56 protein-coding genes (2 of these 56 running past the window's edge) are annotated in these 57671 nt (G+C 40.8%); 26 read left to right on the top strand and 30 right to left on the bottom strand.

Annotated elements, in window-relative coordinates; genetic code table 11:
* On the bottom strand, positions 1-659 hold the 5' portion of the coding sequence (locus ACE1CA_RS06105; protein WP_413281137.1) for an S-methyl-5'-thioadenosine phosphorylase. Its footprint begins 214 nt before the window's first position; the window shows 659 of its 873 coding nt (coding positions 1-659); it begins with the start codon at positions 657-659; its stop codon lies beyond the left edge, outside the window.
* 209 nt (positions 660-868) lie between these two features.
* On the opposite strand from ACE1CA_RS06105, the gene ACE1CA_RS06100 reads away from it, so the two are divergent.
* Positions 869-1075 (top strand): hypothetical protein, encoded by a 207-nt coding sequence (locus tag ACE1CA_RS06100; protein ID WP_413281136.1) that lies wholly within the window; start codon positions 869-871, stop codon positions 1073-1075.
* 65 nt (positions 1076-1140) lie between these two features.
* Here the strand turns inward: ACE1CA_RS06100 and ACE1CA_RS06095 are convergent, their stop codons facing one another.
* Complete coding sequence (locus tag ACE1CA_RS06095; RefSeq protein ID WP_413281153.1) at positions 1141-2103, bottom strand: DMT family transporter; 963 nt, start codon at positions 2101-2103, stop codon at positions 1141-1143.
* 482 nt (positions 2104-2585) lie between these two features.
* Here ACE1CA_RS06095 and sppA point away from each other — a divergent pair, with 482 nt between their 5' ends.
* From sppA to ftsH2, 3 genes are all read left to right on the top strand, one after another.
* Positions 2586-3407 (top strand): signal peptide peptidase SppA, encoded by an 822-nt coding sequence (sppA, locus tag ACE1CA_RS06090; protein ID WP_413281135.1) that lies wholly within the window; start codon positions 2586-2588, stop codon positions 3405-3407.
* 471 nt (positions 3408-3878) lie between these two features.
* The gene (gene aroH / locus ACE1CA_RS06085) at positions 3879-4274 is read left to right on the top strand and encodes a chorismate mutase (RefSeq protein ID WP_413281410.1); all 396 of its coding nucleotides are present in this window, start codon (positions 3879-3881) and stop codon (positions 4272-4274) included.
* A gap of 440 nt (positions 4275-4714) precedes the next feature.
* A complete protein-coding gene (ftsH2, locus tag ACE1CA_RS06080; protein WP_413281409.1) occupies positions 4715-6607 on the top strand; it encodes an ATP-dependent zinc metalloprotease FtsH2 in 1893 nt (630 codons plus the stop codon).
* A 253-nt stretch (positions 6608-6860) separates the two neighbouring features.
* Here ftsH2 and ACE1CA_RS06075 read toward each other — a convergent pair whose 3' ends face one another.
* Positions 6861-7136, bottom strand: a complete 276-nt coding sequence (locus ACE1CA_RS06075) for a DUF6464 family protein (protein WP_413281408.1) — start codon at positions 7134-7136, stop codon at positions 6861-6863.
* Positions 7137-7348: 212 nt separating this feature from the next.
* On the opposite strand from ACE1CA_RS06075, the gene ACE1CA_RS06070 reads away from it, so the two are divergent.
* On the top strand, positions 7349-7684 hold the full coding sequence (locus ACE1CA_RS06070) for an RNA-binding regulator (protein WP_413281407.1): 336 nt from the start codon (positions 7349-7351) through the stop codon (positions 7682-7684).
* Between the two features lie 393 nt (positions 7685-8077).
* Positions 8078-8554, top strand: coding sequence for a DUF29 domain-containing protein (locus ACE1CA_RS06065; protein WP_413281406.1), 477 nt, complete (start codon positions 8078-8080; stop codon positions 8552-8554).
* A gap of 141 nt (positions 8555-8695) precedes the next feature.
* Here the strand turns inward: ACE1CA_RS06065 and ACE1CA_RS06060 are convergent, their stop codons facing one another.
* From ACE1CA_RS06060 to ACE1CA_RS06045, 4 genes are all read right to left on the bottom strand, one after another.
* Entirely contained in the window at positions 8696-9607 is a 912-nt protein-coding gene (locus ACE1CA_RS06060; protein ID WP_413281405.1) for a restriction endonuclease, read from the bottom strand.
* A gap of 165 nt (positions 9608-9772) precedes the next feature.
* Positions 9773-10537 carry a Uma2 family endonuclease gene (locus ACE1CA_RS06055; protein ID WP_413281404.1) on the bottom strand — a complete coding sequence of 255 codons (765 nt, stop codon included), beginning with the start codon at positions 10535-10537 and terminating at the stop codon, positions 9773-9775.
* 138 nt (positions 10538-10675) lie between these two features.
* Entirely contained in the window at positions 10676-12463 is a 1788-nt protein-coding gene (aspS, locus tag ACE1CA_RS06050; protein WP_413281403.1) for an aspartate--tRNA ligase, read from the bottom strand.
* 267 nt (positions 12464-12730) lie between these two features.
* Complete coding sequence (locus ACE1CA_RS06045) at positions 12731-13324, bottom strand: hypothetical protein (RefSeq protein WP_413281402.1); 594 nt, start codon at positions 13322-13324, stop codon at positions 12731-12733.
* Between the two features lie 131 nt (positions 13325-13455).
* Here ACE1CA_RS06045 and crcB point away from each other — a divergent pair, with 131 nt between their 5' ends.
* On the top strand, positions 13456-13863 hold the full coding sequence (gene crcB, locus ACE1CA_RS06040; RefSeq protein WP_413281401.1) for a fluoride efflux transporter CrcB: 408 nt from the start codon (positions 13456-13458) through the stop codon (positions 13861-13863).
* Between the two features lie 109 nt (positions 13864-13972).
* Entirely contained in the window at positions 13973-15733 is a 1761-nt protein-coding gene (locus tag ACE1CA_RS06035; RefSeq protein ID WP_413281400.1) for a WD40 repeat domain-containing protein, read from the top strand.
* Between the two features lie 11 nt (positions 15734-15744).
* Here ACE1CA_RS06035 and ACE1CA_RS06030 read toward each other — a convergent pair whose 3' ends face one another.
* The 5 genes from ACE1CA_RS06030 to ACE1CA_RS06010 all read right to left on the bottom strand — a co-directional run bounded on the left by ACE1CA_RS06030 (position 15745) and on the right by ACE1CA_RS06010 (position 20739).
* On the bottom strand, positions 15745-15921 hold the full coding sequence (locus ACE1CA_RS06030; RefSeq protein WP_413281399.1) for a hypothetical protein: 177 nt from the start codon (positions 15919-15921) through the stop codon (positions 15745-15747).
* A gap of 175 nt (positions 15922-16096) precedes the next feature.
* Entirely contained in the window at positions 16097-16459 is a 363-nt protein-coding gene (locus ACE1CA_RS06025) for a hypothetical protein (protein WP_413281398.1), read from the bottom strand.
* A gap of 425 nt (positions 16460-16884) precedes the next feature.
* A complete protein-coding gene (locus ACE1CA_RS06020) occupies positions 16885-17139 on the bottom strand; it encodes a hypothetical protein (protein WP_459563718.1) in 255 nt (84 codons plus the stop codon).
* A 164-nt stretch (positions 17140-17303) separates the two neighbouring features.
* Positions 17304-18488, bottom strand: a complete 1185-nt coding sequence (locus ACE1CA_RS06015; RefSeq protein WP_413281396.1) for a M20 family metallopeptidase — start codon at positions 18486-18488, stop codon at positions 17304-17306.
* Between the two features lie 163 nt (positions 18489-18651).
* Complete coding sequence (locus ACE1CA_RS06010; protein WP_486517679.1) at positions 18652-20739, bottom strand: calcium-binding protein; 2088 nt, start codon at positions 20737-20739, stop codon at positions 18652-18654.
* Positions 20740-21238: 499 nt separating this feature from the next.
* Between ACE1CA_RS06010 and ACE1CA_RS06005 the strand changes: the two genes are divergently transcribed.
* From ACE1CA_RS06005 to ACE1CA_RS05965, 9 genes are all read left to right on the top strand, one after another.
* On the top strand, positions 21239-22918 hold the full coding sequence (locus tag ACE1CA_RS06005; protein ID WP_413281394.1) for a protein kinase domain-containing protein: 1680 nt from the start codon (positions 21239-21241) through the stop codon (positions 22916-22918).
* Positions 22919-23113: 195 nt separating this feature from the next.
* Positions 23114-23359 (top strand): photosystem I iron-sulfur center protein PsaC, encoded by a 246-nt coding sequence (gene psaC / locus ACE1CA_RS06000; protein WP_413281393.1) that lies wholly within the window; start codon positions 23114-23116, stop codon positions 23357-23359.
* Positions 23360-23623: 264 nt separating this feature from the next.
* On the top strand, positions 23624-25525 hold the full coding sequence (gene glmS / locus ACE1CA_RS05995) for a glutamine--fructose-6-phosphate transaminase (isomerizing) (protein WP_413281392.1): 1902 nt from the start codon (positions 23624-23626) through the stop codon (positions 25523-25525).
* 192 nt (positions 25526-25717) lie between these two features.
* A complete protein-coding gene (locus ACE1CA_RS05990; RefSeq protein WP_413281391.1) occupies positions 25718-26563 on the top strand; it encodes a TnsA endonuclease N-terminal domain-containing protein in 846 nt (281 codons plus the stop codon).
* Entirely contained in the window at positions 26560-28848 is a 2289-nt protein-coding gene (locus ACE1CA_RS05985) for a Mu transposase C-terminal domain-containing protein (protein WP_413281390.1), read from the top strand. Before ACE1CA_RS05990 ends, ACE1CA_RS05985 begins: the two co-directional genes overlap by 4 nt.
* A 70-nt stretch (positions 28849-28918) precedes the next feature.
* Entirely contained in the window at positions 28919-29194 is a 276-nt protein-coding gene (locus ACE1CA_RS05980; protein WP_486517659.1) for a helix-turn-helix domain-containing protein, read from the top strand.
* Positions 29164-29703, top strand: a complete 540-nt coding sequence (locus ACE1CA_RS05975) for an HARBI1 family protein (protein WP_486517658.1) — start codon at positions 29164-29166, stop codon at positions 29701-29703. The genes ACE1CA_RS05980 and ACE1CA_RS05975 overlap by 31 nt, the downstream gene beginning before the upstream one ends.
* A 208-nt stretch (positions 29704-29911) precedes the next feature.
* Positions 29912-30922, top strand: a complete 1011-nt coding sequence (locus tag ACE1CA_RS05970; protein ID WP_459563555.1) for an ATP-binding protein — start codon at positions 29912-29914, stop codon at positions 30920-30922.
* The gene (locus ACE1CA_RS05965) at positions 30885-32522 is read left to right on the top strand and encodes a hypothetical protein (protein ID WP_413276079.1); all 1638 of its coding nucleotides are present in this window, start codon (positions 30885-30887) and stop codon (positions 32520-32522) included. The genes ACE1CA_RS05970 and ACE1CA_RS05965 overlap by 38 nt, the downstream gene beginning before the upstream one ends.
* 130 nt (positions 32523-32652) lie before the next feature.
* On the opposite strand, the gene ACE1CA_RS05960 is transcribed toward ACE1CA_RS05965, so the two are convergent.
* From ACE1CA_RS05960 to ACE1CA_RS05945, 4 genes are all read right to left on the bottom strand, one after another.
* Positions 32653-33057: a cyanobactin biosynthesis PatC/TenC/TruC family protein gene (locus ACE1CA_RS05960; protein WP_413276080.1), complete on the bottom strand. Its 405-nt coding sequence runs from the start codon at positions 33055-33057 to the stop codon at positions 32653-32655.
* Between the two features lie 3 nt (positions 33058-33060).
* Positions 33061-33330 (bottom strand): hypothetical protein, encoded by a 270-nt coding sequence (locus ACE1CA_RS05955; protein ID WP_413276081.1) that lies wholly within the window; start codon positions 33328-33330, stop codon positions 33061-33063.
* A gap of 25 nt (positions 33331-33355) precedes the next feature.
* Complete coding sequence (locus tag ACE1CA_RS05950; RefSeq protein ID WP_413276082.1) at positions 33356-33577, bottom strand: cyanobactin biosynthesis system PatB/AcyB/McaB family protein; 222 nt, start codon at positions 33575-33577, stop codon at positions 33356-33358.
* Between the two features lie 91 nt (positions 33578-33668).
* The gene (locus ACE1CA_RS05945) at positions 33669-35648 is read right to left on the bottom strand and encodes a S8 family peptidase (protein WP_413276083.1); all 1980 of its coding nucleotides are present in this window, start codon (positions 35646-35648) and stop codon (positions 33669-33671) included.
* A gap of 231 nt (positions 35649-35879) precedes the next feature.
* Here ACE1CA_RS05945 and ACE1CA_RS05940 point away from each other — a divergent pair, with 231 nt between their 5' ends.
* On the top strand, positions 35880-36041 hold the full coding sequence (locus ACE1CA_RS05940) for an anacyclamide/piricyclamide family prenylated cyclic peptide (RefSeq protein WP_413276084.1): 162 nt from the start codon (positions 35880-35882) through the stop codon (positions 36039-36041).
* Positions 36042-36248: 207 nt separating this feature from the next.
* Positions 36249-36929: a Uma2 family endonuclease gene (locus ACE1CA_RS05935; RefSeq protein ID WP_459563556.1), complete on the top strand. Its 681-nt coding sequence runs from the start codon at positions 36249-36251 to the stop codon at positions 36927-36929.
* A gap of 64 nt (positions 36930-36993) precedes the next feature.
* Here the strand turns inward: ACE1CA_RS05935 and ACE1CA_RS05930 are convergent, their stop codons facing one another.
* Positions 36994-37773 carry a DUF4058 family protein gene (locus ACE1CA_RS05930; protein ID WP_486517678.1) on the bottom strand — a complete coding sequence of 260 codons (780 nt, stop codon included), beginning with the start codon at positions 37771-37773 and terminating at the stop codon, positions 36994-36996.
* Between the two features lie 409 nt (positions 37774-38182).
* Between ACE1CA_RS05930 and ACE1CA_RS05925 the strand changes: the two genes are divergently transcribed.
* Both ACE1CA_RS05925 and ACE1CA_RS05920 read left to right on the top strand, forming a co-directional pair.
* Positions 38183-38866: a Uma2 family endonuclease gene (locus tag ACE1CA_RS05925; RefSeq protein ID WP_413278466.1), complete on the top strand. Its 684-nt coding sequence runs from the start codon at positions 38183-38185 to the stop codon at positions 38864-38866.
* A 218-nt stretch (positions 38867-39084) separates the two neighbouring features.
* A complete protein-coding gene (locus ACE1CA_RS05920; protein ID WP_413278467.1) occupies positions 39085-39237 on the top strand; it encodes an anacyclamide/piricyclamide family prenylated cyclic peptide in 153 nt (50 codons plus the stop codon).
* 33 nt (positions 39238-39270) lie between these two features.
* Here the strand turns inward: ACE1CA_RS05920 and ACE1CA_RS05915 are convergent, their stop codons facing one another.
* Positions 39271-39921: a transposase gene (locus tag ACE1CA_RS05915; RefSeq protein ID WP_486517677.1), complete on the bottom strand. Its 651-nt coding sequence runs from the start codon at positions 39919-39921 to the stop codon at positions 39271-39273.
* 214 nt (positions 39922-40135) lie between these two features.
* On the opposite strand from ACE1CA_RS05915, the gene ACE1CA_RS05910 reads away from it, so the two are divergent.
* The 4 genes from ACE1CA_RS05910 to ACE1CA_RS05895 all read left to right on the top strand — a co-directional run bounded on the left by ACE1CA_RS05910 (position 40136) and on the right by ACE1CA_RS05895 (position 45673).
* Positions 40136-41014 (top strand): LynF/TruF/PatF family peptide O-prenyltransferase, encoded by an 879-nt coding sequence (locus ACE1CA_RS05910; protein ID WP_413278468.1) that lies wholly within the window; start codon positions 40136-40138, stop codon positions 41012-41014.
* Positions 41015-41258: 244 nt separating this feature from the next.
* On the top strand, positions 41259-43505 hold the full coding sequence (locus ACE1CA_RS05905; RefSeq protein WP_413278469.1) for a S8 family peptidase: 2247 nt from the start codon (positions 41259-41261) through the stop codon (positions 43503-43505).
* Between the two features lie 343 nt (positions 43506-43848).
* A complete protein-coding gene (locus ACE1CA_RS05900) occupies positions 43849-44247 on the top strand; it encodes an ArsR/SmtB family transcription factor (RefSeq protein WP_413278470.1) in 399 nt (132 codons plus the stop codon).
* A gap of 142 nt (positions 44248-44389) precedes the next feature.
* On the top strand, positions 44390-45673 hold the full coding sequence (locus ACE1CA_RS05895) for an NAD(P)/FAD-dependent oxidoreductase (RefSeq protein WP_486517676.1): 1284 nt from the start codon (positions 44390-44392) through the stop codon (positions 45671-45673).
* Between the two features lie 47 nt (positions 45674-45720).
* Here ACE1CA_RS05895 and ACE1CA_RS05890 read toward each other — a convergent pair whose 3' ends face one another.
* The 6 genes from ACE1CA_RS05890 to ACE1CA_RS05865 all read right to left on the bottom strand — a co-directional run bounded on the left by ACE1CA_RS05890 (position 45721) and on the right by ACE1CA_RS05865 (position 52950).
* Entirely contained in the window at positions 45721-48411 is a 2691-nt protein-coding gene (locus tag ACE1CA_RS05890) for an AAA-type ATPase lid domain-containing protein (protein ID WP_413278472.1), read from the bottom strand.
* Positions 48412-48550: 139 nt separating this feature from the next.
* Positions 48551-49417 (bottom strand): CoB--CoM heterodisulfide reductase iron-sulfur subunit B family protein, encoded by an 867-nt coding sequence (locus ACE1CA_RS05885; RefSeq protein WP_413278473.1) that lies wholly within the window; start codon positions 49415-49417, stop codon positions 48551-48553.
* Complete coding sequence (locus ACE1CA_RS05880; RefSeq protein ID WP_413278474.1) at positions 49414-49995, bottom strand: 4Fe-4S dicluster domain-containing protein; 582 nt, start codon at positions 49993-49995, stop codon at positions 49414-49416. Before ACE1CA_RS05880 ends, ACE1CA_RS05885 begins: the two co-directional genes overlap by 4 nt.
* Before the next feature lie 11 nt (positions 49996-50006).
* Positions 50007-51074, bottom strand: a complete 1068-nt coding sequence (locus ACE1CA_RS05875; RefSeq protein WP_413278475.1) for an FAD-dependent oxidoreductase — start codon at positions 51072-51074, stop codon at positions 50007-50009.
* 109 nt (positions 51075-51183) lie between these two features.
* Positions 51184-52230 (bottom strand): heterodisulfide reductase-related iron-sulfur binding cluster, encoded by a 1047-nt coding sequence (locus ACE1CA_RS05870; RefSeq protein ID WP_413278476.1) that lies wholly within the window; start codon positions 52228-52230, stop codon positions 51184-51186.
* A gap of 12 nt (positions 52231-52242) precedes the next feature.
* Positions 52243-52950: a 4Fe-4S dicluster domain-containing protein gene (locus tag ACE1CA_RS05865; protein WP_413278477.1), complete on the bottom strand. Its 708-nt coding sequence runs from the start codon at positions 52948-52950 to the stop codon at positions 52243-52245.
* Between the two features lie 369 nt (positions 52951-53319).
* Here ACE1CA_RS05865 and ACE1CA_RS05860 point away from each other — a divergent pair, with 369 nt between their 5' ends.
* Positions 53320-54417 (top strand): NAD(P)H-dependent flavin oxidoreductase, encoded by a 1098-nt coding sequence (locus tag ACE1CA_RS05860; RefSeq protein ID WP_413278478.1) that lies wholly within the window; start codon positions 53320-53322, stop codon positions 54415-54417.
* 11 nt (positions 54418-54428) lie between these two features.
* Here the strand turns inward: ACE1CA_RS05860 and ACE1CA_RS05855 are convergent, their stop codons facing one another.
* From ACE1CA_RS05855 to petC, 6 genes are all read right to left on the bottom strand, one after another.
* A complete protein-coding gene (locus ACE1CA_RS05855; RefSeq protein WP_413278479.1) occupies positions 54429-54971 on the bottom strand; it encodes a DUF3122 domain-containing protein in 543 nt (180 codons plus the stop codon).
* Positions 54972-55010: 39 nt separating this feature from the next.
* Positions 55011-55490 (bottom strand): rhodanese-like domain-containing protein, encoded by a 480-nt coding sequence (locus ACE1CA_RS05850; RefSeq protein ID WP_413278480.1) that lies wholly within the window; start codon positions 55488-55490, stop codon positions 55011-55013.
* A 20-nt stretch (positions 55491-55510) separates the two neighbouring features.
* Positions 55511-56503 (bottom strand): NAD(P)/FAD-dependent oxidoreductase, encoded by a 993-nt coding sequence (locus ACE1CA_RS05845; RefSeq protein ID WP_413278481.1) that lies wholly within the window; start codon positions 56501-56503, stop codon positions 55511-55513.
* A gap of 117 nt (positions 56504-56620) precedes the next feature.
* Positions 56621-57019 (bottom strand): NifB/NifX family molybdenum-iron cluster-binding protein, encoded by a 399-nt coding sequence (locus tag ACE1CA_RS05840; protein ID WP_413278482.1) that lies wholly within the window; start codon positions 57017-57019, stop codon positions 56621-56623.
* 23 nt (positions 57020-57042) lie between these two features.
* Complete coding sequence (locus tag ACE1CA_RS05835) at positions 57043-57474, bottom strand: protein tyrosine phosphatase family protein (protein WP_486517675.1); 432 nt, start codon at positions 57472-57474, stop codon at positions 57043-57045.
* Between the two features lie 47 nt (positions 57475-57521).
* Positions 57522-57671 carry the end of a cytochrome b6-f complex iron-sulfur subunit gene (petC, locus tag ACE1CA_RS05830; RefSeq protein ID WP_413278484.1) on the bottom strand. It continues 384 nt past the right edge of the window, so 150 of the gene's 534 nt are visible here — the last part of the coding sequence; its start codon lies off the right edge, out of view; the stop codon is at positions 57522-57524.

The following is a 57671-nucleotide window of genomic DNA, read 5'->3' as shown; positions in this document are numbered from 1 at the left end:
TGATCGGGATGCCAACAATCGTAATCAGTAACCAAAGCTAAAGTTGTGTAGGCAATTTCCGCTTCTCTGGCTAATTTCGCCTCTGGTAAATTAGTCATGCCAATCACTGTTGCACCCCAACTCCGGTAAAGATGCGACTCTGCTTTAGTAGAAAAAGCAGGCCCTTCCATGCAAATATATGTACCGCCACGATGTAAATTTACACCATCTAAATTTAAACTAGCCACTGCATCTGCCACAACATTAGCTAATTGTTGACAAATCGGATCGCCAAATGCAATATGAGCTACAATTCCCTCGCCAAAAAAGGTGGATACTCTATTCTTGGTGCGATCGATAAACTGATCTGGCACCACCATGTCTAGAGGTTTAGCTTCCTCCTTGAGAGAACCAACAGCTGACGCGGAGATTAAATATTCAACGCCCAGCTGCTTCATTGCGTAAATGTTCGCCCGGAACGGTAACTCAGACGGCAATAGGGTATGATTCCGACCGTGACGAGCTAAAAAAGCCACCTTAGCACCTGCCAAAGTGCCGACAATTAAAGCATCAGAGGGCGATCCAAAAGGAGTATCAACTTGCACCTCTTCCACATCTTTGAGAGCTTCCATCTTGTAAAGACCACTGCCCCCAATAATCCCAATTTTCGCCTGAGTCATAGATTTTGTTGTGTTGCGCGTGAAACTCCAGCATTTTACCCATCAAGAGGAACACAGGGAAGTAGTTTGAAAAGCGATACGTGCTGACGCACAGGCTACGCCAACGCGATCGCACTTCTTCATAAAAACTTTAACACTAGACTTGTGAGAATGGCGATTTCTTTGGGAATACTGACTTTGGTTAAATAAAGTAAAGATTAATTGAACTAATGATGAAACAGATTGAACCTCAATCCAAAGCTTCGGTTGAAAACATCCTAGACAGGATCTTTGCTGTTCGCCAGATTAATCGAAGAGATCAGCATACTTTAATGGCAGCACTGCTATCTAAAGATTCTCTCAGCGAAAAAGATCGGTGTCAAATTAATCGAGTGTACGAAGCAATTCAAAAAGGATTAATCAGAATCGTAGACTGAAGAAATCGGAAGAAAGTATTTAGTTTTCAGTTAATAAAATTTCTTTGTCCTCTTGCCCATCTACCTCAGTTATCTAGATCAAGCTTAGATGATGCGACATCAGCAGATTTTAGTTGTAGCCACTTACCTAATCTATCTCGTTGATTTACTAAGTAAATACTGACTAAAGTTAGGCTAACTCCCAACCATTGATGAGGTTGCAGCATTTCGGAAAGGAAGAGATTGCCGAACAAAAGTGCAAATACTGGAGTGAGAAAAGTTAGAGAACTCAGACTAGTTAAACTGCCGCGAGAAGCGAAGTAGAAGAATAAACCGTAAGCGATCGCACTACCAAAAATCGTCGCATAACTCAAAGCCATCCAGCTAGACAAATCCAACCTTTGCCACTGCTGAGTTTCCAAAGTTCCCGAAAGCAAAAATAAAGGTAAACCACCCAAAATCATGTGCCAACCTGTAGCTACCACAGGATCGACATGACGACTAACAAACCGAGAAATTACGGTTCCCACTGCCATAGATAACGCCGCTAACAGCATTAACCACAATCCGCGATCGAACAAATTTACAATTACCGCCTTAATATCAGTAAATTCTCCAGGGATATTAGCAAGCATAGACAACCCTAAATTTTCATTAGTTGGATGCAACAGCGCCACAATCCATTCATTCGGAAAACCAATTAAACTAATTCCAAAAACCCCAATTCCCAATCCTAACCATCCCCAAAAACCAATTTTTTCTCCAAACAGCAACAAAGATAAAACTGCCACAGCTAAAGGTTGAGAATCAATCATCACCGAACCTAAACCCGCACCAGTGCGAACCAAACCTTCAGCCAAAAAACCTTGAAATAATGCGGCATCAACCAAACCAAACAAAGCAATCCACAACCAAGCTAACAAAGTCCGAGGTTGAGATCTGCCAGTCAGCAGACAAAAAAGTAACACAAACACCCCAGCTGGCACCAAGCGCACTCCAGCAACAAAAAAAGGTGTAGTTTGTGGCATCACACCTTTCATCGCCACCATTGCGGTTCCCCAAAGGAAAAAAGGCGCAATCAGTAGCACAGAAGCAAAAGGAATCCTAAATTGATTGGTTTCCTCTAGCGAAGCGGTTTCTGCATTAGCTGTTGCTGTTGGAGATGCTAGATTAAAATCTTTTTCTAATTGCGTTTCTTCTAAATTCATTTTTGGATTGGCAGGGTCGTTTATCTTTAAATATCTTGATTGTACTGAATTATGTAGTTCTGTTAAGCAGATTATAAAGAAGCAGAGGGGCACAGGGGCAGGGGAGATCTCGGAGTTTTTCCTCAGATCTTGCTTGCAGCAATGGAGGTAGAACCTCCCAGATACTCGTTCCCAGGTTGAACCTGGGAACGAAAAATAGAGGCTCCGCCTCTTGGTACTCTTATCTCAGTTTTCCCTAACCCCTAACCCCGCCCCAATCCCCCGCTTTCTGCTTAGACTGGAGAGAAGAAGTATCTATCATCACCACTAAATCTTAATTGCTCATGATTTGGCCGTTTAAGCCTAAGTTTCGTAAACAAATAGCACGGATTGAAGTTTCAGGTGCGATCGCAGGTGCCACTCGCAACAGGGTACTAGAAGCCCTAAAATTTGTTGAAGAAAGGCGTTTTCCAGCGCTACTGCTGCGAATTGACAGTCCTGGCGGTACAGTAGGAGATTCCCAAGAAATTTATAGCGCCCTAAAGCGGTTGCAAGAAAAAGTCAAAATAGTCGCTAGTTTTGGTAATATTTCCGCCTCCGGTGGCGTTTATATCGGCATGGGTGCTCAGCATATTATGGCTAACCCAGGTACGATTACTGGTAGCATTGGCGTAATTTTGCGGGGAAACAACTTAGAACGCCTGTTGGATAAAATCGGTGTTTCCTTCAAAGTAATTAAATCAGGCCCTTATAAAGATATTTTGTCCTTCGATCGCGAACTCACCGAACCAGAACAAAATATCCTCCAAGAACTGATTGATACCAGTTACCAGCAATTCGTACAAACTGTTGCTGAATCAAGAAAATTAGCAGTAGATACAGTAAAAAGTTTTGCCGATGGCAGGATTTTTACCGGACAACAAGCTGTAGAATTAGGCATAGTTGACCGTTTGGGAACCGAAGAAGATGCCCGTCGTTGGGCAGCAGAATTAGCAGGACTTGACCCAGAAAAAACTCGCTGCTACAACTTTGAAGAAAGGAAACCACTGTTAAGCCGTTTAATTTCTGGGGATAGACAGGAAAGTAGTGTTTTATCAGCAGGGATGAATTGGTTAGAATTTGAGCTAAAAACAAGTGGTCAACCTTTGTGGCTTTATAAACCATAAGTTTAGTTGGGGACTGGGGATTGGGGACTGGGGATTGGGGACTGGGGATTGGGGACTGGGGACTGGGGATTGGGGATTGGGGATTGGGGATTGGGGATTGGGTAAGTTTTGAGTTTTGAGTTTTGAGTTTTGAGTTGGGATAATTTATAAATTGTCCGTACAGGCAGAGATTTTTAAGTTAAGGAGTTTTCTTGCCCCTGTGCTCCTCTGCCCCAGTCCCCAATCCCCAGCCCCCAGCCCCCAGTCCCCAGTCCCCAATCCCCAGTCCCCAATCCCCAGTCCCCTTCGTTAAAGAATTTGGTACTTTTTAGGTTCAATCCGAGGTTTTGTTAATATTGCTGACGGCACTGCTGACTTTTCGGTAGTGCTTCAGTCATTATGGGAAAAAAGAGCGATCGCTTTTGTCGCGATCGTCAACATAAAAAAATTGTTTGTCTATTTTGTTTTATCGATAATCAGGAGGACTTTTGCGTGGAGTGGCGAGTTAAGGCAATTCGTGGGGCGACAACTGTCACCGAAAATTCCGTGACAGCAATCAGCGAAGCAGTGACAGAACTGTTGAACGAACTAGAAGCGCATAATCATATTGACCCTGACGATATTATTAGTGCCATTTTCTCCGCTACACGCGATCTTGATGCGATTTTCCCAGCTGCGATCGCCCGTCAACGCCCACACTGGCAAAACGTCCCCTTACTAGATGTCCAACAAATGCACGTCGAAGGCGGATTAGAACGCTGCATCCGCTTCCTAATTCACGTCAACGTTCCCCATCCTGTAGAAATTTACCATCCCTACCTCCGTCAAGCCAAAAGCCTCAGACCAGACTGGAGTCTGAGAAATTCGCTTTTGAGTGCAGAGTTTTAGGGATTGGGGACTGGGGAAAGTTTGGAGTTTTGAGTTCTGAGTTTTGAGTTAAAGAGAAAGTTTTGAGTTAAATAATTTCCCCTTGTCCCCTTGTCTCCCAGTCTCCAATCCCCAATCCCCAGTCCCCAATCCCCAATCCCCAATCCCCAGTCTTGCCCTAATTATGATAAATAAGTTAAATTTAATTAAGATTTGTTTGCTGTTACACGCTTTCGTTTTAAAGAAAGCCTTTTAACACTGACAGGACATTAGTGCAGGACAGAGGAAAGCAGATGGAAATTAACAGCTTTTTCCAAGCTAATTTAAAACCTTCTGCCTTCTGACTTCTGCCTTCTGCCCTAGTTTAAACAGCAAAAATTTATCTGAGATCTTTGGAAAAGCACTTATTTGTGTAAACGAGTACCTATTTTGTTTAAATTGCATTTAGAGGCCACCCAACTATGAAGTCTTCCTGGAAAGTCGTAGTACTGTGGATGTTGCCTGCGTTACTCATAGGATTTTTCCTGTGGCAAGGGGCATTCTCATCATCAGCGATGGATACGGGCAGAAATACTGCCAGTACCCGCATGAGCTATGGTCGATTTTTAGAATATTTAGATTCCGGTCGAGTTACCAGCGTTGACCTCTATGAGGGTGGTCGAACAGCTATTGTCGAAGGTATCGACCCAGAACCAGTTTTGGGTTCGCAAATTCAACACTGGCGAGTAGATTTACCTTCTAACGCGCCTGAATTAATTACCAAACTCAAAGAATCGAATATTAGCTTCGCCTCCCATCCTGTAAGAAATGACGGCGCAATTTGGGGATTGTTGGGTAACTTAGTATTCCCCGTTTTGTTAATTGCCGGATTATTTTTCTTGTTCCGTCGTTCCAGCAACATTCCCGGTGGGCCAGGTCAAGCGATGAATTTCGGTAAATCTCGCGCCCGCTTCATGATGGAAGCAAAAACTGGAATTAAATTCGATGATGTGGCAGGAATTGAAGAAGCAAAAGAAGAATTACAAGAAGTTGTAACTTTCCTGAAACAACCAGAACGGTTTAGCGCTGTCGGTGCCAGAATTCCCAAAGGTGTGTTATTAGTTGGCCCTCCGGGAACTGGAAAAACTTTGTTAGCGAAAGCTATTGCTGGGGAAGCTGGTGTTCCTTTCTTCAGTATTTCCGGTTCTGAGTTCGTGGAAATGTTCGTGGGTGTGGGTGCTTCCCGCGTCCGTGACTTGTTCAAAAAAGCGAAAGAAAATGCCCCTTGCTTGGTGTTCATCGATGAAATTGATGCCGTCGGTAGAATGCGGGGAACTGGTATCGGTGGTGGAAATGATGAGAGAGAGCAAACTTTAAACCAGTTGCTCACAGAAATGGACGGTTTTGAAGGTAATACAGGTATTATCATCATTGCTGCTACTAACCGCCCTGATGTACTTGATGCTGCTTTGATGCGTCCGGGACGTTTTGACAGACAAGTAACTGTGGATGCACCAGATTTAAAGGGACGTTTGGAAATTCTTAAAGTTCATGCCCGAAATAAGAAGTTATCTGAAGAAGTTTCTTTAGAGGCTATTGCCCGTCGGACTCCCGGTTTTACAGGTGCAGATTTGGCGAATTTGCTGAACGAGGCGGCAATTTTAACCGCTAGACGGCGCAAAGAAGCGATTACTATGCCAGAAATCAACGATGCGGTTGACCGTGTGGTTGCTGGGATGGAAGGTACTCCTTTGGTAGATAGCAAAACTAAGCGGTTAATTGCTTATCACGAAGTTGGTCATGCGATCGTTGGTACTTTATTGAAAGACCATGACCCAGTACAAAAGGTGACTTTGATTCCTAGAGGGCAAGCTAGAGGTTTGACTTGGTTTACTCCTAATGAGGAGCAAGGTTTAACTTCTAGGTCGCAACTGAAAGCAAGAATTACTGGTGCTTTGGGTGGTCGCGCTGCGGAAGAAATTATTTTCGGAGATGCAGAGGTGACTACTGGTGCTGGTGGTGATTTGCAACAAGTTGCTGGCATGGCTAGACAAATGGTAACTCGTTTAGGGATGTCTGATTTGGGGCCGTTGTCTTTGGAAGGTCAAAGCAGTGAGGTATTTTTAGGACGGGATTTGATGACTCGTTCGGAATATTCTGAGGAAATTGCTTCTCGTGTGGATGCTCAAGTCAGAGCGATCGTTGGTCAATGTTATGAAGATGCCAAGCAAATTATGCGCGAAAATCGGGCGGCGATCGATCGCTTGGTAGATCTTCTAGTGGAAAAAGAAACGATCGATGGTGAAGAGTTCCGCCAAATTGTTGCTGAGTATACTGCTGTTCCCGAAAAAGAAGAGTACGTTCCTCAGTTATAAGTTTTAAGCTCTACTCAGATCTGGCCCCATTCTCAACAAGCCTGAAAAAACCGGGTTTCTTGACGGAAAATATATGGTTTCAGGGTTAGCTATTTGCAAGAAACCCGGTTTTTAGCCCTGGTGCAAGATTTGAGTCTAGAAGTTCTAGGTGAATAGGTTAAGTAGGGATGATTGAAGTCATCCCTATTTTTTGCTCGGGATTTATGGATAAATCAAGAAATCTGGTAAATCTTTAAATCCCCAGTCCCAGCCCCTAATCCCTCATCTGATAATGAGTACAACTGTCACATGGCCCATCAGGATTGATAGCACAGCGCAAATGGGGCGATCGAGCATTAAATTTACAACTGGTGTCACCGATATAATTTTGATTTAACGGTTGGGTCGGCACAATTACAGGGGCAAGAGAGGCTCTTTCTATGGCTATTCTCAACCTTTCTCGCCCTCTGACTTCTACTTGACGAATTACCCAAAGCGAGATTATGGGGGGGATTAAACCGATTAAGAATATTAGCAATGTTTGCCACACACTACCCACCTGCCATTTTTTTTACTGGCTCACTTTTAGGATATTTTGCCGAAAAAATTCCAGTCTGGGAAGAGTAACCCTTGACAAATTAACATATATGTTGTGCTAAAATGTGGGGCGATGATGAAATTCGGTGACACTGTTTGTTGTTAGTACTCACAAGCGACTCTCCGAATCGTAATCTCTTCAATACCTGATTCAGGAGAGAACCAATGTCTATTTATGTAGGAAACCTATCCTACCAAGTTACAGATGAAGACCTCAGAGATGTATTTAAAGACTATGGCGAGGTAAAGCGCGTTCAAGTTCCCACAGACCGTGAAACTGGAAAAATGCGTGGCTTTGCTTTCGTGGAAATGTCAAATGAAGCTGAAGAGTCTGCTGCCATTGATGCACTTGATGGTGCAGAATGGATGGGGCGTAATTTAAAAGTAAATAAAGCGAAACCTCGTGAAGATCGCGATCGCGGTGGTAATCGCTTTGGCGGTGATAACCGTCGTGGTGGCGGTGGCGGTGGCGGATACAATAGTAGTCGTAATCGCTATTAGGGCTTAAAGCCGATCGAGCTTTGGTTAAATTTTTCTGTTTGAGGGCATTTCGTTTGCTCTTCTAATGATTCAGTTAGGTGTAGCGAGGCGGAATGCTTTTGTTTTTCAGGTATTGATTAACTGGGTGCGATCGCATAACGTTTCGTACTAGTGTTGGAAAACCCTGGTTTTCGGGATTAGGGGCTGAAATTCTTTACAAATCAAGCATTTTCTTATTAATCAGTTTACTTATCACCAGAAGTACAAGATAGTCAATTAATTGTGCGATATGCTGACAGTACACTATGCGATCGCACTCTCTGAACTCGAAAAGGGTGGGAGGGTGCGATCGTTTTTTTGCCTGAATTTGGAGGGTAACATTAAATGGGTTTAAAACCATCTGAGGAAGAAATTATGAACCTTCCACTTGACAATTTATACGAAATCGATTTTTATGCGTGGACGCAAAAACAAGTTCAGTTATTGCGTCAGCGTGACTTAAATAACCTTGATATTGAGAATTTGATTGAGGAAATAGCTTCTTTGGGTAAACAAGAGAGGCGGGAGTTAGTAAATCGGTTAATAGTTTTAATTGCACATTTATTAAAGTGGGAATATCAAACCGATCGCAGATCGAGAAGTTGGTATTTAACGATTCGTGAGCAAAGTCGTGCGATTCGGCGACTTTTAAAAGAAAGTCCCAGTTTAAAGCCTTATTTACCAGAAGCGATCGCAGATGCTTACGAAGATGCCGTGATTTTAGCCGCTAAGGAAACAGGGATGAAACTTCGAGATTTTCCCACTGAAGTTTCTTACACATGGGAACAAGTAGAAAACCCTGATTTCTTACCCGGAATTCTACTGGATTCTGATGCAGATTTGTTGAATTGATGTGTGCTTTTGGGGGAGAGTGCGATCGTTTTTTTATGGGAAGTTGGGAATACTACACTCGCTAACCTGGGAAAAATGGCTAGCGAAATATTAAAAAGATTAAAGGTTAGTTTTGTGTTTGACACACTAAGAAGTTATTTTCTATTCATCAGTGAAATAATCTGAATCTATCTTTTTAATTTCATAAGTAGACACAGTTGATACACCTACATTATTGTCAATCATAAACTGTGCAAGTTGCTGCCCATCTATTAATACAATTTTGCTATCTATAATAGATACATATTCTCGTGCATCATGGGAGAAAGTAGAAGTTGTAATAAATACTCCTTTTCTTGCTCGTTGACCATGTAAAGCACCAACAAATTTTTGAATTTCTGGTCTACCAACAACGGTATTATCCCATCGTTTCGCTTGGATAAAAACAATATCTAAGCCTAACTTATCCTCTTTAATAATTCCATCTATTCCGCCATCTCCGCTTTTGCCAATTGCTTTACCAGCATCGCGCCTAGATCCGCCGTATCCCATCCTAACTAAAAGATCTACCACAAGTCTTTCAAAGAAATCAGCAGAGCAGCTTTTGACACGGTTAAGTAACTCGAATTCTAAATCTTTGCGAATCTTTTGATAACCAAACTCTATAGATTCTTGAGGAGTTTTATCTAAAATTTCCGGGATTTCAGTATCATTATTCTCGGTTTCTTTTCTAGTAGTCCTAAATTTTATAAATTCGGGAAATTGCATTAAAAAATTTAAGTTTATTTCTGTTGGTGATTGGTTTAATATTTGTAAACCCCTATCAGTAATTTTAAAAAATCCTCTTTTCGGATCTTCCAATAAACCTGCTTTTTTTAAGTGTGTTCTTGCCCATCCAACCCGATTATCAAAAACAGCTTGTTGTCCACTAGGCAATAATTCTTTTCTTTCCTCATCACTCAAGTTAAATTCTTCGGTTAATGCTTCGATCGCTTCTCTGAGCGAGTGTTCTTTTCCATCCGCTGCATACTTAAGCAGAGGAAGCATAATCTTTTGAAAATCAGGGATTGACATGGGGCATACTTGGAAAATAGTAAGTATTATCTAATACTCAATATTTTACATCTTTGGTTGATTACGCAACACTACCTAAGCTGATAGTTAAAGGAAGGTGCGATCGCTTTTTCCCCACATTTCTTTAAAGTAGAGACGTTGTATACAACGTCTCTACAATCTTAATTAAACTTCTGGTTCAACTCCTAAAGCACGCAATTGTGCAGCTAATCTTTCCGCACGTTGATGTTCTTGTTCAGCACGTTGACTTTCCTGTTCCGCACGTTGACTTTCTAATTGTGCTCTTTCGTCACCAGTTAATAACAAATTACCTTGATTATCCCACCAACGTAACCAAGGTAATTCAGTATTTTGATATTGACCTTGCCAAATTCCCAATTCTACATTTAAATGAGGAATGGGAAAATGTTCGCGTTCGTTAGCAGATACTAATTGATAGGAACCTGCGATTAACTCATAAACTTCTACTCTGGCTAATCTCACTTCGTAAATTGCATAAAAAGGCACTCTAATTGCTTGTTCGTAAACCCAAAATTTGCCAGTAATCGGAGTTCTATCTCTTTCTTCTGCACCATCACCAGAAACAAATTCGATCGCAATTAAAGGCGCAACATACTCTTGCCAAAGTACGTAAGAACGGCGCATTTGTCCATTTAAATTCGGTGGAACATTTGGCACATAAAACCAATCAGGTGAAACAGCGCCTCTTAATGGTTCTTCTGTAATTCGCCAATAAATTCCGCTATCTTGACCGATGCAATATTGCCCATTAGGATGTAAATTTTGTAAGACAGGTGTAATGGAGTCAGTTAGTAGGATACTTTGGGGATGTTCCTGAAAGTTTTTCACAAATGTTCCGTCAGACTCAGGTAATTGTGTGTGATCTGGTAAAGATTTCGGTAAACCTAAAGAAGCATAAGTTTCAGTCATCTCGACCCCCAGCATTAAGTAATAATTCAAGTTGCTAGTTATAAGCTTAGATCCCCCCTAACCCCCCTTAACAAGGGGGGAACCAGATTTTCTGATTCAAAGTCCCCCTTTTTAAGGGGGATTTAGGGGGATCTAAATTTAAGTTTTCGGTTTGTAAGTTGATTGCACTTGCAATTCTTTCAATTGTTTTTCATCTACACTAGATGGTGCATTTGTTAACAAACACCTTGCTTGTTGTGTCTTCGGAAATGCAATTACATCCCGAATTGACTCTTCACCAGCTAATAGCATTACCCAACGATCTAAACCGTAGGCAATTCCTCCGTGAGGTGGGGTGCCATATTCAAATGCGTCTAACAAAAAGCCAAATTTGTTGCGTGCTTCTTCGGGGGATAAACCGATCGCCTCAAACACCTTCTCCTGAATATCCCGCTGATAAATCCGGCAACTTCCCCCACCAACTTCTACACCGTTATACACCAAATCATAAGCTTGAGCTCTGGCAGTTTTCAAATCATTTAAGTCTTCTGGATTTGGTGCGGTAAATGGGTGATGCAATGCTTCTAAACGCTTTTCTTCTTCGTTCCATTCAAACATCGGGAAATCTGTCACCCAAAGCAGGTTAATTTTACTTCGATCGATCAAACCTAACTGTTCTGCAATTACCTGACGTAATCTATCCAAAGTTTTATTTACTACTTCAGTTTTGTCAGCAGCAAATAATAATAAATGACCGGGTTTTGCATCTGTGCGATCGATTAATTCCTGCTTTTGTTCCTCGGTCAAATTATCTTTAATTGCGCCAATGGTGTCAATTTCTCCATTGTCGCGCACGCGGATATAAGCTAAACCTTTTGCACCTGCTTCGCTTGCTTCTTTAAACAAGTCGCCACTAGCTTTAATTCGCACATTAGAAATGGCATCATTTCCCCCTGGAATTGGCAAAACTTTTACCACTCCACCAGATGCGATCGCACTCGCAAACACCTTAAAACCCGAATCTTTAAACAAATCGGAAACATTTACTAATTCTAAACCATAGCGAGTATCCGGTTTATCGCAACCATAACGATCCATCGCTTCCGCATAAGTCATGCGTGGGAAAGGACGAGGTAATTCAATTCCTTTTACCGTTTTGAAAACATAACAAACCAAATCTTCATTCAGTTGAATTATTTCATCTTGCGACATGAAACTCATTTCCATGTCTAACTGAGTAAATTCTGGTTGTCTGTCGGCGCGTAAATCTTCATCGCGGAAACAACGCGCAATTTGATAGTATCGATCGAACCCCGAAACCATCAACAACTGTTTAAATAATTGCGGAGACTGAGGTAAAGCATACCATTCGCTAGGATTAACGCGACTGGGGACTAAATAATCTCTTGCACCTTCGGGAGTCGAACGAGTTAAAATCGGGGTTTCAATTTCAATAAAACCCTTTTCATCTTCTAAATGACGACGAATTGCTTTGACAACTTGGTGCCGAAGTTGTAAATTAGCAGTCATGCGATCGCGTCGCAAATCCAAATAGCGATACTTCAACCGCAACTCTTCCCGAACAGCTTCCTCATCCGCAGTTGAAACCTGGAAAGGCATCTGCTTATATACTTGATTCAGCAACTCCAGTTCATCAGCGTAAACTTCCACCTCACCCGTCGGAATACGTGGATTGAGAGAATCTGCTGGACGTGGCGTTACCCGACCAATAACTTTTACCACATATTCGTTCCGCATCTTCTCAGCCAGCTGATAGGAATTCGGAGTGCGTACCGGATCGCTGACAATTTGCACTATCCCAGAGCGATCGCGCAAATCTAAAAATATCACACCCCCGTGATCGCGGCGACGATCCACCCATCCATAAAGAGTGACCGTTTCTCCCACATGGTAACTTCGGAGTTGACCGCAATAATGACTTCGCATACCTGTTGATGTAAAATTCAAACACTAAAAACTGGAAAACTTCACCATTATGCACTATTGCGGGGGGGACTGGGGACTGGGGACTGGGGATTGGGGACAAGGGGACGAGGGGAAATTAATTAACTTAAAATTCAAAACTCGATCAGGATTTACGGATTTACCAGATTTCTTGATTTATCTTGATTATCATAATAAATCAATCCTGGTCAAAACTTTCCTAGTCCCCAATCCCCAATCCCCAGTCCCCAATCCCCAGTCCCCAATCCCCTAACTCTTGTGAGGAATCGAAGCGATCAAATCGTTCCAAGCTTTTTTCGCTGCATCTGTCAGCTGACTTCCCACAGATTCAATTTCGCTAACAAATACTTGCCAGTTTTTATCTGTTTGTTGTTGTAAATCTTGCACAGTTTGTCCAACTTTTTCTTTTTCAATCAGTTTATTTTGTTCCACTGATTCTTTAGCTTTCCGCACAGCTTCTAAATATTTCTCCCGACTAAGTTCACTCCACTCTTTTGTCATTTCTAACGCTTTAGTTTTAAGCGCTTCAAAATTTTGCCAGTTTTTATCAGCTTCTTTCTGCACTAACTGAGTTGTTTCTTCAATGCGTTCTTTTGCTTCAGTTTGATTTTGTTCTAAGACGTTTTGTGCTTTAGAAACAGCATTTAGATAACCTTCACGGATTAATTCTGTAGCAGTTTGCCACTCTTGTTCCGTCCGCTTTCTAATTGCTTCAAACAAGGCGATCGTTTCTTTAATGACATCATCGCTGGTATCCGGTTGTTCCTGCGTTACCAAGTCAGTAGTTTGTGGGGTAACTTCTACGATCGCAGATTCGGGAGGAATTGTTTCTTCTGTACTCATGGATTGTTGCTCCTAAAAATTTATTTATGAGGATTGCTTCTGACTTTCTAAATTAATTAAAACAAATCCTCACTTATTTTGTTTCCTAATTTACAAAAGCGGACTTTTACAGCTAAATTTACTTACAGTTTATGCTTTTACCTCAAATGCTGCAAGATCCAAATTTTCGTGTCCCCTTAGCAATTAGTTTCGGCGCGATCGCAGGTGCCCTCAGTCGCTACTATATTACCCTATACTTGGTGCAACGTTTTGGGCTAAATTTTCCTTTTGGAACCTTTTTTATCAATCTTACTGGCTGCTTCGGAATGGGATTTTTTGTCACCTTAGCCAGCCAAGGAATAAATATAACCCTCGAATTGCGGCTATTAGTAACTACTGGCTTCTTGGGTGCTTACACTACCTTTTCTACTTACGGACTAGATACCGTGAATATTTGGAACTCCGGCAATTATTCATCTGCGATTTTTTATTGGTTAGGAAGTGCAATTTTGGGAGTCTTCTGTCTGCAAATCGGTGTAATTTTAGCTAAATTGCTATAACTTAATTTTCCCCTACTGTTGGCGCAATACGAGAAACTGTGTCACAATGACATTTCTCGGTAGCCAAGACTGATATCATGCAAAAGGCAGCAAGTGTCAAAAGTGTTAAATGTCGAACAACTCTAATCGGCTAGAAATGGTAGAATACGCCGCTGTGGTAGGCACGATCGCCGGAGCGGTAGTAGCTGTCATTAGCGGCAAAATCATCTATTTGGTAGTACCTCTCTCTGCTTCGGTATTAATCAACTTAGTCAATCGTCGTCGTTTTGAGTTGCTAAGTAGGAACAGTACCAATGCAGCAATGACGCGCCTTTATCGGCAACTCGCAGCAGATATCCAAACCTTACAAGCTGTGACGCGAACTTTAGCCGCTGGGGGAGAAGCGAATTATTTAGGTGTTGCTAGACAGACGGCGCAAATGCAGGACTTCATTGCTTCTTTACTGGGAGCAAAAATGAATCCCATTTATCAAGATATAGGAGAACTTAAAGAGCAATACAGCAATTTACAGGATTCTTTAAGTAGTGTAGTGCAGTACCTCAATAGTACTTCTCTGGCACCAAGATTGGATAATTTAGAGCAAACTGTAACACAGTTCTATGACAAAATGGGAGATATTTCTTTACCTCCCGAACAATGGTTAATTGCACAGATTGAAGATTTAAAGCTACAGATTAGAGAATTACAACTTCACAGTAGAAAATCAGATAACCACAAACAAAGAATGGCTGAATATTCCCAACTTGAGTCATGGTTAATGGATAAGTTGGATGAACTTAAACAACAAGTGCAAGAAATTCAGAAATCTGTAGAAATAGAATCACCAAAAACTCAGGAAACGAGTCAGACAATTGGGGAAAATATACCCTATCGGGAACCACAATTACCTTTTGCCGTTCTGCAATCAAAAACTGCTCGTTCTCAACCTGCAATTACTACTATTCAACCATTAACTTCTGTTATTTCGGTGCCGAAATGGGACTGTATTCATAGTTTAGCAGCACATTCTGATTGGGTATCTGCTGTAGTTTTTGCTGCGGATACGCCAAAGATTATTAGTGGTAGTTTCGATCGCGGAATTAAAGTTTGGAATTGTCAAACTGGGGAATTAATTCGGGTGATTTCTGAAAATGCTGGCGCAGTTTATGCTCTGGCTTTTAGTTATAATCATAATTTAGTGGTTCAGGGTAGTTCGGAACAAAATATTAAGCTTTGGGAAATAGAAACAGGTGCTTTAGTAGAAATTTGTAAAGAACATAGCGGATCGGTTAGAGCAATTGCTATTAGTTCTAATGGACAAATTCTGGCTAGTGGTAGTTACGATGGCACAATCAAGTTATGGGATTTAGAAACGGCGAAAGAGATTAAAGCACTTACAAAACATTCTGGCACAGTTAGCTCGATCGCTTTTAGTACAGATAGTGAAATTCTCGCCAGCGGAGGTGGTGATGGCATCATCAAATTGTGGTATTGGAAAACTGGACAGTTATTACATAGTTTATCTGGTGATTTAGGTATAATTAGCGGTATTGCTTTTCATCCCCAACAACCAATGTTAGCTAGTGCTAGTAGCGATCGCACGATAAAATTATGGGACTTGGGTACTCGTGACCGCCTTCATACTTTTGTTGGTCACTCAGGGGGAGTTAGTTCTGTTTGTTTTGATCCAGACGGTAAAACTCTCTTTAGTGCCAGCGTTGATGGCTCTATTATCATCTGGGATTTAGCCAGTGGTAAAGAGTTAACTACCTTGACTTTTGAATCCACACAAGCGATCGTTTCAATGGCACTTAGTAAAAATGGTCGAACTCTAGCCGCTGGGAGTATCAACGGAAATCTACAGATTTGGCAATTGAATTCTATTAATTAACTTTTCATCGTTTAGCGAGTTCCAGAACCTTGACTACTATCGGGTCCACCTTGATTTGGTGGCTCGTAGCCTCTTGTTCTAATTAAACTAGGAACATTTACAGGTGCCGCAGTTACAGCGCAAATATTAATTACCTGTAGTCCTAAGATCGCGGCAATTAAAGTTACCAGATTGAGTGTCAAACCCATAGCAGTTGCCTCAACAGAATATATATTAAAATATCGGCTATTGAACTAACTGACAGGGTGATGAAAGCAAGCGGCAATTGTGACAATTCAATTCCAAATGAGTGATGAGATTGTGTCAGCTAATCCGATCCAATCCCTCTATGTTAGTGATGATTATCACAAATTGCGATCGCTATTACTTTACCCAACCCAAAGAATCAGCAGCCAACAACCGCACCTCTGTTAACAATTGTCTCATACTTTTTCGATTAACGATCGTCCAAAAATTAATTACTAAGCAGACGCTACCCAGCGTCAACAAAATGTAAGTAGGCAGCATTACCACCCCAATCATAAACCAGGTCAAGACGTGCCAAATCATTACCACAGCTAGAGTTATTGCTATTGTAATTGCTGAAGCTAACTGCATCCAAGAACGATTTAATCCAACTAGGATTATGGTCTGCAATGTTGCTAATAAGTTAGCGGGTATCAGAAATGCACAGATAGCAGTACAGTTGAGGCGGGAAAATTCACAAAGATGATGAAAATCAAACATTATAAAATGACTCGTAATAAATTAGGAAAAACTGGCGATAAGGTTTTACAATTTGTCTTTGCTAGTCCAAATATTGGTGAACATCATTAAGATACCGCCGATTAAAATGGCGATCGCTAGTCCACCCGCAATTACATTCTGCCAATCTACATTTTCCATGTTATTTTAAAAATCCTCTCTCGCTGCCTTCACCTTACCGTATTTTTTCCCAAGTCGTAACTCAGTTTTATATTTATTTTCTTATTGCCATCACCTATGAGTATTCAAATATACAAGATCGCTAGTCGAAAACGAGTCAGTTTAAATAATAAATATAGATAAGTCTCAATATATTTAGTAAAATTTGGATAAGATATGAGCAGAAGTTAGCGATCGAAACCGAAGAAAAAAGTTATTTTTATCCTCTCCTCTGCTCCCTTACCTCTTTATAAGTCCGTTGGACTTTCCGGCGCAATATCAAAACCACCTTCTTGTCTAAGAGTTGGCTGACTAGTAATTAAATCGCTCAATTCATGAATCTCCACGCCAATATCCTGACAAGCTTTTTGCAATTCAGCCTGAAAAAGATTAATATTTTTACCATAACCACAAAGCTCGGTTGCCGTTTCAATTCCCTGTTTAGCATTAGCTTTAGCACAATCAATTAAATCTGTGCCATGCAGTTGACTTTGAGATGCCATAAACCTAAATTTTCTCCTAACTTGTTCTACCAGGACTTTAATTTTCGCAGTCAAAGTATTCATCTACCTTTGGTGTGATGTAGTTCGTTGTAACGACTTCAATCGTTTTCTTACCAAATAATAGGACTAAAGTCCCGACAACGAACAAAAATAAATACTAAAATTTATTTTTTCGCTTGTTGGCAATATTTGTAAGCAGAGTAGGCGAGAGTTACCACACCAGTAATAATTGCTGATTCATCAACTTGAAATTGGGGATGATGCAGCGGATAATTATGCTTATCTTTAAAACCGACACCCAAACGAAACATTGAACCAGGAACCTTTTCTAAATAGCGGGAAAAATCTTCCGCACCTAAAGAAGGTTCGGGTAGGATAATAATACTATCACTACCCCAAGCTTCCCTAGCCGATTGTTCTAATAGTTTAGTTAACGTGGGGTCATTAAGTACCCCTGGAACTCCTTGGTTATAGGAAACTTGATATTGAGCGCCGTAACTTTTACAAACATTAGCGACAATTTGCTCAATCCAATTTGGTAAAGCTTCGCGAGTTTCTGGGTGGAGCGATCGCACAGTCCCCAACAATTTTACCTCATCAGCAATCACATTCGGCGCACGTCCCCCAGAAATTTTCCCGATCGTCACCACCACCGGACGCAGCGGATTTTGAGTGCGACTAATAGCTTGTTGCAAAGAAGTAATTACCTGAGAAGCAATCCAAATCGCATCGATCGCCTCATGAGGTCTAGCACCATGACCCGACTCACCAATTATAATAATTTCCAAATCATCAGCCGCAGCCGTTAAAGCACCATAACGAATCCCCAGAGAACCCGCAGGAATCGAAGGAAAAACGTGCAAACTCAAAATTCCTGACACCCCGTTTAATGCCCCATCTTCCACCATCCACTTAGCACCTTGAGCAACTTCTTCCGCAGGTTGAAACAAAAAACGCACATTTCCAGTAAACTTTTCTCCCAACTGCGACAAAACCATTGCCGTACCTAAACCCACAGTTGTATGCACATCATGACCGCAAGCGTGCATAACTCCCAGTTCGCAGGAACTATAATCTAAACCAGTGCGTTCTTGAATCGGTAAAGCATCCAAATCGGTACGAATGGCTAAAAAGCGATCGCTCTCACCATTACCACAAAGATCCCCTACCACCCCAGTTTTACCCACACCCTGTTGAGCATGAACACCATAAGAAGACAAAACACCAGCAACATAAGCCGAAGTTTGGTACTCCTGACCGCTTAACTCTGGGTGAGAGTGGATATGACGACGAATCTCTATCAGACGAGGCGCTAATTTAGTAGCTATTTCTTTAATATCAGCAAGCATGGATAAAATTAGTTTTAGTTTAGGATGCTTTTTCACATGATAAAGAATTGCTCTTAAAACTGAAATGTAGAAAAAATAGCGATCGCACTATATGATTTAGGTCAAAGTGCGATCGTCATCCAATAAAGACTCAGTTATTAGCGATTAACCAATCACCTACAACTTAATCATCATCATCATCATCACCACCTCGTCTCTTGAAACCTGCTGAACTCAAGCGATTATTAATCTTCACCTTCAGTCCAGAACTAATACCCACAACCTTAGTCAGTTCCTCTAAGCTAGAACCACCAAAAGAAGAAGGTAAAGTACCCAAACCAACTATAAAATTGCTCGCCGATAGAGAAGCACTGCTGAAGATAGTCAACTGGAACTCTTGACTAATCGCTAAAGTTGTGTAGTAAGTACCACTTAGCGTTGTACCAGTCTTAGTCACAGCACTAAATAGCTCTTCAGCACTACCATAACCAAAACCAGCAATCTGAATCCTATCCTCTTGAGGATTGAAATCGTAAATCACATCCTGACCAAACACTGTACCACCACCAGTTAAGGTGTCACCGCCACCAGGCAAGGTATTGCTGCCACCAGGCAAGGTATTGCTACCACCAGGCAAGGTATTGCTGCCACCAGGCAAGGTATTACTGCCACCAGGCAAGGTATTGCTGCCACCAGGCAAGGTATTGCTACCACCAGGCAAGGTATTGCTGCCACCAGGCAAGGTATTGCTGCCACCAGGCAAGGTATTGCTGCCACCAGGCAAGGTATTGCTGCCACCAGGCAAGGTATTGCTGCCACCAGGCAAACTACCAACACGCAATGAATCAATGATAAAGATATCGCGACCCGCACCACCATAGAGAGTGTCCTTACCAGCGCCGCCATACATTACATCATTGCCATCGCCACCGAAGAGAATATCATCTCCATCACTACCAGAGAGAGAGTCATTCCCTTCACCACCAACGATTTTATCCTTGCCTTTGCCACCGATGAGGTAGTCATCTCCCTCACCACCATAAAGGAAGTTTTCGCCCTCACCACCGACGATTACATCATTGCCACCCTCACCAACGAGGATGTCATTGCCCGCATCACCTTGTACTAAGTCGTCACCAGAACCACCAAATACTAGGTCATTGCCATCATTACCAAATACTAGGTCATCACCACCATCGCCAAAAACGTGGTCGTTACCAGCGCCACCTTTGACATTATCATTGCCACCACTGCCAGAAACTAAGTCATTACCACCTAGTCCATCCAAATTGTCAGCAATAGCTTTACCTAAGAGTAAATCATCCCGTTCCGATGCCAATGTATTTTGTGAGGAAGCAATGAAATCTTGTTGTTGACCTTTTGCCAGAAAGTGTTCCAAAGGATTTCTAAATAATCCCTTGCTCAAGTCTTGTAGTACTTCTGGATTTAAGTCAGTATACAGCTTAGGCTCAAACCGGGAACTAATGAAACGTCCTTCTCTAAAACCGATGCCAAGAATATGTTCAAAAGCAGTAACTCTACCTGCTTGAACTGCTTGTGCTACATCTTGATTGACTTGAAGATATTCTGCAATACTGATAGCGCGATTGAACTCTCGACCTTCTTTCAGACCGTTATTTAACCAGTGGTTAAAAGCACTAACAACTTGACCTCTATTCTTTGCCTCTGCAACATCGGTATTGATTTGTAAATAATATTGTTCGTCAAAATAAGGAGTAGGAATATCTCCTTCAGATGCACCTCTAGTTAAGAAATATTGAAAGGCGTTAGCGACTTCTCCTCTTTGGATAGCTTGTTGTACTTTTGAATTAGTGCTTTGATAGTAAGTGGTACTAAAAAAGAAACTAATAGTACGATATGTTTCATTACCGCCAAATTTTAGAGCGTGTTCTAAAGCTCCGATTTGACCTTTACTTGCTGCCTCTTTAACATCAGGGTTGTTTTCCAAATATTGTCTGGCGTTAAATAAGCGATTCCCTGTTTCCCGTCCTTCTTTGTCGCCAAATTGTTCGTAATGTATACTGACGCTGGTGATTCTGCCTTCTATAAATGATCTGTCAACGTCTGCGTTCAGCCTGCGATACTGTTCGGGATTAAAAGCTTCGCAGGGTTGACGGTCTTCATTTTTTCCCACTAATTCATAGTGTTCTTTGGCAGTCTTAAACAAGCCTTTTGTAATGGCTTCGTCAATGTCTTTGTACTTTTCCCGATAAAATTTATCGTCGAAAATGTCTGCTAAGTTTAAGGTCATACAATCTCTCTCTGAAAACTAGATAGTTACTCCTTCTCTTTTCGTTGTCAAGAGAAGATAGATGCACTACCCATAACTGACTGTGTTCTACATGACTAGGTTCCCGAATTTCGGAAAAATAAATTTAATTATAATATGATATGTTTAAGGCTTTAACTGGGTAATATAGTTCTTATTCTTAATACCTCTTGTCACTGTAAAGCTATCATTACGGTAGTGTTTTTTGTAACTTGTGTTGTTATTTCTAACTTAAGGTAGATGCTGGAAAAATAAGATCGTGATTTATTTGTTCGATTGAGCTAAACTGTCTGTGGTGATTCTACAAATCCTGTTTGTAACCAATAAGTCTTGGGTTTTTAGTTTGCCGCGATCGGAGAATTTTTATAAAAAATAATTTATCATTGAGTGAATTATTTTCAGTGTTTTCAGCGAAGATAGTTTTTATTGCGTTACGATCGCAAATGTCCAAAATATTAACTTCTGCCTAAATTTTCCGAAAATGAACTATTGTTTTAATCCTGCCTGCGAACAGCCAGAAAATCCTCAAGAAGCAGAGATTTGTTTAACTTGTCACTGGCCTTTATGGTTGAGAAACCGTTATCGATCGCTTAAATTAATAGAAGAAGGAAACTTTGGCAGAACCTTACTTTGCATAGATAGGGACAGACTAAACGCCTGTTGCGTGATTAAACAATTTTTTAAATGGCGTAAAGTAGAAACTGATAGCGCTGCAATGGCAAGAGCAACTCAAATATTTGAGAAAGAAGCTAAATTATTATTGCAATTGGGAGAACATCCCCAAATCCCCACATTATTAGCTTGTTTCGAGCATGATAAACGTTTGTACTTAGTACAAGAATATATTGAAGGACAAAATTTATTAGACGAAATCTTAGAGCAAGGAGTATTCAGCGAACAAAAAATTAGAAACTTATTAAACGACTTATTACCAATTTTAAAATTCATCCACCAACATCATATAGTGCATCGTGACATTAAACCAATGAATGTAATTCGCCGCCAAAGCGACCAAAAATTAGTATTAGTAGACTTTGGTTTAGCAAAACTATTAAAATTTGATTCTTGGGGAAAAACAGGTTCGCAATATGGTACAGAAGGTTATGCAGCAATTGAACAAACTCGTGGTAAAGTTTATCCAGCTAGCGATTTGTTTAGTTTGGGCGTTACCTGCGTGCAGTTACTTACAGGAACAGTAGTCGAAGAACTTTACCAAGCAGAAGCAGGCGTTTGGGTATGGCGAGAATATCTCCGAGAAAAGGGAACAGATATTAGCGATAAATTAGCGCAAATATTAAATAAATTACTCAAAGATTCGCTCAAAGAACGCTATCAAAACGCCAGTGAAGTCATACAAGATTTACAAGTGGGCGCACCCAGATGGCAATGTATCAAGACTTTTAGCGGACATTTGGGAATAGTAAACCGAGTCACTTTTAGCCCAGATGGAGAAACTGTAGCTAGCGGTAGTGAAGATAAAACCTTAAAAGTTTGGCAATTAGAAACAGGGAAATTAATCCAATCTGTAATTAGCGAACCCCAAGGCGTAAAATTCGCCGTTATCAGTCCTGATGGAAAAATGTTAGCCAGTGGTAGTGGAGATAATTTAATTCAAATATGGCAACTACCTACAGAAAAATTGCAACACACTTTAGTAGCACATCTCGGTATAGTTCATCAAGTCGCTTTTAGTTCCAACGGACAAACTTTAGTTAGTGCCAGTGCAGATAGTACGATTAAATTTTGGGATACTAGCAGCGGAGAACTGCTGCACGCCGTAACCGGACATAATGCGGCTGTAAAAACAGTTATTGTTAGCCTTGATGGTAAATTTGTCGTAAGTGGCAGTGAAGACAAGACGATTAAAATTTGGCATTTAGGCAGTGGAGTGATGCTGCATAATTTAACAGAACATTCCCAAACAATTAACTCTTTAGCTATTAGTCCCGATAATCAGTTACTTGCCAGTGGTAGTGCTGACAATACAATTAGAATTTGGCATTTAGCTACTGGCAAACTCATAGATATTCTCACTGGACATTCAGAATCGGTGTGTTCCGTCGCTTTTAGTCCCAATGGAAAAATGTTAGCTAGTGGCAGCGAAGACCGCACTGTTAAGATTTGGGGGCTGGGGGCTGGGGAGTGGGGTAGGGGTGGGTGATTCTTGAATTGCCCTACCCTTGGGCCCTGAAACCCTGATTCTTTCGATCGATTGTCAAGTTCTTTAAAGTTTTGCTGAGTTTTGAGGAGTACCTGAGAGGGTGTGAGGTAAACTAAGCTTTGATTCAAAGAAGCTTGTGTTATCTGCTTCATTGCAGATGTCGCATTGTTGAGCCTCGTTGGGAGTCTTTATTCCATGTCACATTCAGTAAAAATCTACGATACCTGTATTGGCTGCACTCAATGCGTCCGGGCTTGTCCCACTGACGTATTAGAGATGGTTCCTTGGGACGGCTGCAAAGCCGGGTCAATTGCCTCATCTCCCAGAACACAAGACTGTGTTGGCTGCAAACGTTGCGAAACGGCTTGCCCCACAGACTTTTTGAGCATCCGGGTTTACTTAGGCGCTGAAACCACTCGCAGTATGGGCTTGGCCTACTAAGCTCTTGCATCCTCTAGTCCTGAGTGTTGAGTTGTGAAGATTCTTCCATCTGTTGAACTTCTGACTCGCACTCAGGACTAATTATTTGGTGGTAAGAGGGGACTGAGGACTCTTGGGACTCTTGGGACAGAGGAAATTAATTAACTCAAAACTCAAAACTTAAAACTCAAAACTTTCTTAGTCCCTGCTTGACGTTATCGTGATAGCTCAGTAGCTTGATTCAAGTAAGTATTGTTGTTCGGCAAGAGCGGGAGTGGTCGTGAAATGTGTGGAATCGTTGGCTATATTGGCACTCAGGCAGCTAGTGAGATTTTATTGGCAGGGTTAGAAAAGCTGGAATATCGAGGTTATGATTCTGCTGGTATCGCTACAGTGAGAGAGGGAGATGTTTACTGCGTTCGGGCCAAAGGGAAGTTACAAAACCTGCGTGATAAGTTGGCAGGTGATGAAAATCCGGCGCAAATAGGTATTGGGCATACTCGCTGGGCTACTCACGGTAAGCCAGAAGAGTACAACGCGCATCCACACACGGATACGGCGATGCGAGTGGCGGTGGTGCAAAATGGGATTGTGGAAAATTACCGGGAGTTGCGGGAAGAGTTAAAGAGTCGGGGACATCAATTTCGTTCAGACACTGATACAGAAGTAATCCCCCATTTGATTGCGGAGTTTTTAACTTTGTTGCCGAATAATTCTGCGGTTTACACTCATTCGCGGTTTTTGGAAGCGGTGCGACAGGCGGTGAATAAGTTGGAGGGGGCGTTTGCTATTGCGGTGATTTCTGCTGATTTTCCTGATGAGTTAATAGTAGCGAGACAGCAAGCTCCTTTGGCGATCGGGTTTGGTTCGGGTGAGTTTTTCTGCGCTTCCGATACTCCGGCAATTGTCCCTTATACTCGTGCGGTTTTAACTTTAGAAAATGGCGAATTAGCTCGGTTAACTCCATTAGGTGTAGAAGTTTATAATTTTGCTGGAGATAGATTGAAAAAAACTCCCCGCACTTTGAATTGGAATCCGATATTAGTAGAAAAGCAAGGATTCCGCCATTTCATGCTCAAAGAAATTTACGAACAACCAGGGGTAGTCAGAGCTTGTTTGGAAGCTTATCTTGATAGTGATTGGACGGCATCGAATGGAAAGTCACCAATTAATTTGAATTTACCAACAGAACTTTGTGCAGATTTAGAACATATTCAAATTCTGGCTTGTGGAACTTCTTGGCACGCTGGTTTAGTCGGAAAATATTTGTTAGAACAGTTGGCAGGAGTGACGACGACTGTGCAGTATGCTTCTGAGTTTCGTTATGCGCCGCCTCCGTTAACTGCAAATACGTTAACTATTGGGGTGACACAATCAGGGGAAACAGCAGATACTTTGGCTGCTTTGTCAATGGAACAAACCCGAAGATTGGGTAAATCTGGGGAATTTAAGGCGAGATTATTGGGAATTACTAATCGTCCTGAAAGTTCTCTTGGGCAATTAGTTTCTCATATTATTGACACCCATGCTGGGATTGAAATTGGGGTAGCGGCGACAAAAACTTTTTTGGCTCAATTAATCGCTTTTTATTGTTTAGCGTTGGATTTAGCTGATCAGAGAAAAAGTTTATCTGCGACAGCAATAGAGAAAATTTTGGATGGTTTGCGATTGCTACCAGCGCAAATTGAAATGGTTTTGGAAAGCCAAGAAAGGTACATTGAAGAGTTAGCCCATGATTTTGCGGAGACGCAAGATTTTATCTTTTTGGGTAGGGGAATTAATTACCCAATTGCTTTAGAAGGGGCATTGAAACTAAAGGAAATTAGTTATATTCATGCTGAGGGTTATCCGGCAGGAGAAATGAAACATGGCCCGATCGCACTTTTAGATGCTAAAGTTCCGGTAGTAGCGATCGCCATGCCTGGTAGTCCAGTTTATGAAAAAGTAATTTCTAACGCCCAAGAAGCCAAAGCCCGCGATTCCCGCTTAATTGGCGTAACCACAAGTAATGAAGGGGAAGAATCAGATATTTTCGATCAAGTTTTGCCAGTTCCTTTAGTTGATGAATTATTGTCTCCCATTGTCACAGTAATTCCTCTACAATTGTTAGCTTATCATATTGCTTCTCGACGCGGTTTAGATGTTGACCAACCTCGTAATTTAGCTAAGTCAGTAACAGTTGAATAAAGGAAATATCCGATTTTACTGCGTTGTAACGACAAAATAAAGTCGTTTACTATCAAATAAAGCCATTTACTCAAAAATAAAGTTCTATACCAGTAAATAAAGTTGTATACTACTGGTATGGAGCTTTTTTACTATATCGGAATAGCGATAAGTCATAGCAAGCTCCGTAAGCTCTATTAATGAGGCTATGAAATGGCTAAACGTAGTCGCAGTAGTAGTTCGGCTGTTATAGAAAAACGGTTGAAGGAAGGTCGAGGCCAAGGTCAAGGGAAAGCGTATAATCCTTGGTTGCATATACAAGATGTTGCGTCACAGGGATTGGCTAGCCGAATTAAGGGCTGGAAAACAAGCAGAGTTCATCATTTGTTAAGCAAGCTTGAGACTGAGTATTTTTACGTTCTTGAGTGGTCTGATATTGTCTCTGATATTCGCGAACAATATCCTCTTTTACCTCTAGCAGAAACTTTAGCGATCGCTGAACAGTTAAATATTCCTCATCCAAGCGATCCTCATAGCAAAGAGCCAGTTGTAATGACCACTGACTTTCTGATTACTTCGCAGAGGAATTTTCTTAATCCAATCGCTCAGGCTCGAACTATTAAGTATGCCAAGGATTTACAATCACCGCGAACTCTAGAAAAGTTAGAGATTGAGAGACATTACTGGCAAAAGCGTGATATAGATTGGGGAATTGTTACTGAACGCGAAATCCCTAAAACGGTTGTTGAGAACATCAAGTGGTTGCATCCTTATTTCGACGCTGCCGGACTATTACCCCTGACACAAAAGGATCTTGCTCGCATTGAATCAGTTCTTACCCCACAGGTTATAGAAGCAAATAGCTCTCTAACCAATATTACTGCCCTTTGCGATGACCAACTTGGTATAGAACCAGGTACAAGTCTTTCTGTAGTTCGTTACTTATTAGCAAATCGCAGATGGGCGACAAATATGAATAAACCAATTCGACCGAGTAAAAAGCTGGAGATTACTGTCAAATCAATCAATATTCAAGAGAAAGCTGAGGGGGTCGGATGAAGCTCTATATCAATATGCTTTGGGAGTGGCAACTTGAGGAGAGTAAGGATACAAAACCTCGGATAGAGCGTCTGCTTTGGATGGATATCTCAGGTGTTGACGTTATAACTATTGATATCTTTGACCCAAATGCCTTACCCATTTTTCAAAAATATAAGGATATTGAAGTTGCAATCAAAAACCAACACATACAAACACTCGAAGTAGATCCTTATGCGGCTCTGCTTAGACCAGAAGAAACAATTACAGAAAAACATCGAAAACATCGAGATGAAGCTTGGGATGTTATTTCTCAATTAGTTGATAACAACAACGGAGAAATTTTTTATCCTAAACAACGGGGTGTTTTGCTCAGAGATGCAGAACAAAGAACAGGGCGCACGAGAATGACTTTATACAAATATTTGCGTCGCTACTGGCAGGGTGGGCAAACCAAAAATGCTTTACTGCCTTTATTTGATAAATGTGGCGCAAAAGGTAAGGAAAGGAAAAGTCATGGGCCTAAGCGAGGTCGCCCTACAAAACTTGCCAAAGCAACAGCAATACCAAGAGGAGTTAATGTTGACGAAAATATTAGAGACAAATTCAGGCGAGGTATTATTAAGTTCTACGAAAATCCTAACGGACGAACTTTACAAGATGCTTATGACAAAACCCTGAAAGAATATTTTAAAAAAGGTTATGAGTTAGCACCTGATGGTACTTTGATACCTTACTTACCTCCAGCCAGCGAATTGCCAACTTTCGGACAGTTTTATTATTGGTATGAAAAAGAGCGTAATGCTGAACAATCACTTTCTAAACGTAAAGGACAACGCCGTTACAACCTCAGCCATCGTGAAGTTTTAGGTGATTCAACTCAGATGGCTTTTGGCCCTGGTTCACTGTATCAAATTGACGCAACCATTGGTGATGTCTATCTTGTCAGTTCTTTAGATCGAAGTCGAATTATCGGTAGACCTGTTATTTACGCTGTTATTGATGTTTTTAGTCGGCTAGTAGTAGGAATTAGTGTTGGCTTGGAAGGGCCAAGTTGGTTAGGTGCAATGCAAGCTTTGGAAAATGCTGCCAGTGATAAAGTTAGCTTTTGTCAAGAGTACGGCATTGAAATTACACAAGAAGACTGGCCGAGTTGTCACCTTCCAGAAGAACTTCTCGCGGATCGAGGAGAATTGGAAGGTTATAATGCCGATAATTTAGTTAATGCTCTAAATGTAAAAGTTTCTAATACTCCTCCTTACCGTGCTGATTGGAAAGCAATCATTGAGCGCAACTTTCGACTGAGTAACGACAAGTTTATCCATTGGATACCTGGGGCTGTTTATCGACCTCGTGAGCGGGGTGATACTGACTATCGCTTAGATGCTGTACTAGATTTGCATCAGTTCCGTAAATTGATGGTTTTGTCTGTTTTAGACCATAACAAAGAGCATCGTATGGACTGGTATCGTATGGATGAGTTCATGATTCAAGATCGTATTGAGCCTTATCCAATAGATTTATGGAATTGGGGTATCCGTAATAGAGTTGGACACTTAAGAAAAGTTTCTTCTGACGTTCTTAAACTTAATCTTCTGACCACAACTGAAGCTACTGTTACATATCGAGGTATACGTTTTGAAGGGCTGTTTTATTCTTGCGATCTAGCCTTAAAAGAACAATGGTTCGTTAGAGCAAGAGAAAGAGGCAATTGGAAAATATGTGTTGCTTATGATCCTCGGAAAATAGATACTCTTTATCTTAGACTTGAAGATGGGCGAAGAATTGAAGCTTGCTACCTTGTAGATGCAGAAAAAACATTTCGGGGTCGAGATTGGTATGAAGCGGTTGATTATTTTGAGTTGCGAAAACAGTCTAAAGAATCAGCTAGAACTAGGAAACAACAATCTAAAGCTACTTTGCAAGCTCAGATAGAACAAATTATTAATCAAGCAACAGAGCAAACCTCTGAGGCTTTCAACACTGCTGAGAAGCAGAGTAAGCGATCGCGCACTCAGGGAATTCGTCAGAATCGAAAAGAAGAACGGGAAATGGAGCGCGAAACACAAGCATGGAAACTAGAAAAAGAAGAATCTGTAAACAACTTAGGACAAGTTATTCCTTTAATAATTCCCACTGAAAAAGCAGAAGAAAATGGATCAGAAATTGTTCTTAATAAGTCTGAGCAAGATGTCCCTGATGAAGTTTCGGAAACTTCGGTTGAAACAGATTCATCCCATGTACCTAAAGATCAGTTGATTAACAAATTACGTAAATTGCGTCCTAAGTGGAGTGACGATGAATAGCAATAGACATCTCCAAAAAACAAAGTAAAAAAAAGAGGGATGGTATAATAATGTTTTTAGACAAAGAACTATGAGTGGATTATCAGAGTATATCAACAAACATCCCCAGGAAACCAAAAGATTGATTGGCATCGAATATGAGCAACTTAGTCAGCTAATTAGTCAAGCTGAAAGATTACATCAGGAAAAACTAGCTGTTCAAGAAGCCGAAAAAACAAGAATAATCAAAAAAGGCGGGGGCAGAAAACCTTCCCTACCAGTAGCAGAGCAAATATTGTTAACCTTAGTTTACCTACATCATTTACCAACATTTGGGTGCAGGAGATACTGCAAGAATGGGAATTAGTAGTAGATAGCTGGGAACAAGTCAGAGAAAGACCTCAAGAGTATGAAGAGCAGAAAAAGTATTACTCAGGAAAGAAGAAAAGCCATACCCGAAAAAATCAGATAATTGTACCAGGAAAAAAGTCGGAAATTGTAGATGTAATAGTGGGAAAACCAGGGCCAGATAGTGATATAAACCTCTTTAGACAGAGACAGTCACAATTCGCCGAAAATCAAAAGTTTAAAGGCGACAAAGGTTACGTAGGCGAAAAACAAATAAAAACTCCACATAAAAGAAAGAAGAAACAAGAATTAACCCCAGAACAAAAACAAGAAAATAAAAAATTATCCAGCCAACGTATTGTCGTAGAACACGCAATTAGATTAATCAAAATCTTCCGAATTGCACAGGAAAGATTTCGGTTGAGGCCGTCACATTATGAACAAGTAATTTTGACAGTGTGTGGCTTAGTTCGTTTACGACTTGGCACAATAATACTACCAATAAAATCAGCGATTAGCAGCGGATGAATAGTAGTGCAACTATCTTTATCTTTGAGGTCTAAACTAACTCAAACTAACTCAAAGCCTGATAAATTCAAATTAAGCGGCAGCAATTTCTTCATGGCTTGGGAACTGCCAAATCCTTCCTGGCTAATGCTTTCGTAATTTTTGGAGATGTCTAATCGTTTGGCTCAAATTGGATTGTCCTTTCGATGGTTCTATTAAAGGGTTATGCTTGAACTTTTTTCAGGCAGTAGATGATTTACTAGGAACTCGTTATTACGAAAACTATGCAGGTGGTCGTAAAACTGTATATGAACTGTTGCCCCGCATGGCACTGGTTGCTTCTTTACATTCTATTGGCGTTTTAGTGATTGATGAAATTCAGCATCTTAGCCAAGCTAAAAGCGGCGGTTCTAGCAAGATGTTGAATTTTTTTGTTAATTTAATTAACACAATTGGATTGCCAGTTGTACTTGTTAGTACTTATAAAGCGATATCAGTTTTAAGTGGAGAATTTAGGCAAACTCGCAGAGGAACTGGACAGGGCGATCTTGTCTGGGACAGAATGAAAAAGGATGAAATTTGGAATTGGTTTTTAGAATGTCTTTGGGGATATCAATATGTACAGCAACGCTCTAAGTTGACTCCAGAATTGAGTGATGCTCTATATGATGTAACGCAAGGCATTACAGATTTTGCTGTCAAGGTTTATATGTTAGCTCAAATTCGTGCGATCGCAACGGTCGAAGAAACTGTAACTGCACAGGGAATTCGATTGGCTGCTCAAGAAAGTCTGCGAATGGCTAATCCTATTCTGCAAGCCCTTAGAACAGGTGATACTCGGATACTTCATAGTGTCCAAGATGTGCATCCAATTGATTTAGATTCCTTTTTGCAAGAAGCTCAAAGCAATCTGAATAAGGCTGAACAACTCCAAGCTTTAAGTAGAACAAGAAAGGTATCAACTTCTGAAGAATCTTCACTAACTAAGACAATTTCTCAACCTGAAACAGTAACAAAGAATGTTGATACTTCACCAAAGACTTCTAGAATCCGAAAAAAGAAAAATTTAGCCGCAGATAGCTTGCCTACAATTGTAGCAATGGGAGAAAAAGAAAAACTGACTGCCTATGAAGCTATCAAACAGGCAGGTTTGATTCGTCCGGCAACTGAGTATTTACTAGAGGAGGTTATTCCTTACCAGCATGGCAGAGATTACCCGCCTCAGCGAATGGCCTTTTGATAAAGATGAATTTGTGACATTGTGGTGGTTGCGATCGCCCTGGCGAGAGTCTACTCATCGGCAATGGCGCACAACTGCGGTTTTCAAACGAGAGTCAGGTGAATTTAGAGAAGTCGATTTTCCTTGGGGATTAATACCTTGGCTACGATTAGGGCAAGTTTTTCAGGATGGACAACCCATTTGGAATGAAACAACGGGCAAAATCTTTAATTTGGTTATTCCTGCTTCTTCTTCTGCAATATTATCAAAGGCAGCAGACATCCCATTAATAGCCAATCATGTACTTGAGGGCGAAAGTAATCTAGCAGAGTATTGCATTAAATTTCAGACTCAAAAAGGTATCACGCTCGTTCTTCCTGTGTTGGAATGTATTCGGGCTTTTTTGGTTCCTAATAAAACATTAGCGTTTGGATTACTCGAACCCAATTACTTTGAGCGTGTAATTACTCGCTATGAAATTATCGACAGAAAACTGTTTTTAGATTTTTCCCAAGATATAGCTAAAAAAGTCTTAAGTAAACCGTTTGCCTTTTTTGTGGCTCGATTGTTGTATGATTCATCATTTCGTGGTGCATGGGATCGGGTGTATCGCGATCGCCTTAACCAAGCTTCACAGTTAAACTGGAATACTTCAATTCCACTGGTAACTAATTTGCCAAATTTTACTTCTACTTGGCACGTCAGAGGATTGCTAACTGGGCAAATTTTATTGGTTCAGCAAATTTTGGAAGTTGCACCTGCGCGATCGCTACCTTTCTCAGAACTTGAGTTTACCCATCCTGGGATCAAAAAGCGAGAGTATGTTGAAAAACCTGTCATTAAGCGACAGAGAAAACCTAAAAAAGCTGTTGAGGAAAACTTAATTGAAACTGAAGCCAGCCCTCCTATTACTTCAAACCCAGCCCGTAATCTTCCTCGTTTGAGAAGTTCAATTATTGAAAAACAGAAACTCAAAATTACTCAAACGGGTGCAACTTCTATCACTGTTACAAAGCCAACTGCTAATATTTTTAATGCTGCTAATCATCAAAACTTAGAAGTCCTTTTGAAAAGTCAAACTGTTAATGTTTCTGATGTAGGAATGGGGGGAAATAATCCAGCCGCCGAATTTACCCTTCGTTCACCAATGGATATTTTTGTTGCTACAGATGATGGATTGGGTGAGTTTGCTCAAGCGATTCGCTTTCTTGATGAGACACATTATGATATTTCAGTTAGTTGGGAAGTGCGGGAGTTAGCCAAAGAAATTCCATTTGCTAAGATTGTCGATCGCACTAGAAAGTTTGCTCTGGTAAATTTGGAAAGTTCAGGACTGCCTTCTTGCTGGATACTGGAGTTTGGTAGACCTGATAATTTCTCCATTTCTACACTGCTTTTTTCCCTATCTACACAAAATGTTAACATGGAGCATGAGGATATTTTGGATAGACTCTTGATTCAAGCTTTAACCCCGTCAGGTGGATGGCAACGTAATGTATTAGAAAAGCTGCAAGGAGAAATAAGTGGATTTGTCTTCGCTCTGACTAAACACACCAGTAAGTCTACAGAGGATTGGGGAGAAAGACTCTACAAAAAGGCTAAAGAAATTATGAATTTGTAAATGGGTTTATGACTCTCCCGAATACTTGAGGTAACAAGTAACTGCTGAATATAAAATGAAGGCTCAAAACCTTGATACAGCTAGTTATAACCTGATTCAAAATTACGAGAGAGTCCTATTATGCAATGCCCTAAGCCCAAATGCGACCGCGACGAAATGGTGGATCTGGCTCAGTTCTAGCAGCACGCTCTTTGCTCACTTGCTCGCACCAAAAACCGTAATCTTCAAGTCCAGTTGCAGAACTAGAACATTTAATCACTTCTGCTGCTTTTTCGGCAGGAGAAGTTTTCTTTGATTCGGTTTTACTTGATTCGGTTTTGCTGGAAGTGGGAGGGGTTTTCTCTTCTTTTTTACTAGCCATGTTTTTATCAACTCCTAATTCAACATTAGATTGACGATCGCCAATAACCAATTCATCCTTTACCCAATTAGCACCATCAATTGTACCGCTATTTCTCCGATCGGTTTTATCATAGACGGACACCTTCATTCGCTTACCGTCGTAAGTTCCCGCAATGTGATGCCATTGATTCAAATTTCAACTATCGGTCTTACTACTGAGATAATTAATTGCTTTTGAAGAAGTTTTCAAAGCAAAAAATATCCCACTTTTGCCATCAAGCAGCAAACCATATCCGCTCTCAGTTGCAGTGGTATCATAAACATTAGTAATGATTCCAGTTCGTCTTCGTTGCGCCTCGCAATAAATCCAAGCTTCCAGAGTAATTTCGCGGGGAATTTTAAATTCAGGTTTTTTACCCAAATCTATCTGTGCGTTCTGTCCATCAAACGCTAAGACCGATGCCATATAGTTGCCAGTGAAAGTTAACTACTCAAAATCTATTGATCGCACAAGGGAAACCACCACAGGAAGATTTAACTTGTTGATAACTTCTGTGAGCAAATGCGGCTGGGTCGTTATAGTTTGCCCCATGCAATAAATCCATCCGAATGTGAACTAAATCTTCCTCTCGACCATGAATCACATCAACAGAACGATGCGGATAAATAATATCAGGTCTTTTTACTGGGGGAGACAGTTTCGGTAATCTCATTTTTTCCTTCCAAAGCTACTCACAGTTTACTGGCTCAAAGTTAGAAAATACAGAGAGCGATTCTTCTGCCCTCTGCCTTCTGCTTTCTATATTAATAAGGTGTAGACCAAGAACGCACTTCGCCCAAGGTAACAGGAATCAAATCGCTGACATCTATAGTAAAGCGGAAAACTTTCTTCGCTCTGCGGCTGTTTTCTGGGTCAAAGAACTTAAGTTTCACATCCCAACAATCGCTATCCATGCGGCAGAAGGGGCTTTTTTCTACTGTAATACTATCTAATTCCATGCCCTCAGCTACCGCAGTTGCAAAGGTACTTGCTGCTTGGAAAGCATTGGTAGCGGCAAAATTTAAAGCTCTATCTTGAGAAGTTGTGCCTAAGTTGCGTAAATCATAATAAATTCGGTTTAGGAAACTGGTTAAAGTGCGGCGAATGGCATCTTCTTGCGCTTCAGCGGCGGTGCTTCGCACAGTGTCGATCGCTGCATTCACTAAACCATTAACTTTCCAACCGTAGAGTCCCCGAATATTATGAACTTCAATTACAGGAACGACTTGCCCGGAAAATAGCTTCACGCTACGCCCTGGTAAAATGCCAGGAATGCTGACTCGTTCAACGTATTCTTCATTATCTTCCGGTTGAATTTGCCCAGCAAGCAGTTGTTGCAATACTGCATAGGCATCTCTGGCAAAACCGCCTACTGGTTCAATGGCATAAACTGGAGTTAATTCTAGGTTTAATGTCCAAATTAAGGCTTTAGCTTCGGAAAGATTTTCTCCCAAATAATCCACCATTTGCCTTGCATCGTAGGGGTTGGCGGGAATGGCAGTATTATCAATTGTCACTGGAGGCATTAGTTGCTTGAAGGAGTCGCGTCTGGCTTCGGAACCGAAGTCATAACCGAGAGTTCCCAAAGCGTAAACTAAGGTAGCATTGGCAAGTTCGCTGGGGGCTTGGCTGGCAGTGATGTAGTTGTTAGCAGCGTAATTTGGCATAGCAATCTGTCTGGGAGTAGAGGAATTTGTAAATGCAGGTGGATTAAATGTAGGAATAGGTGCAGGTGTTGCAGCAACAACTTCCGCAACTTCGGGTTCGGCTGCTTCTAGCGGTGGGCTATCTGGTAGGGCTTCGTCCGCTTGGGTGTCGCCACAGCCACAACCGGAGGCGGCAACTGTTTCTAATTCTTCTGACACGGTTTCTCCTATTAGATATTGCAAAGCACCAGGAATGTTTAATTTGCCAACTAAACAGCGACGGGTGTCATCTGTTTCGCTGGGCGAACAGGGTAGGGCAGTCTCTAGCAAGGCTGTCCTGACTTTTTGGGGGTCGGGTTTTTCTCCCTGTTGGATTTGCAGACTCAGAAGTAAGGCAGCAACTCCACTGACTATGGGAGTGGCAAAGCTGGTGCCGCTGAGTTTTATTGTACCGCCTCCCGGTTTCGCTCCTAAAATATTTTCCCCCGGCGCAAGGATGCCTTGGTTTTGATAAATTTCTCCCCAGTTACTAAAGTCAATGGGTTTTCCCGATTCGTCCATTGCGCCGACTGCTAAAACCGTTGGTAAGGCAGCGGGTACGTGCAAGCATTCGCAACCATCGTTTCCGGCAGCAGCAACTATCAGGACGTTGTTTTCTTTGCACAGTTGCACGGCTTTTTCTAACCAACCTTCGGCTTCGCCAAAGTCTGTGAGTTGTCCGCCACTGACATTGATAATATGTGCTCCAGCATTGATGGCTTGTTCAATGGCACGGGATAAATCTAGTTGGGAGAGTCGGAGTTTTTCATCTGCAAAGACGGGAATTATCAAACCACGACAATGGGGTGCTATTCCTTGCACGGGTGAACCTGGTTGACCAAAAATAATACTAGCAACGTGGGTGCCATGTGCGGACATGGAACCATTGCTGTTAGCTTCCCCGGAAACTAAGGTGGGTAGTCGCGTTAAAGAAGCCCCTGTAAAACAAGGGTGATTTTCATCAACTACTCCATCGAGGACGGCGATGCAAATGCTAGAATCGCCTTGAGTTTTTGCCCATAGTTGTTCTATTCCTGGGATTTGTTTGAGATTTGGCATTTGTGTAAATGCTTGGGCAATTAGCTGTTAATTGATAGTACTATAAAGTGAAGCCATATCATCTTATTTGTTCACAAAACTTTAAAGTTTTTTAGGTAAATCTTCTGGGTTAAGGGACTTTTTTGTAAATTTAAGTTACAACTAGCAAAAAATTCTTGACAGGGTATTACCTTTGTGAGGTTTAGTTTTGAATAGCCGTTAGATTATCTCTATCCAAACAGGAAAGAACAGATGAAAAAGAAAAACTTGATGCCCCTACTGGCTAGCCCTGTATCAAGAAATACGAAAATTTCTGATTCTCAGCTAAGGTCAGAACAAGGGTTGGTGATTCAAACCTATTGTGATATAGAGACAAGACAATGTTTTCCTTTTGCTGGGGATGATGCCGAATAACCACAGTAATAACTGATGCTTATTTTCCCTGGATTGTGGTTAGATAAAATGGCTTGATTAGCGGAAAATTTAGCGAAACTTTGAGAGCAATTAGAGACGTTGTATACAACGTCTCTACAAGATTTATATTCGGTAGGGTGGGTCTGAATTGGAAAATTATTGTGATTTGCTAAAATTGTGATATAAGTCGCTTCTGGAAAAACCATGATGACTTCTACTGTTTCCCCTCCTACAACTCTGCCACCATTAGAAAATGGCGATCAACTAACCAGTGTAGAATTTGAACGCCGCTATCAGGCAATGCCTGAAGTAAAAAAGGCAGAATTAATCGAAGGAATTGTTTACATGGCAGCAGCATTGCGATACAAAAGTCACGGAGAACCCCATGCTTATATTATGGGCTGGCTGGGAGTTTACAAAGCAGCGACTCCTGGTGTCGGAATAGCTGATAATACCACAGTCCGCCTTGATGCCGATAACGAACCGCAACCAGATGCTTTATTAAGAATAGAACGGGGTGGACAATCTCGGATTAGTGAAGATGATTATGTCGAAGGTGCGCCAGAATTAATTGTGGAAATTGCTGCTTCTACTGCCTCATTAGATTTACATCAAAAACTTAAAGTGTATCGTCGTAATCAAGTACAAGAATATTTAGTCTGGCGAATTTACGATGGTGAATTTGATTGGTTTAGATTAAATGCTGGAGAATATATTAAAGTTGAACCTGATAACAATCGAATAATTTATTCGCAAGCTTTCCCTGGATTGTGGTTAGATAAAGCAGCTTTGTTAACGGTAAATTTAGCCAAAGTTTTAGAAGTATTGCAACAAGGTTTGGCAAGTCAAGAACATCAAGATTTTGTGCAACAATTGGCTAAGGAATAGAATGCGATCGCTTAGTATCCCATGCAACAGATCGCACCTTCCCCAAAATCATTTGAATGGCAACTTACCTCAATCCTTGCTGTTGCAATCTCTCGTTTACCCAAGCCAGATCCGGTTCTAATAAAGCAGGAATGGGGGAGCGGCGGTAATCAATCCTTAAGTCATAACTTCCCTGATCGTAAATTTCATCTAGTAATAGCTTTAAGTCGATCGCTAGTTCTGGTTCACCAGCTTTCAAGGGTACGGGAAATTGAGGAATCAGATCTGGCAAATTAAATCCATATAGAGAAGCTTTGGGACGAATTTCGCTATGACTGACCATAATTCGATAATGACTTTGAGGTTGTCCGCTCATTGACATCGAACTTCCCTGACGTAGCAAATCAATTTCCACCAAATGAGTCGCACTACCTAAAATCTTCAGCCTTTTGGTTTCGTATTGTAGCCGTCCCATGCCTAGTTGTTTATTTTTGGGAGAAAGTACTTCAATAATGGTGACTACTTCTTCTGTTTCTACAGCCCGAATTTCTAAGTATGCTTCGGTAAGAATCTCTGGTAAAGGCAGGATCACTTCGACTGGCTCGGTTGAGGGAGCAACTGCTAGATTGGATTCATTCGATCGCCCTAAAGAAAGCGAACTTTGTAGCGAGACATCTGGCACACCTACCAACAATGCGGCATCTCCATTGGCTTCATATACCCGTTCTTCGATCGCCACAATATATTTTGGGCGAATCTTCGGAGCCAGGTAATTTGCGATCGCGCTAATCAATCGATGATGAATTCCTGCCCAAAGTGAGGGATGCTCTAAATAAGGATTCATTCCGGGAAAGGGTGAAGGCACGATCGACACTCTCTGCTACTGCAATTAATAAGGGCTGCTTTCATCTATTTCTTATCTTAAGCGATCGCACATTCCCCAAGATTATTTTTATCAGAATGCGATCGCACTTGACCAAAGATAATTTTTATTCATAATGCGATCGCACTTTCCCCAAAATAATTTTTATTCAATATCCGATCGCACTTTCCTCAAGAAGCAGCGGGGGAGGAGAGGAAGAACGGGATTTCTTTTTGGGGTTGGTGGTTGAACATTTCTCAGAGAGATGAACCCCAGCAAGTAGCCTACTACCCCAGTGACACTTGGTTGGGTTCTTCTCATAAGAGTTAATCACTTTAGCAGAAAGCTGAAGTTAAATTTGCTATTATTTATAGAACATGATTATTGCCTAAGTTCGGGAGAAAAATCAAACATGATATCAGCAACAATTTCTCCTAAATTAACTACTCCTCCCTTAGAAAACGGCGACCAATTAACCCGTGTAGAATTTGAACGTCGCTATAATGCAATGCCCGATCTAAAAAAGGCAGAATTAATCGAAGGAGTAGTTTATATGGCATCTGCCTTGAGAATTACGCAACATGGCGAACCCCATGCTGACATTATAGGATGGCTAAGTCTCTACAAAGCCTTTACCCCTAACCTACAGTTAGGAGATAATTGTACTGTTAGGCTCGATTTGGATAACGAACCTCAACCTGATGCACTACTGAGAGTTAAAGTCGGTGGACAATCTACTATTAGTCAGGATGGTTATGTTGAAGGTGCGCCAGAATTAATTGTAGAAATTGCTGCCAGTACTGTGTCAATTGATTTTAACCAAAAACTCAAAGTTTATCGTCGGAATGAAGTACAAGAATATTTAGTTTGGCGAGTTTTAGATAGTGAATTTGATTGGTTTAGATTAAAGGCGGGGGAATATATTAAACTGGAACCGAATCAAGATGGGATAATTTATTCTGAAGTTTTCCCCGGATTGTGGTTAGATAAAACTGCTTTGTTAACCGGAAATTTAGCCAAAGTTTTAGAAGTATTGCAACAAGGTTTGGCAAGTCAAGAACATCAAGATTTTGTGCAACAATTGGCTAAGGAATAGAATGCGATCGCATTTTCTTAAAATAATTTTGATCGCAATGCGATCGCAAATTCCCCAAGATAATTTTGATTCCCAATGCGATCGCACTCTTAAATGTCTTCACCCTCTTTCCCAACTGCTGACAATGAATTGTTACCAAACTTAACCAGACTTCCCCTTGACAAACAAATTTGTGTATTAAAAAATAAGTTCAAACAAAGTTATTAAAAACAAAAACCATGACTAAGAAAAATATCAGACCCCAACAAGCTGCCCCAGTACAACGAGAAATCGCCGCCAAATCTTCTGTGGGAGAAAAAGGGATGGTTCCCCTTTGGGAAGGGAGTTTGGTGCAGATTGGTGCTCCTTTTGCGGGCGACGACGCGGAGTAATCGCCCTAATTCTACCACTCACCTCAAATCATGTCAAAACTCAAATCCCTCCCCATTTACCGCTCTATTTGCCCGGATGAATTGACGTACAATCCTTGTCAGTTCGGGGTTTTCCGATACCTGGCACGCCAGCAGAGGGGGAGGAGAGGAAGAACGGGATTTCTTTTTGGGGTTGGTGGTTGAACATTTCTCGGAGAGAAGAACCCCAGAAAGTAGCTTACTACCCCAATGGCACTTGCTTAGGTTCTTCTCTTTTGGTTTATACTTCTGGCAAAAACCTTTGTACTTCCTGGCGCATTCCTCCAGCGTACTACCCAATCGCAAGAAAGCCGGATGCCACTGAGTTAACCCATCATCAGTTAATCTTTCATAACTGCCATAATTACTGAAATCGTAGAAAAAGCCGTAACGGATTTTTGCCGCTTTAGGGTTGCCATGAATGTAGCGTAAGGTATTTAATGCCCGTTCTCTATCGGAAGCTGGAAACCCATCACAGAAATACCGCTTCTCCCAAAAATGTCCCGTTCGCCTTAACATTCGGTTAAAGCACATAGCGGTATACCAATTGAGAAAGTGCATAATTTTCGGTAAGTCATCCGGTTGGGCAGGTTCGATGAGATAATGAACGTGATTGGACATCATACAAAGAGCGTAGAGTTTGAACTTGGGCTCTCCCGTAATCATGGTGATAAGTAAACCTAATTAATTAGCAAAGTGCTTAATCCACAAGGTTTCCCAGTCCCTAGTCCCCAGTCCCCAGTCCCTAAAACCAGGGTTTTCCACCACAAGTACGGGAGAGCCGCTAACTTAAACTCGCGGTTGTTGCAACGAATGGTAATATGATAAGAATATCCAGCTTTTAAATTACGGCGTTTTCTTGGCATAAGGAATTTCGCAGATGATTACTTCGGATAATATCTTTATAGGCAGTCAAAAAAATTTATATTACATCAATCAACACAAACAGGTTTTTGACGTTGACTATCTCTATCCGCTAGATATTTTCGAGCAATTTGTACAAGAACAAGCAACAAACTGGGGATTGGAATGTTCTTGTAAGATTGAAAAAGATAAACTTTATCCGGCGCGGTTTAATTTATTTCGCAATCAACCTACTTCTCAGCATTATCAGGCAGCCATTCACTTTTTTGAGCAAGCAGAATCACGGGCTGATGTAAAGATAAATTATCGCCTTATTCAGCAATTTGTTGGCAATGACTTTAATTTTAGTAAAGTTGTTCAGATATTAGTAGGCGTAGATTTAAGAAAAGAATTCAGTGCTTCTCGTTTGAAATTTTGGTTTGTAATTAAAGATTATCCCCAAAAATTAGCCACAGCAATTTCTCTATGTCATCCACCCAAAGAATTAGAAATGTTATTAATTGATGATTCTGTAGTAATTGGTTTTGACTTTGATTTCAAAGGTGGTACTGAAATTGAGGTTTATCCCAAGATTAACGAGGAAAAATTTAAACAATTTGATGTTCAGAATAAGCTAAAGAAAGTTTTATCCCCTAAAGCTTTGCAACTCTTAGATAACTGTTGGTCATTAATCATCGGTTTTAGCCAAGCCAACCCAGAAAAAATTCTCTATTATCGAACAAACGATCCAAACAATTTTATTGCTAATTTACATAACGATTTAGCCAACCGAGTTCACGCTTATTATCGAAAACAACCTGTACACGGAACAATTGTTGGATTACGGGAACAAGAGCTATTAGTTGGAAAAATAGAGAATCTAAACCTGTATTATCAGATGAGCAAAAGTGATTAATTTTCAATGGAGTAAATCTGATGTTAAACGTCAAACCTCGATTTGCCAGCTTTGCCGAGTATCTCCAATATAGTGAGAATTGATTTGACCATTTACTCTTTGCCCCCATTTGAGAGAATTTTAGCATTTTTAGAGTGGATGCTCCAACAAGAACAATCCTAATTGAGTTACAAATTTTATCCTTAATCCTAGAAAAATTTCTGTAAAATCAATTCCTGACTAAGCACTTAACTAAAATCCCAAAATGCCCGACTTAATCACCATCCCTGGAATCCCCCAATTTTGGACACGCACCAAAGGCGACCCCCGCATTAAAATCGCCATCCTAGACGGTGCAGCCGACTTAGAACGCGCTTGCTTTAAAGGCGCAAACATTAGCCAATTTAAACCCTATTGGTCAGAAGATATTGAACTGAACGACGAATATTATTATTATTTGCAATTAGCCACCGAATTTAACCAACAACAAAAAGCCAAAAAAGAAGCAGACCCAGACCACGACAAAGACGAAGCCAAAAAAGAAAGAGAAGCCTTTTTTGCCCAGTTCCCCGAAGCGATTAGACAACGCATAGATTTATCAAGTCACGCCACGCATATTGCCAGTATCATCTTAGGACAACATGGTTCACCTGTTTCTGGCATTGCCCCCTATTGCACAGTCATCAACATTCCCATTTCCTACGCAGGCGATGACTTCATCTCGCCAATCAATCTCACCCACGCCATCAACGAAGCCTTAAAAGCAGGCGCAAACATCATCCACATCGCCGCCTGTCAACCCACCCAAACCGGAATATCCCATGAATTATTTGCCCGTGCCGTCAAACAATGCCAAGACAATAACATATTAATAGTCGCTCCTGGTGGCAACGACAAAGGCGAATGTTGGTGCATTCCCGCCATTCTTCCCGGCGTTCTCACTGTCGGTGCCATGCGCGATGACGGACAACCGTTTAAATTTAGCAATTATGGCGGAGATTATCAACAAAAAGGCGTAATGGCAAACGGGGAAAACATCTTAGGCGCAGTACCAGGAACCGACGAACCCATCCGCGAAAAAGGTACCAGTTGCGCTGCACCTATTGTCACCGCAATTTCCGCTTTATTAATGAGTATGCAACTGCAAAGAGGGGAACAACCCAACGCCGAAGCAGTACGCCAAGCTATTTTAAATAGTGCCATTCCTTGCGACCCCGAAGAAGTAGAAGAACCGGAACGCTGTTTAATGGGTAAGTTGAATATTCCCGGCGCATTTCAGTTATTAACTGGAGAATCATTAACCAGTATTCAACCTTCTAGCACAATTCACCCGGAAATTAATTTGATAGATAATAGGGTAACGGCTGCGAGTATATCCCGCCCGGAAATCAATTTAGCAAGCAATATGCTAACGGCTGCGAACATCTCCCGCCCGGAAATCAATTTCCGGGCTAATAGCGAAACTCCTCTAAAGAGGACTGAAAATTCGCTTGAAAGTCTATCTCTTTCAGGCATTAATGTCAGCAACTCTGAAGAAAAAACATTAGTTGAAAACTCAATTAACAGCCCGTTTCAACGGACTTTAGCTATTAGCCTGGGAATTGATTCCCAGGCTAATGGTACAATGCAATCATCTAATGTCACCGTTGCTAATATTACCGCAAGTGCAGCATCAAAACTCGTCTATGCTTTGGGAACTATATGTTACGACTTCGGCGACGAAGCGAGACGCGACACTTTTAAACAGTTAATGCCAGCAGTGGAAATTGACGGCATAATGATTCCGGCTAATCCTTATGATGCCCGTCAAATGGTTGATTATTTATTAGGAAACCCGGCTGAAGGTAAAGCTTTAATTTGGACTTTGAACCAAGAATTGACTCCGGTTTATGCTTTAGAACCTGTAAGTAGTTTTGCGGCTGATATTTACGAAACTTTGATCTTAATGTTAGATGGACAAATTCAACCGGAAGATAGCGATGATTTTATCGAAAGAGTTAGTATTCCGGCGCGATTAACCGATCGAACTGTCAAACTATTTTCCGGTCAAGAAATCCCCGTAATTACCCTAACAAATCCTAGAGGAATGTACGGCTGGAAAATCAATAATTTAGTGGAAGCTGCTTTAGAAACTGTCAGTTCCCAAGCACCGCAAGCTGATGAAATAGCGATGCGAAGATCTTTGACTAGTTTCTTAAATCGCGTTTATTTTGACTTCCAAAATTTAGGGCAAACTTCCAAAGATCGGGCCTTGAATTTCTCAGTAACTAATGCTTTCCAAGCAGCTTCTAGCTTTGCGGGAGCAGTTTCTACAGGAATGCAACTAGATACTATTGAAGTCGAAAAAAGCCCGTTTTGTCGGATTAATAGTGATTGTTGGGATGTAATATTAAAGTTTTTCGATCCCGAAAATGGTCGGAGGGCAAAGAAAGTTTATCGGTTTACAGTTGATGTGAGCGACAGAATCCCCGTAACTTTGGGCGAAGTTCGTTCTTGGTCTGTACCAAAATAACAAAAGTCAATATCAAGCGATCGCACTGGATATCAAAGATTTTCACTGTGTACGCTCGATCGACAGCCTCACAATAGCGATCGCATTGTATTTGGTAGTGGCGATGGCTTACTCGACTATCGCCTACGCACTGACAAAGCAACATAAGGCATTTGTTCAGTATACAACTTTATTTTTGTGTAGAAACCTGGCAACGGCTGAGAATATTTAAGCCAGTAAAGTGGCACTGTACAGCAGTCGTAAGTTACAAGGAAGAAAATCGCTATTTATCGTGTTTTTGGGTACTATTTAGCTATATGATCAAGTAAGAATATTATAACTTGTGTAAGCTCTACTAATTTGTATGACCAGAACATCCTTAAAGAAGTTACCTTTAGCAACACAGCCTTCTGAAGAATCTAGAACTTCCCAGATGTCTCCAGCTGTGTTGGCGTATATAGCTGAATTTTTCAAAGTTTTATCAGAAGTCAGCCGATTACAAATTGTTTGCTGCCTTAAATCTGGAGCGAAAAACGTTACTCAGATTATAGAGGAAACTAGTTTGGGGCAAGCTAATGTGTCCAAGCATTTAAAGCTGTTGGCTCAAGCAGGAATTGTAGCTCGTACTCAGGTGGGAGTGAGCGTTTATTATGAAATAGCTAATCCTTTTCTATTTGAACTATGCGATTTAGTATGTGAGTCTCTACTGTCCCAACTAGAAAAGCAAAACCAGCAACTAAAACAATTTAAAGTTTTGCAATGAATTATATAGCGTTTTTCTGTTGGATAAGCTATACAAACTTTATTCAAAGTAAAGTTTTTGGTATTCAAAATAACCCTTACCCAATTGAGGATGGTAGCTTGCTACTATGCTTGCCATCGCGCAGAAGGAGGAAATAAAAAATATGGCGAAAGTGATTGTGATTGGTGGGGGGCTAGGGGGACTTCCTACTGCTTACGAACTGCGACATCTGCTACCAAAAGAGCATCAGGTGATATTAATTTGCGATCGCCCCCAATTTACTTTTATTCCTGGGTTAATCCGAGTAGCATTAAACCTTAACGAGCTAGAAAATATTCAATTAGACTTGGTTAAATTAACCAAGCGGTATGGAATTGAATGGATATTAGGAAAGGTTACAGCTTTTGATCCGGAAACTAAACAAATTACAGTTGATGAAAAGCAGATAGTTGATTACGATCATGTCGCGATCGCCCCAGGTGCTTCCTTTGCTTTTGATGCGGTACCAGGACTTGGGCCAGAAGGAGGTTATACACACTCTGTTTGCTCGCCAAATCATGCTTTAGAGGCAAGAACAGCTTGGCTAAAATTCTTAGAAAATCCTGGTCATTTGGTGGTAGGAGCAATGGCAGGGGTTAGTTGTTTTGGGCCAGCTTACGAGTTTTTATTAATGGCAGAATGGGAGTTGCGACGCAGAGGTTTGCGGGATAAAGTATCGATTACTTTTGTCACGCCAGAACCTTATCTGGGACATTTAGGTTTAGATGGGTTAAGTAATTCTAGAGAGTTAACCGAAACTTTAGTAAGAAAAAGAGGGATTGAAATAGCAACTAACGCTGAAATTATTTCTGTTGATGCCCAGACGATCGCATTAGCTGACGGGCGCAAAATTCCCTTTGAGTATGCCATGATTTTGCCAGCTTTTCGAGGAGTAAAGTTTATTGAAAAAGTACCTAAATTGGGTAATAAAAAAGGGTTTATTCCCGTATTACCTACTTACGAACATCCACAATTTTCTTCAGTTTATGCTCTTGGAGTGAGCGTAGCATTGCCGGAAACTAAACAAGATTGTGGGTTAGGATTACCGAAAACTGGACAAATGACAGAAGCAATGGGATTAGCAGTAACACATAATATTGGTGTCAGTTTAGGTGCGATCGCAGATAATTTAAAAACTCCTACGTTGGAAGCAATTTGTTTTGCAGAATTCGGTGATACAGGCATTATTTATGTTGCAGCACCCGTATTACCAGATGCAAAAACAGGTAAACGGCGTTATGCTTATGCTTTACAAGGACGTTGGGTTAACTGGGCAAAAGCAGCATTTGAAAAATATTTCCTTCTTAAGATGAAGTTAGGATGGGGGTTGCCTTGGTTTGAAATTTTGGGCTTACAAATTTTATTCGGATTATCACTACTGAAAAATTGCGATTCCATATCAGAATAACTAATGGATAACAAGATCTGAGTTAAAGCCGTTCTTAAAAGCAAACCCTAAATCATTATTTTAAAAAGCAAAATTGTCAATCCAGCCATTAGTAAGAAGTGAGGCAGATTACTTAGAAATCTTTGTATCGCAGTTACTTTATTACCTGATTTGGTAATTCTTAATAGCGGGTAAGGACTGAAAACCATTGCCGAGAGTAGTGTTACACCTTGGAGAAATTGAGCTACGTCTAAACTCCAGGTTAGTGTTAGTAATCCTGCTCTACTATATCCGAAAGAACGAGCAAATATAGGGAGAATTTGCCCTGCTTCGGTAATAGCATCGGGAATATAGTGTGCTAAATTAGCAGCTAGGGCAAAGGGAAGATAGGCGTAAATAATTGTTAGGTAATTGGGTTGTTGTGGATCGAAAAATCGAGCGATCGCATGAGTTATATAAGTTAATATTGCCGGAATACTTAGTAATGCTAAAGCGAGCGGTAAACTAGTTAGTAAATGCTCCGCATCTACAGGCACATTTTTCCATCCTAGCCAATTTAAAATGGTCTGGGAATGGTGCATAAATACGCCACCGAATAAGAGCAATAATAGCGCTGCTTCTGCCCAAAAGCCTCGATGATTATCTAATAAATCGGATGCGGGAAAGCGCAAATTTAACTGTGCCGATCGATTTGGACAAGTTTTCAAACAGGTCATGCAGAGCATACAATCTCGGTTATCTTGCAGTTGTGCAGGATGGGAATAAAGAGGACAACCGCTTGTTGCTTGTCCTTCATTTGGTAGCGCATCGGCAAAGTTAAGCGGAGTTTCTTCACTACCTTTGTAACAACCAAAAGTGCTGCATTGACTAGCGCAAACTTGCTGTGTCGATCGCAATTCAATCATTGACAGTTTAGCAAACATTCCATTCATGCCACCGATCGGACAGAGATAGCGACACCAAAGCCGACGTTCGTAAATCAAACTAAAAATTACTGCTCCGGCAGTTATTGCTATTAATAACCAAGCCGAAAGATAGGCATGATGCGGCAAATCCCACAGCTTTTCCCACAGATAAATTATTACAAATCCAGCAAATAATACCCAAGCTCCCCAACGATTTAACCATTGAGTATTCCAGGTTAATTGCTGACGAGGAAATAGCCACAGAGAAAAACGGCGTATCCATTCACCCGTAATCATAAAAGGGCAAACTGCACACCAGAGTCGCCCAACAAAAGCAAATAAAAATAGATAACCGGGCCACCACCAAGCCCAAAATAAATTGAGAGTAATACTGCTATCTCTTGATTGGGAACCGATAAATCCCAAGGTTGTAATTGGTAGAAAGATTGCCATCATTACTATCCAAATACCTTCTGGATACCAACGATTTAAGAAAATTTTTCGTAACCAGGGAATGTGAGTAAGTAAGTCGATGCGAAAGGCATTTTTAGTAGATTGTACAGACCACAAAACTTGTTCCGGGATGACAGATTGCCCGATCGGAGTCATAATTACTGCTCGGTGCAATATTTCTGCCAATTCTGCTAAATTGCCGGGATATTCGTAACTAATTAAACGACGTAAATTTGAGCGATCGAGTTGTAGTAAGGAGCGATTTTGTTCGCGACAAAATCGATCGAGAAAGTAATTGGCAAAGTCGGGGATGTCTGCTTTGCGTTGGGGTAAAGTAAATAGTTTAATTGAAATAATATCAATATCAGAAAATATTAGTTTGTTGGGAGAAGCAAAGATTAAACGTACCCAAGATTGAATTGATTGAGGTGGTTCGCTTGATAATTGATGGTTTTCTAATATGCCATGATTGGGGAGAATTAAACCTGTTTTCAGGTAGTGTATTAAGCGAGTGCGATCGCCTTCACTCAACACCTGAACATTATCAAGCAACAAAGTTCCCCGTTCTAATAATTCTAAAATACCGGGTTGCTTATCTATTCTTCCGAACAACAGATCGGTATTAAGTTTACCATCGATTGTGCGAGGTAATTCAGCACAATCTAATTCGGCAAAAGGTTGATCTGCTAATTCAGAACGAAGGTGAATTAATCCTGCTAAAAAAGTTTTTCCTGTTCCGGGTTGCGCTTGAAAAACTATAGGTTTGAGGTTAGATGCTGCTTCGTTAATTTGTTGCGTCAGTTTTTGGGTAGCTTTGCTATTACCGAGAATGGTTTCTTTAATGGGAATAGGTTGAATATAAGGTTGTAAACCTCGAATTCGTTCTTCTTCCCAAGCGATACGACTGGCAAAATTATCTAAATCTTGCATCAACAAAGAATGGAGTACTTGTTGAATTGCCGGATAGTCTGTCACCAGTTCTAAAAACTTTATTTGGGGTAGAAATAATATTTCGCTGGCTGTAATTGCGATCGCGCTGCTATGATAAGTTCCTCGATCGGAACTAGCAACCAACGTATAGCCAAATAAATCGCCTGGATTGCGATCGCGAATTGATAATTTACCAATAGGTGATTGTTGGCAGATTTCTACCTTTCCCAACTTCAGTAAGTATAGCCCAATAGGAGTTTGTCCTTGTTGATAAATGGGGGTTTCTGGCTCTACTTGAAAGCTATGCAACGAGCGTGCGATCGCTTCCCTAACGTTTGCTGGCAAGCTTCCCCAAATTTCTTGACTGCCCAGCCAACTGCTGTACTCTGCAATTACCTGTTCTTCAATGACATCGACTTGTAGCGGTAAAGGTTGATTTGGGAATTTTGGCAATGATAAAACAGAGTTCATAAGGCCAGTTCCCCCCAATTAAGCAAGTAAAGATTTACAAATTCTGGCTCTTTCGCCTTTATTATACCTGAAAATTTTTCAGGTATTTGTTAAGAAATGTAGGGGCAATTCATGAATTGCCCCACATTTAACAGAAATCTCAAAGCCCTAATTTGCTTAAAACAGATTTGGGTGAAACAATATGCTTATTAATTCCTAATTTCCCTGGTTTAATTCCTAAAGCCAATCCAATAATTTCAGTGATATAGAGAATTGGTAAATTGTAAGAAACATTGTACTTCTTCTCAATATCTGGTTGCCTTAGTTCCAGGTTAGTTGCACACAACGGACAAGCCAAAACAATGCAATCTGCACCCAAAGATTTTGCTTCATCTAACAGGTTTTTCGTCAAATCAAAAGCAACATCTTGCTTCGCTACCAAAATTGGGCCACCACAACATTTAGTTTTCGATCGAAAATCAACAACTTCCGCTCCACAAATTTGTGATAATTTATCCATTGACATCGGAAAAACCGGAGAATCCCAACCCGTAATATCTGCTGGTTTAGTCAACAAACAACCATAGTAACAAGCAACTTTTAAACCTGTTAGAGGGTTCTTGATTCGGCTAGCGATATCTACATCATTAGCCAAAACATCCACTACATTTCTTACTCTAATGTTGTAGTCAGAAACTGATACTCCCATTTCGGAAAGAATTGCGGTGATTCGCTCTTTTTCAGCCTCGTTATCTAATGCTTTTAAAGCTCTTGCTGATTTGTTATAGCAACCGGAACAAGATGTTAAAAGATCGAGGTTTTGCTTTTGTGCTAAAGCGACATTTCTAGCAGCTAAAGCCATGCCAACATCGTGAGAAACTCCAGCTGCAACCGAACCTCCACAACAAGACCAATCTTCTAATTCTCTTAGCTCAATTCCCAATTCTTCCATTACTACTTTAGTCGAAATATCGAACTCTTTAGCAGTAGTATGAAGGCTACATCCTGGATAGTAAGAATATTTCATTTTTTGCCTGCCTTTTCTAATGCTTCGCTAAATTTTTTGGGGTCTTTGACTTTGGCAGGAAAGGGCGAAATCTTGCCTTTCAGAGCTAATTTTATTCCCAATTCTGCTTGTTCAAGCATGGCTTGTAAACCGCCATATTTCTGCATTAATTCTGGTTCAAAGAGGATGCCTCGTTTCTGAACTAATTCGACAAATATTTGATTGAATTTAGTAGAATCATTTTCGATTCCTTGACGAATTGCGATCGCCTTAACCGCCTCAATCACATCGGAAGGACGCACCCCACGCGGACACCGAGAAGTGCAGGTATAACAGGATGTACATAACCACAAAGAGTTACTTTTAATGACCTTTTCCCATTCGCCTCTTTGTACCATTAAAACTAGGGTTCTAGGTGACATATCCATCCGGTCAATATTGGTGCAACCACCGCTACAAGTACCGCACTGCATACAACTTGCGATCGCCGCACCTTCGCCACCTTCTGCTATTACTTTATCGAGAAATTCTCGATTCATTTTATCGCCGTCGAGTTGGCGATCGACCTTAAGACCAAATAAAAATTTTTTAGCTGCCATTACTTTCAACCTTACTTAACTAAAGCTGCTATTTCTGTTACCATCTGACCATTTAAAGATGATTTAAAAACTTGATTGCAAGCTAAAAAACCTGCAATTTCTGCTGCTGCTGACCTGCCATCAGTAATTGATTCTACAATTGCTTTTGGCCCCGTTGCCGTACCCGCTAGAAAAATCCCTTCTCTGGCAGAAGCATTATTTGAATATTGTTGATGTGCAGTGGTGTAAAAGCGATCGCAACCTACACTTAAACCTGCAACCTCAGCTAACTCAGAATTACCTTCCATTCCTACCATTAATACTAAAAGATCGACACTTAACCGCATTGGTTTTGCTGTCAAAGTATCTTCTAAACGTAACAGTAAACTGCCATCATTTTTTTCGCCAGCTTCCGAAAGGCGACCGCGAATAAACTGCACTCCAAACTTTTCTTGCGATGTGCGATAAAGTTCCTCATAACCACGACCAAACACGCGAATATCCATGTAAAGGCAGTAAATTTCACAGTCGGGATTTTGCTCTTTAATTTCGATCGCAACTTTAATCGCATTAGTACAACAAACTCGCGAACAGTAATTATTATTTACCTTCTCATCACGAGAACCAACACAATGCACCATCGCCACTTTCTTCGGCGCTTTCCCATTTCTAGTTTTCACACTTTGCGCCTTTAACATTGCATCTAATTCTACAGAAGTGATGCAATTGTCATAAATTCCATATCCATATTCTTCTTTAAATGCAGCATCGAAATGTTTAAATCCAGTTGCTACTAAAATCGCCATTGCGTTGATTTTTTCACCTGTTGATACAGTTACTTGGAAATTAGGTACTGATCCAGAAATTTGAGTTACTGTTGCATTATTTAAAATTCTTGTTTTGCCCAAACCTTGCTTCAAGTTAGTGATAATTTCTGAAGCATCAGTAAAGTCAGGAAATACTTTATACCACTTATTTAAATGTCCCCCAACTTCAGCTTTTTTCTCAATCAAAACCACATCATATCCAAAGTCTTGCAATCTTCCTGCTGCTGCCATTCCCGCAGGACCACCACCAATTACCACTACTTTTTTGTCCATTTTTCTTACCTTTAAGGTTGATTTTGTGTAACTTAAATGATGAAATTCTGAATTAAACTATTGCAAAAGTAAGGAATGCAAATGTTTCCTTCTTTTGCCTTCTGCCTTTTTAAAATGGTCTTCTGCGTTCTTCGGCAGTCTTGGATTTGTCATAAGGAATGCCAATTTTATCTAGCAAAGGCTCGATCGGAACGACTTTGGCATTCAATCCACAATCTTTGAAGGGGTCATATCCTAACATTAACCCGGTCAATTGTGCGTAATCCAAAATACTAACATTAAATTCTTCTTCCAAAACTTCTTTAATTGTTCCTTGTTCAGCATCCAAAAATACTGTACATCCCGGACAATTGGTAAGAATTAAGTTACAATCTGGGTGTGCTTCTTTGAGACTTTTCATTTTCTTGTAAACGCTACTTGCGGTATAGTCTCTGTTTTCAGGAAACGCACATTGCCGAAAACCCATACCGCAGCAATGTCTGCGTTCTGGATAATCAACAATTTCCGCACCGAAAGCTTCTAATAATCCTACTAAAACTTGAGGAAATTCTGCACCACCCATTGCTTCACCTGGAAAAATTTTACCGTAGTGGCATCCAATGTGATCGACTGCTTTGATACCTTTCAAGCTATATTTTGCTTTTTCTGCTAACTTATACCGATTGGCAAAAAATACGTCAGAAGCATGAACAACAGAAGGTCTACCACCAGAAACATGAGGAATCCAAAATTCTCGCCCAGTAGTTTCTTTTAAAGTTTTTTCGGTATATTCTCTTAACTCTGGTTCTTCTTCCCAAAGTTTGATCATTTCTGTGTAATTAGCAAAAGAAGTGACACAGAATGAAAAGAGATTTTCTACACCTAATTCGTGATGTGCAACTGAAAAATTTCTGGCTGCAACTACCATTTGAGTTTCTAAGTTTGATACATCTCCGTGATAACCGATCGCACCACAAGAAGTATGTCCTGGTGCTTCTCGTAAATCCATTCCCAAATCATTTTTTAAAATTTTATAGGCGATGCCTTCGGTATATGGTGCGGCACTTTGGAGAAAACAACTGCGGAAGCAACCCCACAGTTTTCCGCCTTCATCATCTACGGTTGGAACCTGCTTTTGATGTCTTTCCCATGCTATATTTTCTCTGGCTACTCTCATGAATTTTTCTCCTTATTTGTTTTCTTTAATTTCGTAGTTTCTACTATCAGCAGTTTCTAACCAGTTTTGCCAGTATTTTTCCACTTCTTCTTTGCTGCCGAGTTTCTTTTCCATGCCTTTTTCTACGGCTTCCATTAGATCGATCGCACCCGTAACTTGATAAATTGCCCGCAATTCTTCCATGTCTTTTTCGGGAATAACTCGATGCGAACCAGGGCTATTTTCCAGATTCATCGGCACATCCCACCACTGGCGCATTTCTTCTCTATGTTCGTAATAGTATTCCCAGTTTTCACCAAGTTCAGGAAAATGTGCCGGAGTGATATTTTCTGCTAACAAGGTATAGCCTCGTTTTAACATATTTTCCCCAAATACTCGCTTGGCAAATAACTGTTGTCTGCCTTTTTCTGATTCAGCAAAGTAACCGTAACGCACGGAAAGTCGGCGCAAAGCCAGAATTACTGAAGCGGTACTGTTGCCTCTCGGACATCTAGTTTTACAGGAAAAACATTGCCCACAAAACCAAATTTTGTCTGACTTGAGTAACTCTTCAATTAAATTGTCGTCCTCTGAGTGGCAAATGTTCATGACCTCTCTGGGAGAGTAATCATAAAATTCTGCGGCTGGACAAACTGCTGTGCATACACCGCAGTTTAGGCAGGCATTCATGCCATGTTGGTACAAAAGGTCTTGTTTAAGCTCGTTAAATAATTTACCCATAGCGTATATCTCGTTATTTGAGCCTCTGGGTTAGGCTGTTTGTTTATAAATTTATAATATAACCATTTAGTTATATTGTCAATTAAAGTTTTAACCTTTTTTTTTAGAAATAACTAAGCAAAAATACTCAGTATTTTTCCCAAAATGTTGACGGAGGAAAGGCAATTGATTAGTGTTTATAGGGTTTTGATTGCTTTGATTACCACTTGAGAGATTGTACTTATTATATTTATAATCAATTGACTATATAGTAGTAAAATTAACTAAAAGTATTTATACTCTAGCTAGAGCGGCTAAAGTGACTGCTTCATCAGCGATCGAAAATATTTATCAGCCGAATCAGCTAGAGTTTCTCAACACAAAGAACTTATGCAAACATTACCTTCATTACAAATCGGTCAACACATCGCCCGTTACCCCATTATTCAGGGAGGGATGGGTATCCGCATTTCTGGATCTAATCTCGCCGCTGCTGTTGCCAATGCGGGAGGAATCGGGGTAATCTCAGCCGTTGGATTGGGGCTAAACTCCCCCTACTTCGACATCACCGAACCCAACGTCCGACTCAGACGAGAACAGTTTTTTGCAGCGAATCGACTGGCACTGATTGACGAACTCAACAAAGCCCGTGAACTCAGTCCTGATGGGATCATCGGCGTGAATGTGATGGTAGCGGCAAAAGATTATGAAACTTTGGTTCGCACAGCAGCGCAACAGGGCGTAAACTTAATCATTTCCGGTGCAGGTTTGCCGCTTCAGTTGCCAGAATACACAACAGAATATCCAGAAGTGGCGTTAGTGCCGATCGTTTCCACTACCCGTGCAGCTAAGATTATTTGCCGCAAATGGGAGCAAAAGTACAAACGACTACCGGATGCCTTCGTGGTAGAAAATCCCAATACCGCAGGTGGACATTTAGGTGCTAAGTACGAAGAACTGAACGATCCAGCATTGGAAGCAGAACAGGTAATTCCTGAACTGGTAAATTATTTGCAGCGGGAACTTGGTCAACCAATCCCGGTGATTGCAGCAGGCGGTGTCTGGGATCGCACGGATATCGTGAAGATGCTACAGTTAGGGGCGAGTGGAGTACAAATCGGCACTCGCTTTATCACCACAGATGAATGTGATGCCGACCTACGTTATAAAGAATTCCACTTGCACGCCCGACCTGAAGATGTAATGCTGATTTCTAGTCCAGTGGGGCTACCGGGACGAGCGCTGCGAAATCCATTTGTAGAAAAAGTGATGTCGGGTTCTTCTCCTAATGAAAAAGGGTGTTTGTTAAACTGCCTTCAAGTTTGTCGTTGCCGAGATGCGGGAGAACTTTACTGCATTGTACGGGCATTGGATAAGGCATCGCGGGGGGATGTGGAAAATGGTTTAGTTTTTTCCGGTAGTAATGCAGGAAGGGCCGATCGCATCATGCCTGTTGCCGAATTAATGGCACAGTTAGTGCAATTTTAGGCGATCGGCGGTTAGCTTATTTGAGAAAAAAGAGTTTGCCAATCTTGGACAAAAGATGATGGCAGGAATAAATTAATTGCTTCACCGTCCAAGGTTGGTATTGTCAATTTGAGGGGAATTTCTGCCTGCAACTGCGGTAATAAAGGCTGTATTTCATACTGTGCAACGTTAAGTTCGGGATTGCTAGGATCGGTAAAAATAGTCTGGGAAACATCAGTAGCAGTCAGCGTTTTACCCAGCGAATTAGTCAACAATAATGGTTTAGTATGGTCGATTTTTGCTATCCCTGGAAAGGCAACTAAACGCAGTTCTAAACTGCTTTTACCATTAGAACGAATGCGTTTGAAAGCGATCGCTTGCCAAGTATTTCCGTGTTGATCTGCAAGGGTTTGTCGGGATTGATAAACTACTTGTCCCGGTGCTTCTTCTATTTGGCGAATTGTAGCAGCTGCATCGGCAATGTTTACTATTCCTAACCCTAGTAATATAGTTAATACTAAAGTTCCTTGCAATAGTAAATAGGAAAATATTTTTCTGACCCGATATCTGCTCATTAAGTATTCCTCTTTTTTAGTAAGTGGCATCATTACATCCTATTTTTCTAAAGTTTCTCCAGCGGCTTTCCAACCTTGGATGCTAGGAGGAAAAGCCCGGATGTTAGTATATCCTAATATTCGCAAACTCATTACTCCCAATGCCGATCGATAACCAGTTGTACAATAAAGGATTACAGGACGATTTTTGGGAATTTTATCGAGATGGGTGGTTAAGGTTTGCAAGGGAATATTAATAGCATTGGGAATATGTCCAGAAGCATATTCAGAAGGTTGTCTGACATCAATTAAAAAAGCATTATCTTTTTTGACAATATTTTTCAGAGTATCTATCTTCATCACCGTGTAATAATCTTTTGGAAGAGATGTCAAAAAACTATCGATCGCTCCCTGTAAATCAACCTCTGATTTCACCATTTCGGAATTTACAGCCGCCATTGCTGGCAGAGAAGTGATAAGACAGAAAGGGAAAATCAAAAGTGATAATCCCAAACATAAGGTCAGGAAAAATTTTCGCATTTTGTTTGATAATGATAGTTTTATATAGGTAGATTTTCTACCCAAGGTCTTGCTCCTGCTACGCGACGAATTTCTCGCCAAATTGCCGTAGCTGCTAAAGCGCCATCTCCTGCGGCGATGATAACTTGATTTAATCCTACTTTTAAATCCCCGATCGCGAAAATTCTAGGATGAGAGGTACGGCACATTTTATCTGTAACTAAATTGCCGCCTTTTAGTTCTAGGTTAATTTCCTTCAGATAGGTATTGTGATAACGAGAACCCATTGAAATTAAGCCAGTTTCTAACTCTATTACCGAGCCATCTGCTAACTCAACTCCTGTCATTTGGTGACGTTGACCTAGAAATTGTTTGATTGGTGTCTCTATCAGCGGATAACCATGTTCTCGCAATTTAGTTTTTAGAGACTCACTAACAGAAAACACTCCATGAGTAAAGATTATAATATAGGGCGTAAACCAACTTAAATTAAACACCATTTCCTCAATTGCCGCTTCACTCCCCGCAAAGAAACCACACTTTTTATCGGTCATTTCATAGCCGTCGCACACCATACAAACGTGCAAATTATAACCCGCATACTGATAAACATTCCGCATATCATCCAAAGGTGGTAAATAATCGATAATTCCGCTGGCAGCTATTAAGTATTTGGCTCGAAATATTGCCTCAATACTATTTTGCCGACCTACTTTTACCCGCACTGCAAAGGTTTCTCCCTCATCAATAACTTCCTCAACAAAACCATTGAGAAAATCTCCATTTAAACTGTCGTAGTGTTCCTTTCCCCGTTGCAGCAAAACTCGACCCGGAGTGTCTGGTGGCAACCCTAAATAATTGTGTAATTCTTGCATCCAAAAAGACCTGGCTTTGCCTTTATCAATAATCAAACTGTTCAGGCGATAGCGCTGTAAGTAAATACCAGATGAAAGTCCACCTGCACCACCACCAATGACGATCGCATCGTAGACTTGGTTTAGTTTTTCTTGAAAATTGCTTTTAGATAGTTGCATAATTTAATTAATTCCCGATCGTTGCAAAAACTAATATTTATTTGTAGTTTATATAGGGGGAAAATCCCCCTACTAGTCTAATTCATCCTTTGCTCTTATTACCAGTTAAATTAAAAATTAACTGGCATTTTCGCATTCGTGTCCTTGTTGATGCTGATGTTTTTCTTCATGTTCGTGTTCGTGACATTCCGGTTTACCTCTCACCAAAGAACCATCAAGATAAGCACTTACCGCTTTATCTAAATCGGTTTCTTCAGTGATAACAGCTTCAATTCCTTTGCGTTCCAATCGTTGCGCCAAACCGCGTCCCATTCCCCCAGCAATCAAAACTTGTACTTCATCTAAAGGATGGGGTGCGTGGGGAGAACTATTATGAAAAGAGGTTTCACGAGATAATTCCAACAGCTTTTTATCAATTATCTCTGATTCCTTAGTTTCATAAATCCAAAATTTTTGGCAGTGTCCGGCGTGTTGGGTGATTGTGGTTTTATTTTGGCTTGCTAGTGCAATTTTCATCGTCAATTATCCTCCGATTAAACTTAAACTTTTGCGGTGATAAAATATTCGTGAGCGAATGCTTCTAACGGACAATTAGGCTTGTGTTCCAGTCCAAAAGCTTGCCGTTTTTCTAAATACTGTGGTTCCGTCCAATTTTGGCGATTTGCTAAAGCTAATAGGGTCATTACTCCGGCTCGTAAACCTGATGCACAGCGAGTATAAATTGGCTTTTTAGCAGTATCAAGAGCTTGCATAAAACTTGGCAAAGTTTGAGGTGTGAGGTTTAAGCGATCGATTGGTACGCTAATATATTCAAACCCCAATTGTTTGACTTCTTCTGCATTTAGTTGATTGCCTTCACTAGCAGTACATAAGTCAATAATTGTTTGATAACCTTTTTGGGAAATTTCCTTGAGTTCTTCTGGAGAGACAAGATTACCAATAGCAAGAGATTCAGTTACGCTTTGAAACATCGATTTTATCCTCATAAATTGCTGTTTAATTTCCGGTTTAATTTGATTTAAACCCACCAAGGAGTTTCCCCAGTACGAGGGTCTATTTCTGTCCAAGGTGAAATCAAAATTGCATTGTCTTTGACTGCAATGTGAACTAATTTGAGGGGGAGAGGTGCTGGTCCGCGTACCACAGAACCATCAGCACTGTAGCGAGA

The organism is Floridaenema evergladense BLCC-F167, assembly GCF_041929205.2.
Taxonomy (GTDB): Bacteria; Cyanobacteriota; Cyanobacteriia; order Cyanobacteriales; family Aerosakkonemataceae; genus Floridanema; species Floridanema evergladense.
The sequence above is the reverse complement of the archived record's forward strand: the minus strand, read 5'-3'. Positions and strand labels throughout refer to the sequence as shown.

Excerpts from the sequence above, each read along its gene's own strand:
- ACE1CA_RS06100 (WP_413281136.1), top strand. The coding sequence starts at position 869 with ATGATGAAACAGATTGAACCTCAATCCAAAGCTTCGGTTGAAAACATC.
- ACE1CA_RS06095 (WP_413281153.1), bottom strand. The coding sequence starts at position 2,103 with ATGGTGGCGATGAAAGGTGTGATGCCACAAACTACACCTTTTTTTGTT.
- sppA (WP_413281135.1), top strand. The coding sequence starts at position 2,586 with ATGATTTGGCCGTTTAAGCCTAAGTTTCGTAAACAAATAGCACGGATT.
- ftsH2 (WP_413281409.1), top strand. The coding sequence starts at position 4,715 with ATGAAGTCTTCCTGGAAAGTCGTAGTACTGTGGATGTTGCCTGCGTTA.
- ACE1CA_RS06070 (WP_413281407.1), top strand. The coding sequence starts at position 7,349 with ATGTCTATTTATGTAGGAAACCTATCCTACCAAGTTACAGATGAAGAC.
- ACE1CA_RS06065 (WP_413281406.1), top strand. The coding sequence starts at position 8,078 with ATGAACCTTCCACTTGACAATTTATACGAAATCGATTTTTATGCGTGG.
- ACE1CA_RS06060 (WP_413281405.1), bottom strand. The coding sequence starts at position 9,607 with ATGTCAATCCCTGATTTTCAAAAGATTATGCTTCCTCTGCTTAAGTAT.
- ACE1CA_RS06055 (WP_413281404.1), bottom strand. The coding sequence starts at position 10,537 with ATGACTGAAACTTATGCTTCTTTAGGTTTACCGAAATCTTTACCAGAT.
- aspS (WP_413281403.1), bottom strand. The coding sequence starts at position 12,463 with ATGCGAAGTCATTATTGCGGTCAACTCCGAAGTTACCATGTGGGAGAA.
- ACE1CA_RS06045 (WP_413281402.1), bottom strand. The coding sequence starts at position 13,324 with ATGAGTACAGAAGAAACAATTCCTCCCGAATCTGCGATCGTAGAAGTT.
- crcB (WP_413281401.1), top strand. The coding sequence starts at position 13,456 with ATGCTTTTACCTCAAATGCTGCAAGATCCAAATTTTCGTGTCCCCTTA.
- ACE1CA_RS06035 (WP_413281400.1), top strand. The coding sequence starts at position 13,973 with ATGTCGAACAACTCTAATCGGCTAGAAATGGTAGAATACGCCGCTGTG.
- ACE1CA_RS06030 (WP_413281399.1), bottom strand. The coding sequence starts at position 15,921 with ATGGGTTTGACACTCAATCTGGTAACTTTAATTGCCGCGATCTTAGGA.
- ACE1CA_RS06025 (WP_413281398.1), bottom strand. The coding sequence starts at position 16,459 with ATGTTTGATTTTCATCATCTTTGTGAATTTTCCCGCCTCAACTGTACT.
- ACE1CA_RS06020 (WP_459563718.1), bottom strand. The coding sequence starts at position 17,139 with ATGGCATCTCAAAGTCAACTGCATGGCACAGATTTAATTGATTGTGCT.
- ACE1CA_RS06015 (WP_413281396.1), bottom strand. The coding sequence starts at position 18,488 with ATGCTTGCTGATATTAAAGAAATAGCTACTAAATTAGCGCCTCGTCTG.
- ACE1CA_RS06010 (WP_486517679.1), bottom strand. The coding sequence starts at position 20,739 with ATGACCTTAAACTTAGCAGACATTTTCGACGATAAATTTTATCGGGAA.
- ACE1CA_RS06005 (WP_413281394.1), top strand. The coding sequence starts at position 21,239 with ATGAACTATTGTTTTAATCCTGCCTGCGAACAGCCAGAAAATCCTCAA.
- psaC (WP_413281393.1), top strand. The coding sequence starts at position 23,114 with ATGTCACATTCAGTAAAAATCTACGATACCTGTATTGGCTGCACTCAA.
- glmS (WP_413281392.1), top strand. The coding sequence starts at position 23,624 with ATGTGTGGAATCGTTGGCTATATTGGCACTCAGGCAGCTAGTGAGATT.
- ACE1CA_RS05990 (WP_413281391.1), top strand. The coding sequence starts at position 25,718 with ATGGCTAAACGTAGTCGCAGTAGTAGTTCGGCTGTTATAGAAAAACGG.
- ACE1CA_RS05985 (WP_413281390.1), top strand. The coding sequence starts at position 26,560 with ATGAAGCTCTATATCAATATGCTTTGGGAGTGGCAACTTGAGGAGAGT.
- ACE1CA_RS05980 (WP_486517659.1), top strand. The coding sequence starts at position 28,919 with ATGAGTGGATTATCAGAGTATATCAACAAACATCCCCAGGAAACCAAA.
- ACE1CA_RS05965 (WP_413276079.1), top strand. The coding sequence starts at position 30,885 with ATGGCAGAGATTACCCGCCTCAGCGAATGGCCTTTTGATAAAGATGAA.
- ACE1CA_RS05955 (WP_413276081.1), bottom strand. The coding sequence starts at position 33,330 with ATGGCATCGGTCTTAGCGTTTGATGGACAGAACGCACAGATAGATTTG.
- ACE1CA_RS05950 (WP_413276082.1), bottom strand. The coding sequence starts at position 33,577 with ATGAGATTACCGAAACTGTCTCCCCCAGTAAAAAGACCTGATATTATT.
- ACE1CA_RS05945 (WP_413276083.1), bottom strand. The coding sequence starts at position 35,648 with ATGCCAAATCTCAAACAAATCCCAGGAATAGAACAACTATGGGCAAAA.
- ACE1CA_RS05940 (WP_413276084.1), top strand. The coding sequence starts at position 35,880 with ATGAAAAAGAAAAACTTGATGCCCCTACTGGCTAGCCCTGTATCAAGA.
- ACE1CA_RS05935 (WP_459563556.1), top strand. The coding sequence starts at position 36,249 with ATGACTTCTACTGTTTCCCCTCCTACAACTCTGCCACCATTAGAAAAT.
- ACE1CA_RS05925 (WP_413278466.1), top strand. The coding sequence starts at position 38,183 with ATGATATCAGCAACAATTTCTCCTAAATTAACTACTCCTCCCTTAGAA.
- ACE1CA_RS05920 (WP_413278467.1), top strand. The coding sequence starts at position 39,085 with ATGACTAAGAAAAATATCAGACCCCAACAAGCTGCCCCAGTACAACGA.
- ACE1CA_RS05915 (WP_486517677.1), bottom strand. The coding sequence starts at position 39,921 with ATGATTACGGGAGAGCCCAAGTTCAAACTCTACGCTCTTTGTATGATG.
- ACE1CA_RS05910 (WP_413278468.1), top strand. The coding sequence starts at position 40,136 with ATGATTACTTCGGATAATATCTTTATAGGCAGTCAAAAAAATTTATAT.
- ACE1CA_RS05905 (WP_413278469.1), top strand. The coding sequence starts at position 41,259 with ATGCCCGACTTAATCACCATCCCTGGAATCCCCCAATTTTGGACACGC.
- ACE1CA_RS05900 (WP_413278470.1), top strand. The coding sequence starts at position 43,849 with ATGACCAGAACATCCTTAAAGAAGTTACCTTTAGCAACACAGCCTTCT.
- ACE1CA_RS05895 (WP_486517676.1), top strand. The coding sequence starts at position 44,390 with ATGGCGAAAGTGATTGTGATTGGTGGGGGGCTAGGGGGACTTCCTACT.
- ACE1CA_RS05890 (WP_413278472.1), bottom strand. The coding sequence starts at position 48,411 with ATGAACTCTGTTTTATCATTGCCAAAATTCCCAAATCAACCTTTACCG.
- ACE1CA_RS05885 (WP_413278473.1), bottom strand. The coding sequence starts at position 49,417 with ATGAAATATTCTTACTATCCAGGATGTAGCCTTCATACTACTGCTAAA.
- ACE1CA_RS05880 (WP_413278474.1), bottom strand. The coding sequence starts at position 49,995 with ATGGCAGCTAAAAAATTTTTATTTGGTCTTAAGGTCGATCGCCAACTC.
- ACE1CA_RS05875 (WP_413278475.1), bottom strand. The coding sequence starts at position 51,074 with ATGGACAAAAAAGTAGTGGTAATTGGTGGTGGTCCTGCGGGAATGGCA.
- ACE1CA_RS05870 (WP_413278476.1), bottom strand. The coding sequence starts at position 52,230 with ATGAGAGTAGCCAGAGAAAATATAGCATGGGAAAGACATCAAAAGCAG.
- ACE1CA_RS05865 (WP_413278477.1), bottom strand. The coding sequence starts at position 52,950 with ATGGGTAAATTATTTAACGAGCTTAAACAAGACCTTTTGTACCAACAT.
- ACE1CA_RS05860 (WP_413278478.1), top strand. The coding sequence starts at position 53,320 with ATGCAAACATTACCTTCATTACAAATCGGTCAACACATCGCCCGTTAC.
- ACE1CA_RS05855 (WP_413278479.1), bottom strand. The coding sequence starts at position 54,971 with ATGAGCAGATATCGGGTCAGAAAAATATTTTCCTATTTACTATTGCAA.
- ACE1CA_RS05850 (WP_413278480.1), bottom strand. The coding sequence starts at position 55,490 with ATGCGAAAATTTTTCCTGACCTTATGTTTGGGATTATCACTTTTGATT.
- ACE1CA_RS05845 (WP_413278481.1), bottom strand. The coding sequence starts at position 56,503 with ATGCAACTATCTAAAAGCAATTTTCAAGAAAAACTAAACCAAGTCTAC.
- ACE1CA_RS05840 (WP_413278482.1), bottom strand. The coding sequence starts at position 57,019 with ATGAAAATTGCACTAGCAAGCCAAAATAAAACCACAATCACCCAACAC.
- ACE1CA_RS05835 (WP_486517675.1), bottom strand. The coding sequence starts at position 57,474 with ATGTTTCAAAGCGTAACTGAATCTCTTGCTATTGGTAATCTTGTCTCT.